A 57,671-nucleotide genomic window follows, 5' to 3' on the forward strand; every position below is an offset into this window, starting at 1 on the left:
AATCGGTCATGTTGCGCTACGTTGTTCAGGTTTTAATAATGTCGACACGCAGTACGCACAAAAGCTAGGTATCAGCGTCTCCAGAGTCCCTGCGTATTCACCCGAAGCGGTGGCTGAGCATACACTCGCCCTGATGCTGACGTTAAATCGCAAACTTCACAAAGCCTACAACCGAGTAAAAGAGGGAAATTTCAGCCTCGATGGCTTGATGGGCTTTAACATGCACGGTAAAACCGTAGGAGTAATTGGCACCGGCCAGATTGGGCGCGCGGTCGTCAGGATCCTGAACGGTTTTGGCTGCAGAATTCTGTGTAATGACCCCTACCCGCATGCTGATGTTGAAGCATTGGGGGGCGAATACGTTGATATTGAAAGCTTGTTTCGCCAGTCCGATATCATAACATTACATTGCCCACTGACCCTGGAGAGTCAGCACATGATCAATCATGATGCGATTCATCTGATGAAAGATGGCGTGATGCTAATCAATACGTCTCGCGGTGCGTTAGTAAATACCAAGGCGGTCGTCGCTGGCCTGAAAAGTCAGAAGATTGGCATGTTGGGGTTGGATGTGTATGAAATGGAATCAGAGCTGTTTTTTGACGATCGCTCCTGCGAGGTCATTCAGGATGATGTGTTTCAGCGCTTATCGAGCTTTCACAATGTGCTGATTACCGGTCACCAGGGCTTCTTCACGAGTGAGGCCATGCAGCAGATATCGCAAACGACGTTAGAAAACCTGCAGTATTACTTTACCGGCAAGGTTAACCCTGACACATTCCTGTAACGCCCTACTCGACGCGCCTGGCAATAATATGAAAATATTTGCCTAACCACAGATACGGGTGCTGCTCACCGTATTGCAGTTCCAGTTGTTTCAGTTTGTCATAGTCTCGCTGTTGCTGAGTTTTATCCCGCAAATAATCGTGAAAGCAGCGTATGCCACGCTGATACACTATCTCCAACGGCGAATCTTGCAGGTGCTGCAATATTACTTTTGGCGACTGTGGGTTTTGCGGATTCAAACGCACCTGGTTTTTAACCTGCATACCCGCAAAAATATAATCGAAGTTGCCATACACCGCATTGGCAAAGAGCTTCGCATCTTGGTTGAAGAAGCTTAAGCTTAATAAGCCGCCGGGCTTGAGCCAGGACACCAGTTTGTCGATTGCACAAAGTGGCTGCTGAAGCCATTCCAACACCGCATGACACACTACAATATCGTATTGCTGCGGTGCTTCGAACGACTGTATTGGAGAATGGATGAAGGACAGCGCGTCATTGTGTGCATACTGCTGACGAGCCCGTTCAAGGATCTCGGCAGAGGTATCGATAACAGTGACACTGACATCACCTAATTCTGTTAGCGCCTGAGCAAATATTCCCGTGCCACCGCCAGCGTCTAACACCTGTTTACCGGGCGCGTCAGATAGGTGTCGAGATACCCCATGCAGCAGCAACTCATGGCGTAGTTTACCTTTACTGGTGCCGTAGATATTCTTCTCAAACTTATTGGTCAGTGAATCAAAGCTCTGATCTGGTTTATCATTAGATGTCATATCACACACGGGTCCGTAACTACATGGATGGCTTTTTCCTAAAAAAAATTCTTGGTGCACTGGCGATGCCGCTGCCGATTATACTGTTTTTACTGTCGGTAGGCGTGATTTTACTGTTCACCCAGAAGCAGACGCTGGCCAGAATCACCTTGCTCACTGCAACGGTGCTATTATGGCTATCGTCTATGTCATTTATGCCTAACAGCCTGTTAGGAGCGCTGGAAAGACATTTCCCGCAATATGATATCTCTATTCCAGCAAACCAGATTGTCGTGCTTGGCTGCGGACACGCTAACGATAGCCAGTTACCTATCACCTCTCAGCTTAAAGCCTGTTCTCTGACCCGCGTGATTGAAGCCTTTCGCATATGGCAACTGAATCAGGATGCAGTGGTATACACCTCTGGCTATGGCGGTATAGAGCCATTTAGCACCGCTCAAATGCATGCCCGAATGTTACAACAGCTGGGCGTGCCTGCGGCACAGATAAAAATGTTTGAAGACGCTCGGGATACAGAAGATGAGGCACAGTTACTCAGCGCCGAATTAAATGGTCAACCCTTCGTACTGGTGACATCTGCCAGCCATATGTTGCGAGCCAGCACGTTTTTTACTCAGCGTGGTCAGAAACCTATCCCCGCGCCTACTGACCATCTTATTCGTCACTATTCTGATAGTCATTGGTGGGGCCATCTACCAGATGCAAGCAACATTCAGAAAACCGAAAGGTGGTGGTACGAACGACTTGGACGCACCTGGCAGTGGTTAAAACAGGCATTTGATTAGGCCGGATTGTCGATATCGACAAACTCAACAGACAAGTCCAGTTGTTCAGCCAGATACTGTCCGATTGCCATTGCGCCGTAGCGTTCAGTGGCATGGTGTCCGGCGGCGAAAAACGCTATGCCCATTTCACGCGCCGTGTGAATCGTCTGTTCTGACACTTCACCGGTAATAAAGGCGTCAATGCCCTGCTCTGCTGCTTGTTCAATGAATCCCTGTCCACCGCCAGTACACCAAGCGATAGTGCGCAGCTTGCGATTTTGATCACCTTCAACCAAAGGTGTGCGCTTGAGACTGGATGTCAATCTGGCGGCCATCTCGGCAACGCTAATACTTTCCTGTAGATGACCTCGCATGGCTACACTGTTGGGATCCTCTGCGATCAGACCACCATCAACCTCGATACCCAGGCGCTGCGCCAGTTGCGCGTTGTTACCTAGCTTGGGATGGATATCTAGCGGCAGATGATAAGCAAACAGATTGATATCATGTTTCAGCAACGTGGCTAGCCGCGTGCGCTTCATTCCGGTCAGGCATGGATTCTCACCTTTCCAGAAATAGCCGTGATGAACAATAATCGCGTCGGCTCGCTTCTCTACCGCAGCATCAATCAGTGCCTGTGACGCTGTCACTCCAGTGACAATGCGCCTGACATCCGCCTTACCTTCGACCTGCAGACCATTAGGACAATAATCCCTGATTTTTTCTGGTTTAAGCAGTTCATTAAGAAAGCGATGTAGCTCATGGTTATTGATTTGCACGTGAGTTCCTCGTTTTCACTCGTAGACGAGTGTGTAAATCTGCGTAACGGCCGCGTGATTAGACATTATTGTTAAAAACATGTATAAAAAGCGACCCTATCTGCAATTAAGAATAATACAAACATAGGTTTACTGTAATTATGACAAAATTGGACAAAGAACAGGTAATCGCCGCTTTCACAGAAGCTTACACTGCCGCCAACGGCAAAGCACCGGAGATTGAGGCAAAAGGCGGATGGTACAGCGTCGATGGCGGAAAGAATGTCCGTCTTGCTCAATTACAGGAAATGACAGAGGAACTGAGCGGCGGTGCAGCTAAAGCAGCCGAGCCGTTAAAAGCGAAAGCTGAAGAGAAGCCAGCGGCAGCGAAGAAGCCTGCCAAGGCCAAGCCGGCCAAAGCGAAAAAGTCTGCGTCTTCATTCTCAGTCAAGGCCTACTGGGCTGAACAGGTACTAAGTCATAAGCCTGGCTCTCGCGCACCACGCTAAGCGCAGTTCGTATATTTCGTTAAAAAAGCGACCTCAGGTCGCTTTTTCTATGCCTGTGATATGCCGCTAGCAACAAATGGTGCGAGGTGCGCTATCACCCCCTCAATATCCACTTGTTGATTAAAATCTGCCTGTGCGATATCGGTCAACGCCTGGCTGGAAGCCATGCTGAATACAAAGGTACCCAGCGCAAAATGCAGGCGCCAGAACATTTCTTCGGCTGGTACGTCAGGTAACGCCTCATGCAGGCTGGCGACAAGCCTGGAGATGGTGTCCCCATACTGTCCCATAATAAATCTACGAAGGTGCCCTTGCGACTCTGTGTATCCCCGTCCCAGCAGTTGCACAAACATCGCTGTGCCATTGGGACGCACGTCATTAAGCCGCGCTACCGGCTCAAGTACACAATTAAGAATCGAGGTAACGGAGCGCTTTTCAAGTCTCTCAAGCTGCTGCTCAACATGCGGGATAAGCACATCCAGATAGCGCTGCAGCACAGCCTGAATAAGGTTCTTTTTATTGCCAAAATGATAGTTAACAGACGCCAAGTTTACATTGGCGTCAGAGGTGATCATGCGCAGTGATGTATCGGCAAAACCATGTTGAGAGAACAGCAATTCGGCAGCGTTGAGGATCGCTTCCTTAGTTTTAATTGACATCGATTTTATTATTGTTTTAAACGAGCGTTTAACTTTATAGCGAATTGGCGCGACGGGCAAGCCGCCGCCTCATTAATGAACCAGCATTGTTATTGAAATGGCTGTGTAGATTTTTGCCAGATTTTACCCAGTAACGCTTCCGCTCCCTGCGCAGCAGCCAACCCAAGCTTCTCGGCAACATTGCGCTTCTGACTATATTTCACACTGAAAATTTTATGCGAGTCGACTGCTTTCATCAGCACATCGTCTGATGTACCAATTTCATCGACCAGCCCTAATTCATGGGCCTTGGCACCGTACCAGTATTCTCCCGTTGCAACGTTATCGATATCCAGTTCAGCACGGTTATCCTGAACAAAGGTTTTGAACATCTGATGCACATCTTCAAGCTCTTCACGGAATTTCTGACGGCCTGCCTCATTGTTTTCACCGAATAGGGTAAGGGTTCGCTTAAACTGCCCTGCCGTATGCTGTTCAAACTCAATGTCGTGCTTCTTCAGTACCTTGTTGAAGTTGGGTAACTGGGCGATCACACCAATAGAGCCAATAATGGCAAACCTTGCTGCAATCACCTTATCCGCAACACAAGCCATCATATAGCCACCACTGGCGGCAACTTTGTCAACGCAGACGGTTAGTTTGATGTTGGCATCTTTGATTCGTTGCAGCTGGGACGCAGCCAGACCATAGCCATGTACAACACCGCCGCCGCTCTCAAGACGCACAAGCACTTCATCTTTGTCCGATGCGACATGCAAAATGGCTGAAATTTCCTCTCGCAGGCACTCAACCTCATGCGCATCCATCGACCCTTTAAAATCAATAACAAACAGGTTTGTGGACTGTTCATCCTTGTTTTTATCCTGTTTCTTCTTTTCTTTGGTCAGCTTCTTAAAAGCGTCTTTACTGAGCACCAGCTGCTTGGCATGCATGGTGAGCTGCTCTATCTGCTCGCTCAGTGAGGTGATGTCTAACTGGCCCTTACCTTTGTTCTGCCGGCTGGCTGCACCGACCGCAGCAGCAATGACGATAAGGATGGCGGCAACAAAGGTTGCAACTTTGGCCAGAAACAGTCCGTATTCGTACAAGAATTCCAAGCACTTCTCCTTTAACAACACAATAAACGTAAATGATAAGAAAAGGCCCTTAACGGGCCTTTTTTATGTGGTGGTGAAGTATACCCTGTCTTTATTGATTCGACGAGAGGTCGATTTGCATCACCAGGTTGTCCGCAATATCGCTTTCAGTGAAACGCAGATTGCGCAGCTGTGGCTGACTGGAGTACAGCAGCGTCTGGTCATCGAAGTCATCCTCGCCGAAGCGGCTAGACTGGGAATAACTCAGCAATCCTCTGGCCTGTGGTCCTGCATCGGTAAAGCCAACCACCATCATCCAGCTGCTGCCATAGTTGATATGATAGCCCTGCCCTTCAGCACTCAGGCGTGTAGTGTTGTTAAGCGGTGCATAAACATGTCGCGGCAGCAGTGTACCGTTATTGCCCGTCGCGGTATCAAACACATTAAAACCGCCTTCAACATTGTGGGCACCACCCCATGGCAATTTCACGCCTGTTGCGGCACCATTCGGCAAGCTTCGTTCGACAAACTGCACTTCACCGAGCGTCGCATCCAGCGCAACCCCGGCAGCCTGCACATTCAACATCGCGGTAGCGAGCTGTGCCAGCGTGGTGTCATTGTTTGCCAGTCCCCTTGGTGTGGTAACGGGCTCATTGACGTCAAAGGGTACTGTCCACTGAGGAGACAATCTGAACTGGAAAGCAAATTCGCGGAACAGGTGGGCCGCAACGCTATCCTTATTCATGGTGCCATCCCACAGCGATAGCGCTGCACACGCAGGTGAGATATCGACAGGTGTGTCATTCACCATGACCGGATCGGTACCTCTTGCAGAACAGATACTCAGCAGCTCATCCAATACCGACTCAGACAAATAGCTGCGGTTGCTAAGCAATGCCTGTTCAACCTCAGCAGGTGAGAACTTGCCATCTGAGCCTGCACTGTCCTGAAGGAGCGTATGTGCCATTCTGGAACGCAGAGACTGTTGATTGCCTACCTGACCATATAGGGGATTCACACCCGTAATAGGCGAATCCAAATTGGTCAGCCAGAAACTGTCGTTAGAGTTTTGCACATAGTCATTACCTTCATATTTGGGGGCATTTTCATACGGCACAGGTCCAGTGAAATCAAACTGCGAAATAAACCCAGGTAAAACCGTAAAACCGGCTAACTGCTTGGTTTGAATCAATACCGGATTCGTCGTCAGCGCATTGATTGCGACAGGCGTCAGATCGGGCACTGTCGAGTCGTCGATGTAGAACACCTGGCCGTCGGCTGAAGCTGCCATGGTGTTATTGAAGATCACACCATCATAGCGTTTAAACACTTCTTTAAATTCATCCATGCTGCTGGCCAGGTTCATGCCAAGCCAATGATCCATGATGTCAAAATTCGGCGCATTGGCATCTTTAATCGCAAAGGCATTACCGCCCGGACCCCAATCAAAACTGCCGGGCACTTCGATCATAGGACCGTAGTTGGTATGCCAAGTGGTCTTGGACAGCTTGATTGTCTGACCAGGCCCAACCGCCACATCGATTTCATGTTCAATTGGGTAAATGGTTCTTGGGTCACCATCGACGTTATGCGTCAGCTGTCGTGGATCACCCCCATCAAGCGCTAACTGGTAAACCACAAAGTGTTCCGCGGTTGAAAATGTGTGTGTCCAGGCCACATTTTCATTGAATCCAATGTTTACTGCGCCGGGTAACCCGGTAAGCGATCCGCCCATTACATTCAGATGGCCCGGGATTGTGGTATGGAATTGCCAGAAACGCAGGTTACCGGTGTGTGGGAAGTGTGGATTACCCAGCACAATACCCCGCCCGTTTTCAGTCATATCGCTGCCCAGACCCCAGCCGTTTGAACCAAGATCGTTTTCATTCATCTCTGGTAAATCAACTTTCGGTTTCACTGAGAATGGCAGTTCGACATTGGCCTGCGCAGGTTGCGGCGCAAAGTTCACGCCATCAGGCGCGGCCAGAAAAATAGGCCCAAGAAAATTCGCGGCCCCAGGCAATAACGCAACGCCCAAAGCGTAGGTGAGAAGGTCAACACTATCAATAGGCTGTACCCAAGGCATATTGGCACAGGCTGGATCGATATTCGCCACACCGGTATCACTCAGGTAGCGGTTGTAACCCTGGGTATAACCTTGCAACATCGCACGGGTGTTGGCCGACAACGTTGGTAAACCCTGTTCAGCCTGCTCTCTGATCTGCAAAGCCAAAAAGCCAAAATCATTAATCAGGTGAGATGAGTCACCGCTACCGGGCACCGCATCTGGACCAAAATATGCTGAACGCTTACTGTTATAGCGCACGATTTGGTCGGCTAGAATACAGATATTATCACTGGCAAAGGCGTAGCCAACGCCATAGGCCATGCTTTCCAGGTTGTCTGCTTTGATATGCGGTACGCCATAATCGGTGTAACGGATACTCGCTTCCAATACTCCATCAGGGTCAAAAGCGGTAACCGGTGGCGCGGGTGTCGGCGTTGGTGTAGGTGCAGGCGTCAGCGACGGTGGCTCTACCTGCGTCAGTTTTTCATTGTCATCACCACCACAGGCAATCAGTACCGCCGCAGACAGTGCGGTGATGGTAAGCTTAATTGCCTGTTTATAATGGTATTTTCCTCGTCGTGTCATGATATTTTTCCCTTTTGGTGTTGGCATCACTATCACTAACATAGAGGACAGTTATTAACAACTTGTTTACATGAATAATAGACATAAAAAAAGCCGGCGCTGAGGCCGGCTTTAGTAGATAAACTTTATATTTAGTTGCTTGAGACGACGTCCGGATTAGAAATCTGGATATAGCGTCCGCCCGTTGCAATGTAGGTTGCAATTTGGCGCTGCATTTCCGTCGTGACCGCAGCACTGGATGCAGGACTCAGACTAGAGCCGTGTGCACCAGCATTAAAGCGTACCTGGCCAGATACGGTATCCGCGCCAGGTCCTGTACCAGGCGTTGATGACACAACCTGCTCAAGACCAATATTTCTTGCCAGTGCGTGCTGTCCCGCGTTGGGTAACTGCGTCGCCACTGGAATAACTTGGTCTGGCAAGTTCGCACCGCCGTCTCCGACCACTGTCTGCATCAGCACTGGCGTAGTCGCGCCTAATGTCGCTGCATAGCTGGTTGGATCAGCTGCATCAAGTACCGTTTGCGCCGCAAACGCGAATTGGCTGAATACCGCATTTGCAGATGCCAACTGGTCCCCGCTCAGGTTGTTAAGGAACAAGGTTACTGCTTGTGTAAGCTGTGCCTCAGATACATTCACTGAGCCGAACTGTGAAATCAGGAAGTTTTGGAATTCAGGTGACGCTTGAGTTAACAGCGAGCCTTTGATCAACGGACCAAATGCTGGCGACTCAAGCAGGAACTGCGCCTGGCCACCACCGGGTGATTCCAGCGCTGATGCACGTAGTGCAAACATTCCACTTAATGGCGCCAGCTGACCACTGAATGGCGTATTGGCTACAGCTGATGTATTACCACCGGTGATCGCACCCAGTGATACGCCCTGCAGCGATACATTTGTACCATCCAGTTTAGCCATCTGACCGCTAGACGCATCAACAAACGCATTCAGTCCCAGACGCAGACCAAGCAGGTCAGACACGCTCTGTCGTAAGTTATCACGTGCAGTTGGTAGGCTAGCCAGATTCATGTAGTGCAATGCGCTGACGGTTGTCGCGTTTAAGTCATCGGTACCATCACCATCCAGGTCAAAGCCGCGAGAGCCATGCAATGGGTGGTCAATGGCGACAGTTGCAAAGCCAGCTAGAGACAGCGCACCAGTCAGTGCCAACATGTCTTCTTTCTGGCGGGTAATACCGTGCGCCAGAATAACGACAGGCCAACCTGCTTCAGGCATTTCAATCGGGAAGCCCAGTCCGGCGGCAACCGCTGGGTTAGGAACAGTCACCTGCACGTCCAGCGTCATATCGCCGTTGTTTCCACCTTTAGGCTGAGGGATAGGACTGAACTTAGTGAGATTTCGCTTGTAATCGAGCTTTTCACCGTTGATGCGCAGGTCTGCAAGACCAACTTGCTGACAAAGTTGCGCATTCGGGCCAGGCGTTGCCGCAGCAAGTGCCTCTTGCGGCGCACCGGCCAGCACAATACCGCTGTCACAGGCTGCTTCCCAGAATTCATTGACTGGCGCAAGTGGGTTATCAGCACGCGGAATGGCCAGGAAGTATGGCAATGAAATACTTGCTTCCAGGCGAGTGGCGGCACAGAAAGGCCCTGCCTGCTGTAAGATCCCAGTCGCGACCGCTGATGCAAAGTCATTTACAGGCCCCCACAGCGCACCAAGTTGGCCGGTAACTGTACCGAGTAGTCCGTCACAGGTCTGCAGCGCGCCAAAATCAGTCGCTTCAATCAATGGAATCAGCGGCTGCGCCTCAGGTGGTAGTTGCGATATACCTAACTGCACTGCACCAGCAACCGCCTCAGAGGTCACCAACCCTAAGGTTTCCATGGCGTTCTGTGGACCTTGCGCGTCAGTGGCAACGATAACTGGCAGCGACTCTCCGGCTGCAGGGTCGCCCGCTGCAAAGCGCGCAGCGAATTCAGCTACCATTAATTGCTTAACAGTTTGCAGCACATTTTGCGTGCTTTGCGTGGTAAACGCCGCAACGTAGGTTATTTCTTCTCTGTTCAGACCCGCGGGTTCAAGCGATGTTATATACGAATTAACCAGGTTTTGTAACTGTAATTGAGAAGGGGAAGATAACGGATTAACTGCCGGATCCTGGCGAACTGATTCCCAGGTCTCTGAGCCTCGCACGGCTTTATTATCTGTATCACGAAGTGCCGTGGTCATCACCAGCATATGCCCCTTCGCCGCTTTGAGCGGACGTAACGGCACAACGTTTATCGTGCTGGTACCACTTAACGACAGTACGTAGTCAACACCATACTGTAATTGGTCACCGACCTTACAGCCTGCACTTGGTGTTGTGATTTGCGCACAGTCAGGATCGCTTTGGTCAAGACCCAACGTTGCTTCGTAGAGTAATACACCTGAAGACAGCGTTGACGCATCAATCGCACTGCCCGCTGGCACATTAACTTCGATGACAAATGGATGCTGTACTGACCAGCCGTCCAGTACGTTAAGTGCGTTCTGTGGATCGCCGAAATTAGTCGGATCGGCGACCGGAATATTCAGCGTATAGTCGAAGAATCCGTCATCACCGGGAAGCATAAGAAGGTCGTTAGGGACATTCAGGTTGCCGTTTGCCGGATCAAAGACTATACGGGAAAAAGGGGTTTGAACCGGTGTTTCGGAGCGCACGTCAGCGATGTTTTCTCCACCGCCACAGCCTGTCAGCCCCAGCGCCACCATCACACTAGCGCTTAGTAACAGTTTTCTCATGGTTTCTCCCTCAAAGCTGTTGTTGTTATTCTCTTGTTAATCCTGACCGGGCGAGTGAGTGTTTGATAATTAACCCGTAATTCAGACATTTAATAAACAAGTATGACCAGTTGTATGACGTCCAATCTTATTGGCTTTGTCATCACAATGCAAAGGTTTGTTAACTATTTGTAATTGTAGCTGTACAAGGCGTCAAAACGCCAATCCAGTTGCTCGATTGTATCATTGCCTGATCATCAGGAATGGTTTTTTCTGTCGGTTTTCAGGTTTACATCATACAACGCTTCAGTGATACTCTCGCGCTCGTCGGCACGCCCAGAGTGACGGGCTGCAGTGGTTCACTTTTGTTTAACTATCTGGCAGGTTTTTATTCATGCATGATTATTCCCCTACTCCCGACTATCTGAAAAATCGCGTTATTCTGGTGACCGGCGCGGGAGATGGTATCGGACGACAGGCTGCGCTTGAGTACGCTGCATATGGCGCAACGGTTATTCTGTTGGGACGCACAGTGAAGAAACTGGAAGCAGTATATGACGAAATCGTCGCTGCCAACGGGCCAGAGCCGGCCATCGTGCCAATGGATTTAAAAGGCGCAACGGTTAAACATTACCAGGATATGGCGGTCACCATCGAACAGCAGTTTGGTGCACTGCATGGTATACTGCATAACGCCAGTTTACTTGGACACCTCTCTCCGTTTAAGGAAATTCAGGAAAACGAATATAACGATATTATGCGCGTCAATGTGCACGCCGACTTTTTTATGACACAGGCATTACTTCCGGTGTTGTTAAAGGCAGACAACGCTTCGGTGATTTTCACATCGTCAGGGGTCGGCAGTAAAGGAAGGGCGTTCTGGGGAAGCTATGCCATCTCCAAGTTTGCCACCGAAGGGATGATGCAGGTTATCGCAGACGAGTACGACAACAGCACATTGCGATTTAACTGTATCAATCCGGGGAAAACCCGCACGGCGATGCGCGCCAGTGCGTATCCCGCTGAGGATCCATTAACGCTGCGCACACCCGAGGAGATTATGGGCGTTTACCACTATTTGATGAGTGATGACAGTGTGAACGTGACCGGCCAGACCCTGAAGGCCCAGCCAGACAAATAGCGACAACGATTTCGCCGACCATTAGTCGGCGATTTTTGCCCATGAATCGCGCAAGCCCACGGTGCGGTTAAACACCATTTTTGCTTCGCCAGACTCTTTATCCACACAGAAATAACCGGTGCGTTCAAACTGAAACGCATCGCATTCTGCAGCGTTAGCGAGTGAAGGCTCTACCCAGCCAGTGACCACACTCAGAGAGTCGGGGTTAATGGCCTCGACGAAGTTCTCTGCTGCTGCAGGATTCGGCAACGTGAATAAACGGTCATACAGCCTGAACTCAGCAGGCAGCGCGTGCTGCGCAGACACCCAGTGGATCACACCTTTCACCTTGCGGCCGTCGGCAGGATCTTTGCCTAGCGTATCCGGGTCATAGCTACAGTAGACCGTCGTGACGTTGCCTTGCTCATCCTGTTCAAAGCGTTCAGCCTTGATGACGTAGGCATTACGCAAACGCACTTCTTTACCCAGTACCAGGCGCTTGAATTTCTTGTTCGCAGATTCTCTAAAATCTTCTGCTTCGATGTACACTTCACGGCTGAATGGTACGGTGCGATGACCCAACTCTTCGCGATTAGGGTGACGGGGCGCGGTGAGCTCTTCAACCTGATCTTCCGGGAAGTTCTCGATCACTACTTTAATCGGGTCCAGAACTGCCATGGCACGCGGCGCGTTGGCATTCAGGTCGTCACGGATACAGGCTTCCAGCATACCCATTTCGACCAGATTATCCATTTTTGTCACGCCGATTCGAGCACAGAATTCACGCACGGAGGCCGGCGTGTAACCGCGGCGACGCAATCCAGCAATGGTCGGCATACGCGGATCATCCCAGCCTGCAACATGATTTTCGTCAACCAATTGAATAAGCTTCCGTTTACTGAGGACCGTGTACTCTAAGTTAAGACGCGAAAACTCATACTGTCTGGGCGTGGTGTCAATGCTGATGTTCTCTATCACCCAGTCGTACAGTCTGCGGTTATCTTGAAACTCAAGGGTACATAATGAGTGTGTGATACCTTCAATTGCATCCGAAATACAGTGGGTAAAATCATACATCGGATAGATGCACCAGCTGTCGCCGGTCTGGTGATGGTGAGCAAACTTGACCCGGTAAAGAACGGGATCACGCATACACATGAACGGTGATGTCATGTCAATCTTTGCACGCAGGCAACACTGTCCCTCTTCATAATGACCGTTGGTCATCTTTTCAAAATGGGTCAGGTTTTCTTCCACAGAGGTGTCCCGATACGGACTATTCGTGCCGGGCTCTGTTAGGGTGCCGCGCATTTCACGCATCTGCTCCTGACTGGAAAAGTCGACATAGGCCAGACCTTTTTCAATCAACTCGACCGCGTAATCGTGTAACTGCTGGAAGTAATCTGATGAATAGCGAACATCACCATCCCACTGATAGCCCAGCCACTGCACATCGTTCATGATGGAGTGAACATAGTCGATGTTTTCTTTTTCCGGATTGGTATCGTCGAAACGCAGATTGCAGCGCCCTGAATAATCGTCAGCGATGCCAAAATTCAGACAAATCGATTTTGCGTGTCCGATATGTAAATACCCGTTTGGCTCAGGAGGAAAACGGGTATGAACCGTTGTATGCAAGCCATTGGCCAGATCCTTATCAATGATCTGACGAATAAAGTTGGTCGGACGATGTTCTGTCTCGGCCATTCATTCAACCTCGAATAATAAAAGTGGGTGTTTAATTAAGGCGCGCAGTATACCACTAAGTGTCGTTAGCTTAAGGACTTTATCGACAACAAAACCTATCTGGTTTGCAACGTTAGCACCGAAAAGCCATGACTAGGCATTGCGTTGGCCGAGTTCGCTGGTGTATAACCTTAAAAAGCGCGTTGCGCAGAAAAATAATAACACCCTACATTGATTATGAAAGATAAAGCGACGTCATTTGACATTGCTCACAGAGCAGGCGTTTCTCAGTCGACGGTGAGTCGTGCACTGAGCAACAGTCCGCTGGTCAATCCGGAAACCCGCGAGCGGATCCAGAAGATTGCCCAAGAGCTAAACTACAAAGTTGATAAAAACGCCAGTAACCTGCGCAAGCAACAGAGCAAAACGATCGCCTTGTTGCTGTTTGAGGACCCCACCTCAGACGACTCCATGATCAATCCGTTCTTTCTGTCGATGCTGGGCAGTATCACCCGTGCCTGCTCGAATGCCGGCTACGACCTGCTCGTATCGTTTCAAAACATGAATGATGACTGGCACGCTGAATACGAAGATTCGCATAAAGCAGATGGCATTATCCTGCTTGGCTATGGCAATTACCTGGATTACAAAGACAAAATTGACCAGTTGATTGACCAGGGCACCCATTTTGTCAGATGGGGCGCTCAGGATGCCGAGCACCCAGGCGTATCGATTGGTTGTGATAACTTTCAGGGTGGCTTTGATGTGACCCGACATCTTCTCAACCTCGGTCATAAACATTTTGCGTTTATCGGCGGCGCTGACAACAGCGCGCCTGAATTTATGGCGCGCTTTACCGGTCATGTGGACGCCCTACAGCAAGCAGGCGTGTTAGGTCAAAAAGCCTACCAGTACGACGCCATCTCGACAGAAGAATCTGGCTATCAGGCAGTGATGACCATGCTTGCCGAAGGCTACCAGCCTGATGCCGTCGTTTGCGCCAGCGATGTGATTGCGCTCGGTGTATTGCAGGCGCTGCGTGATAAAAAAATCAGTGTGCCCGAGCAAATCGCGGTAGTGGGGTATGACAACATTACGGTCTCGTCATTTACTACGCCGGCACTGACGACCGTTCAGCAAAATACCCGTCTGGCAGGCGAAATCCTGGTCGAAAAACTGCTGAAGATGATCGCAGGTGAGCAGGTTCAGCCTTACCTGATGCCGGTCGATGTCGTCGTCAGACAATCCTGCGGCACAAAGCAAAGCATATTGGTAGGTAAGTAGGGCCGCAGCGTGCGGCCCCTCACGTATTATTTATTCGCCATCAACGTCATCAATGTATCTTCAAGCGCCTGATGGTTAACCACACCGTCACGCACCCAAACCTGCACGCCATTGGCTGGCACGTCAGAACTGAACGTTTGACCCTGGGTTAATGTGACCGTCTTGCCGCTCAGCTGCTCCTGCCACTGCCCCGCCTGAACAAACTTCTGCACGTTGATTGTTGCAGGTGTTTGGCCTTTATTTAACAGTACCAGTGCAGTCTGCGCGGTATCACCGTCTTGCAAAACCCGATAGAACGCCGCGTGGTGACCTTCAAACAGCACATTCACCTGCAAACCACGCTGCAGGGCCGGCGTTGTTTTTCTGACATTGGCGATCTGCTTCAGCGATTGATAAATAGGATGTTGAGACGCCCGGTCAATATTTTCCTGCCCATAATAATTGCGATTTCCAGCATGCTCAGCGGTACCGCGCATAAAACCAATTTCCGAGCCCTGATACACAACTGGAATACCGCGGCTGGTAAATAGCCAGTTGTTGGCATTAATAAAACCTTCGTCACTGGCATTCATGCGGCGCATATCATGATTATCGTAAAAGGTGGTCAGATCATAGGGGTTTTGATAAGGCCCATGAGTCAGGTGCAAATAAGAGGTCAGCGCGGCAAAATCGCTGTCCGGATCTTCAAACACCTTTGTCATGGCCTGCTGACCGGGAAAATCCAGTACGCTAATGCCACCGTTCTTCGGCTGTGTGTGCTGAGCGATGAAGTTAGCATTGTAGTCATAGCTTTCCGCGAACATGAAAAAATCAGGGTGTTGCTCACGAATGCGATCCGCCATCGTCTTCCAGAAATGATGTGGTACGTGCTTGATGGTATCAATTCTGAATGCATCTGCGCCCTGCTCTATCCAGTACAAATAACTGTTGATCAGATAATCCTGTACCGCTGGATTGGACTCATCCAGATTCGACAGCTGCATGATGTCCTTTTCACGGTGGAAAAATGCATGTAGAGGTTCATCGCCGCTGAGCGCTTCAGGCTCGAGGTTTTGATGATCTGCCACCAAGTTTCCCTCGATGTCATACAGCTCACCAAATTTGGGCTGATCTACGGGCATGGAAAAAGAAGGTGAACCGTGATTTGCTACGACATCAAAGACGGTTTTAATACCAAATTCATCACGCAGTGTTTGGGTCAGGGTTTTGTAATCCAAATCAGTAGATGGATAGTGTTCATCCACCTGATAAAAATTGTTCGCCCAGTATCCGTGGTAACCAGTCTTGCCGCCATCTTTGAACATACCGCCAAATTCAATCGGCTCACCACCGGCAAAGGCCTGGTCAGGATTGTCCACTATCGGCGTTAACCACAGTGCAGTGAAACCCATATCGCGGATATAGTCAGCGTTGTTGAGGATCCCTTTAAAGTCGCCGCCCATGTAGCCGACATACGCAGTCTGCCCTTCTGGTCCGGTCAATTCACCCTGCCAGGTAGGATAGTCTCCTCCCTGCTGTTCATAATTATTACTCGGGTCGCCGTCAACAAAGCGGTCGGTCATAGCAAAGTAAATCGCTTCAGCAGCAAAGGGTTCACGGGTACCAAAATACTCAGGCAACTCAGTTTGTGTGATTGTCTGTTCGGCAACAGGCATGTCTGTTGTCTGTGATACAGGCTGGCAGGCAACGAAAAAAGCCGTGCCTGATAACAGGCAGAAATGTCGTAATGTAGACTGTTGTTTCATAGCATAATCCTTGTGCAACGGTTACTCGATGACAGCAGCAGCGGCATTTGGATCCTGCACTTCCTGCTCTTTGACTAAAAATACCGACGCGGCTCCCAACATCATAAATACGCCGGCCAGCACCACGATATACACAGCCTGATTGGCAAACACGCTGCCCAGGATTAACCCTGACAGCAGACCTGACACAATCTGTGGCGCCGCTATGGTGAAGTTAAAAATACCCATGTAGACACCGGTCTTATCCGCCGGCAGTGCGCCCGCTAAAATCGCATACGGCATGGCTAAAATAGCTGCCCACGCAATGCCCACACCAATCATCGACAGCACCAGCCCGACAGCGCCCTGCGGCACGGTAACCTCGGTAACGAGTAAATTGACATGTACCAGCGTTGGGTCCTGAAACAGCAGGAAACTGATATAACCAAGCCCCCCGGCGACAAGTGACAGAGAGTACACGGTTTTTCTGCCGAAGGTATCCGCCAGCTTGGTTAGCACAACGGCGAATAACACCGAGAAAATCGCCTGCGCGGCATATAGAATACCTACCCAGTCACCTGCGCTGCTTTTCGCCGCAGCAATCTCGGCGGGAATCCCACCCGCTGCCTCGATGTAGGCCGGGTCATACCACTCTACGCCGACGCCCCAAATGTGCTGTCCCATTGCTGCCGGAAAATACGTCCACATGATAAATAGTGCAAACCAGGAAAAGAATTGCACAATTGCTAGTCGCTTCATTATTGGTGGCATGTCTTTCATCAATTGCCAGAAGCCGGCCAGTTTCTCACCAAGTGAACGTTTCTCCTGCTGCGGTTTGGCCGCTTGCGCAGCATCCATTCCTTTATAACGATAATATTCTTCAGGCGGGTATTCTTTGGTTCTGAACACTGTCCACAATACGGAACCCAACAGTAAGGTCGCACCAATATAAAATGACCAGATAACAGAAGGCGCAACCTCCCCCGCTTCGGCAACGTTGTCCAGGCCAATAACGTTGGTAAACACAAATGGCAGAATAGAGCCGATTACCGCACCGATATTAATCAGTAGAGTCTGGATGGAGTATCCCAGATTACGCTGCTCCGGCGGTACCATGTCTGACACCAGCGAACGAAACGGCTGAAAGGTCACGTTAAACGCCGCATCTTTAATTGCGAAAATCAGCAGACCAAAGATCATAGGCGGCAAAATAGCCACCACCATGGATGAATTAGGCAGCAATGCCATCGCGGTTGCAGCAACAAACGCACCACCGAAAATAAATGGCAGACGGCGGCCAAGGCGATTCCAGGTACGGTCAGATGCTGCGCCAACAATCGGCTGCACAATCAGGCCCATGACCGGTGCGGCCAGCCAGAAAAGCGACAGCGAAGACAGGTCTGCGCCTAAATCTGACAGAATACGACTGACGTTGCCGTTTTGCAGTGCGAACCCGACTTGCACGCCTAGAAAGCCAAAACTGACGTTCCATACCTGCCAAAAGCTGAGTTGTGGTTGTTGCTTGCTCATGATGTTCTCTCTTCGCGCGACATGCGGTGATGGTTATTGTTGTATTTGTAAAATTAACGTTTGCTTCGGTCCGACGGTGAGGGTGTCCTCAAGACGGTAAGGACGTCCCGTGATCGCATCTGCGGCGTTCACCGGACCGCGCAATACTTCTGAAAAACGCTGCAGATCGAGGCTGGCAGGCTGATCATTTTTATTCAGCACGACCATCACCTGCTGTCGTTCGCTGGTTCTGAAAAACACATAGGTGCCGTTGTCAGGTGCATATTGCGTTAACTTGCCACGGGCAATGGCGTCACTGGTTTGACGCCAGTTCAACAAGCGTTTAAAAAACAGCTGCATATCCTGCTGCAGTGGTGATAGCCCTTTGCCAGTAAAAGCATTGACTAAGTCATCGCTCCAGCCACCAGGAAAATCAGACCGGATAATGCCATGATCATCCGTACCCGCATTACTCATGGCGATTTCAGTGCCATAGAACACCTGGGGGATGCCACGCATGGTCATAATGAAACTCATCGCCATTTTCAGCAATTCAGGATCTTCATTGAGCTGAGTAAACACTCGACTCATGTCGTGATTATCACCGAATACGACTAGGTTGTATGGGTCGCCATAGAGAAAATCACTGGCGATGAGCTCATACAGCTTACGTAGTCCGGTGGCCCAGGTTTCCGGCTCCTGCAGCGCGCTGATCAACGTGGTCTGCAGTGGGAAGTCCATCACGCTTGGAAGGTAAGACTGATAGTCGTCATGCCGACGGCTGTCCTGTTGCCAGTACGCAACAATAGCAGGATTGACAGACCACTCCTCGCCGACAATATTGAAATTCGGATACTCCTGCATGACGCGACGCGTCCACTCGCCGAGAAAGGCCTTATCTGAATATGAGTAGGTGTCGACACGGATCCCCGATAAATCAGCAAACTCTATCCACCAAATCGCATTTTGAATTAAATAGGTCGCCAAGTGAGGGTTGCGCTGATTAAGATCAGGCATGGTTTCCACAAACCAGCCATCATTAAATGCCTGTTTGTCTATCATCGCGCCATGCGGATCGTGCAGTGCCTCGCGCCGATGCGAAGTCGGAGTGAATTCACCGCCATTGTTAATCCAATCTGCACTGGGCAAATCTTTCATCCACCAATGTTCAGAGCCTATATGATTGAGGATCACATCCATAATCACGCCGATGCCGCGCTGCCTCGCCTGAGCGGATAACTCTGCGTAAAGCGCATTACTACCAAGTCTGGGATCAATGTTGTAATAATCGGTGGTGCTGTAGCCATGATAGGAATACTGGGGCATATCATTGACCAGCAATGGCATGGTCCAGATTTGCGTGAACCCCATATCTTCAATGTAGTCGAGGTGCGCTATGATCCCCTGAATATCACCACCGTGACGACCACCTTTATAGGCGCGCTCTGGTCCTTCCCGAAGTCCCTCGACCTGGTCATTCGCTGGATCGCCGTTGGCAAATCGGTCTGGCGTGATGAGATAAATCACATCAGAGGCGTCAAAGCCCTGTCTTTGCGCAGAGCCTGCACGACGACGCTTGAATTCATATGGGCGAGACACACTCTCACCACTTGGCAACACAAACTCCAGTGATGCGATGCCGGGCCTTAAGGTGTCTGACAGTGATAAATAGATAAACGCATAGTTTGGGTTATCCAGTGACTCGACGCGTTCAATCTGTACCCCTGGATAATCGAGACGCACCTGAGCGCCTGCAATGTTGTCGCCATGCACCATGAGCTGCAAGTCGGGATGCACCATATCGGCCCACCAAAATGAGGGCTCGACCCGTTCAAGGCTTTGTGCATAAGTTACACCCTGAACTAACAGTAAAAATGCTACAACGAGAAGTCTTGTCATTATCATCATCTCTTTATCAGTGCGAACCTGACGGCTGCACCACCGCTGGGTGCAAGACGCAAAGTCAGCACGTCTTCCTTGTCTACTGCTGTTGATTGTATAACGTATTGATAGGGATTGGTCTGCCAAGTCGCCTCTTCGCCGTCTTTATAGATCTGCGCCTGATAGCGAACATTCGCATCCAGAAACGATAGCGGAATAGTTAACACTCTTTCATTTTCATCAGTGATAGCGCCCAGATACCAGTCTTCACCATCGCGCTGCTTTCTGGCAATGGCAACGAAATCACCTACCTCACCCTGTAAAGCAATACTGTGTGACCAGTCGGTTGGCACGTCAACAATAAACTGAAACGCGTCCTGATACTGTGCATAATGTTCAGGCAGATCGGCGACCATCTGAATAGGGCTGTACAGGGCCACATAAAGTGCGAGCTGTTTCATCAAGGTAGTCTGAACCCGGTTTTCTGCATCAAGGCCGTTCGCTGCCAGATTAAAGATGCCAGGCGTAAAATCCATTGGTCCGGATAGCATGCGCGTAAATGCCAGATTAACTTCATGTTCGGGCGGGTTCGGCGGTGAGCCCCAGGCGTTGAACTCTTGTCCCCTGGCGCCCTCGCGACTGATCCAGTTTGGGTAGGTACGTCGCAGACCGGTATCTTTAATCGGTTCATGGGTATTAATGCTGATCTTGTATTTGGCTGCCAGTTCCACGCTGCGCAGGTAATGATTGACGCCGTACTGACTGTCATGCCACTCATAACGGGTGATCCCTTGTTCATCTACCCGTTTCATCTGACCACCATCGGCCACGTAACCTGTTTTTACCTGTCTGACATCGAGCGAGTCATACAGCGCATAGGCCCGCTCCACTTGCTGTTCGTAATGCGTCACACTGCCTGATGTTTCATGGTGACCAACCAGGCGCACGCCTTTTTCGCGGGCATAGGATGACACTGCTGCCAAATCGAAGTCGGTGTAGGCCTTTGTAAAATTAAACAGGTCGCCATCTTTGAACCAGTCTCCGTCCCAGCCGTGATTCCAGCCTTCCACCAGCACACCGTCGAAGCCATGCTGTGCAGCAAAATCAATATATTGTCTGGCCCGTTCTGTTGTCGCACCGTGCACACCATCATTGCCCCATGAGAATTTGCCCAGATGCATTCCCCACCAGATACCCACATACTTTCCGGGCTCGACCCAATCTACGTTACCCAACATATTGGCGTCATTTAAATTTATGATCAGGTCAGAATTGATTAAACCCACTGCATTGGGCGCAACCTGAATGGTGCGCCATGGTGAGATAAAATCATCACGAGTAAGCACTTTAAGACCATCTGAGCGCGGCACTAATGCGGCCTTCAGCGTACCGCTGCGCCTCTGGTCCAGATACATTGAGGCAAAATCGACCAACGCTGCTTCATGAATGCTGATGTGGATGCCATCTTGTCGACGAACAGTGAATGGCGTGTGAACGCGATCGATGTCTGCGAAACCGCTTTGTTGGTACAAAAACTCATAGCGATTCCATCCTAGCGCCGGTATCCACCACGCCTGAGCCTGTTCGCTTTGCGTCAGCGTAGACTCTGTCAGCTCGTCAGTGATAGCGATGCCCTGCTCACCAGAACCCAGCATCTCATAGCGAAACCCTATGCCGTCGTTATACACGCGCCATCTTACTTGCAACGCTGCAAAAGAGTCATCCGGCAAGGTAAATCCTGTAAGCGCCTCGGTAAATTGATTAATAACATGCTGTCTCTCACCCCAGCGTTGCGACCACGTATCGTTGAATGTTTTTGGTGTGATATCGTTGAGGCGTTCGCCCTGCAGCCCAAAGGCCGGGCGATCACGAAACACTATGCCCAGTCGTGCATCGCGGATTACGGTGACACCATTAAACGTCACGCTATAGCGCAATCCATCCTGGTCGGTGATCTGAACGGTCAGATTTTTATCCGGCGACACTATACGCACGGACTTGGCCAGACATGCCGTCGAGATGCCGCTCAACAGCATTAGCATAGCTATTAACAAACCAACCCGTAGCAATGTAGACTCTCCAGAGGACGTTAATCACATGTTAACATTTGAGCTACGCATACTACCCGCACAGCTCACATAGCAACAAACATTTGCATACGTATTCAACGTATATGGGATAGGCAATATCAGGCAATGACAGTAAAAATGGGCCGTAAATTTTAAGCAAGGACACATGGCATGGCAGATCGCTCCGATGCGGCACGTAAACAGATTGTAATTATTGGCGGTGGTACCGCAGGGTGGATGGCAGCAACATTAATGCAGCATCACCTTGGTCCGCAGGGCTTTGCGATCACCCTGATTGAGTCTCCGCAGATAGGCATTATCGGCGTTGGTGAAGGATCGACGCCACAATTGAGACAGTTCTTCGATACCTTAGGCATTGCAGAATCAGAGTGGATGCCAGCGTGCAATGCCACTTATAAAAATGGCATTCGTTTTGAAGGATGGGGCCACAGAGCGGAATCTGATCACTATTTTCACCCCTTTCCATCCTTGCCAGACAGACAGACGGCTGGTCTCTTTTTACAACACTGCTTTCAACGTCGCCAAGGCATTGATGTGCATGCCCATCCCGATGCCTTTTTTCTCGCAGCGCATCTGGCTGAGCATCGCCTCAGTCCGCTTTCACACGAAGGCCAATATCTAGGTGTCAGCTACGCCTATCATTTTGATTCGGCCTTATTAGGGCAATTTCTCGGCAAGATCGCGAGAAGCAGAGGCATTCGTCATATTCAGGCCAACGTGACCGAGGTGCAATGTCATACCAGCGGCGCGATTAGCGCCGTGCAGCTCGACAGCGGTGAAGACCTTCAGGCAGAACTGTTTGTTGACTGTTCAGGCTTTCGAGGGTTGCTGATCCAGCAGGCCCTACACGAGCCGTTTGTACCCTTTGCGGATAATCTATTTAACGATTCGGCAATCGCCATTCCTTCTGCTGTAGAGCCCTGCCCCGGCACACAAACCAGTTCTGTTGCGATGCAGGCCGGCTGGCGCTGGCATATTCCGCTGACGTCACGGGTTGGTAACGGCTATGTATATAGCTCGTCATATATCAGTGCGGATCAGGCCGAGACCGAACTGCGTAGCGAACTTGGCCTTCTCGATAGCGACGTTGAGGCTCGTCATCTAAAAATGAAAGTAGGACGACTGGCCAATCATTGGGTGAAAAACTGTTTGGCGGTAGGATTATCTCAAGGATTTATCGAACCACTGGAAGCCACCGCCTTGCACCTGGTTCAGGAAACCATCAGCAGTTTCTGTAGTGCTTTTATTGCCGGTCAATGCAGTGCGTTGCACCGTGATGAATTTAACCAACGTATCAACGCCCGATTCGAAGGGATCCGTGACTATATCGTCTGTCATTACAAGGTGAATGGCAAAGAGGGTCAATACTGGCAGGATAATCGCGACAACACCCTTCTGTCAGATAATCTGCAAGCGGTACTGGACAGCTGGCAGCGCGGTCAGGACATTACGCAAACCATTAACAGCCGCAACATGGCACAATACTATCCGTCTGTGTCATGGCACTGTTTGCTGGCAGGCTATGGCGTTTTTCCCACTCCTAACTCACCACCACCAGCTAATGCGGTACAGTTAAAGCAGCAGGTTGCTCAGGCGATAGCTGAAATGGCGAAACGTTTTGCTCATCAGGCTGACGTGCTCATCGCAACGTCAGCCTGAATTCGACACGTTATTTTACCGATACGGTAAGCGAATCCGTCCAGGATGTTGTTATACGCAAGGTGCCAGACTGACTATCCCATGCGGTTTGCCGCTGCACAGATGACATTACCTGACCATTAATGGTGATGGCACCGGGCTGCTGTGCAAGGTTCTGAATGACGAGCGTAAGCTTACGCACATCAGGTGAACCTTGATAGCGACCTTCACGGTTAAAACTGAGAATAAGTTCAGAATCTGTCGCTGTTGCGCCCATCGATAAGGTTTCAAACTTGCCTTCGGCCAACGTATCCGGTGTTTTTCCGTCATCTTCTAACATGGTGTACTCGGCGCGGCTGACGCTCTCATCATGATAATAGGTCACCGTCAGCTCGCGTGTGCTGTAATCATCAAGATGCTGTGTCGGCGCGATGCTTGGAATAAAGCTCCCTGCTCTGACCAGCACAGGCAAACGTTCGAGAGGTGCAGCCACAGTAACTGCCTGGGTACCCTGATAGCGTTCACCGGTCCAGTAGTCAAACCACACACCGCCGGGCAGCGGCATGCTTACTTCAGTTGCGGCCTGCTCTGTTACCGGTTTGACTAAAAACGCATCCCCCCACAGGAAGGCCTGCTTTTCTGCCAACAGCTCAGGGTTATTTTCATCTTCAAAAAACAGCGGACGCATTAATGGCATGCCCGATAAGCTGTTTTGCATACTTAAGCTGTAGTGATACGGCATAAGCGCATAGCGAAGTTTGATATATCGGCGCACAATATCCTGCACGGAGGCGTCATGAAATACTGGCTCTGGCGCGATATGTTCCTGCGCATGAGGGCGAAACACCGGTTGGAACGCACCAAACTGTAACCAGCGGATGTAAAGTTCCGGGTCGAACACCTCGCCACCGGCAAAGCCTCCTAAATCGGAGTGGGTATAGGCCAGTCCAAACAGACTCATTTGCAGTCCTAGTTCAACCTGCGGTTTTAAGCCGCCCCAGGAGCGGTCGACGTCACCGGTCCATGGGATCATGCCGTAACGCTGACTGCCAACGAAGCCGCTGCGCATCATCACAAATGGACGAGCATCAGGCTGCATGGCCAGCGTGCGCTCGTAAACCATTTGCGCCCACTTATGTCCATAAGCATTGTGAATTTCATCACCGGTAACCGTGACGCCGTCCAACGTGTGAAGGCTATCAGCGGGATGTACTTCCGGTTCGCCCAAATCGCCCCACCAGCCAGCAACGCCCTGCTCAGCAAGACGCTGGTAAAACGACCAGAACCAGTCATTGGCGCGCTCATCAAAAACATCAACCAGCCCGGTATTACCGAAATAGAAATCAAACCGCCTCGGCTTGCCGGCGTGATCCTTGGCCAGCGCGCCGGCGTCCACTGCACTTTGCCAGGTTTTAGCATTGCTCAAAATAAAAGGCTCGGTGATCACCACGGTTTTTACGCCTTTTTCGCGCAAATCCCGCATCATGCCTGCCGGGTTTGGCCATGCCCCAATGTCCCAGTCCAGGTTACCCATATGGCCTTTGATATCCGGCCCGAACCAATATAAATCGAGCACCACGGCATCCAGCGGAAAGTCCTTATCGATAAAGCGCTGCACGGTATCGCGGGTTTCCTGCTCGCTGTGATAGCCAAAACGAGACGCAAAGTTACCCAGGGCCCAACGCGGTGGCAACGGCTGTTTGCCAGTCACGCGTACATAGTTTTCAATGAGCTTGGGGTAATCCTGACCGGCAATAACGATATAAGACGTACGTCCACCAACGGCCTCAAATTGCAACACATCGGGATCGGTATGGCCTAAATCCATAAATCCATTGGCTGAATTATCAAATATCAGCATGTATTTTTTATCGGACATCACCGCCGACAGGCTGTAATACATCTGACTTGATTCGGTGGTGTAGCCATAGTGCGCACGGTTGTACAACGGCAGCCGATGGCCTCGTCGGTCCATACCCAATACGCGCTGACCGCCGCCCATGAGTTTTTCATTTTCATCCAGTCTGAAACGAAAGCCACGCACAGTGTCCTGCACAAATAACCCCACTTCTTCTGCCAGTAACAGTTGACCGCTCTGGTAATAGTCGATGCGCAAAGGAGATTTGTTGATCACCGCAGTCAGTTCAGGTGCCACAAAGGTCAGTGCCTTGTCATTTTCCTGCACTGATACGTCAGTAGATACGGGCTCACCCGCACGGGCAAACGACTGAATTTGTTTAACATTGTGCGACTGGTAAAACGCTTCCATCGCGCCTTCATGGAGCGCAGTTAACGTAAGGCGCCCTTCATCGGTGTTGATGACAAGTGCCTGACCAGTCAATTGATGGCTAACGTAGCTTGCTGCATGTGTCTGTAAACAAACTAAAGCGACTACCAGCAGCGCATAGCGTCTTATGGATGAAAAGCTCATGATGATTATTGCCCGTTTTCGTTATTATTATTGAAAAGCCAACTGACCGCGGCGCCGAATTCATCGCGCCAGAACGCTTCATTGTGTTCAGCGCCCTGCACAATTTTACTGGTGAATTGCTGCTCGCTGATACCAGCTTTACGAAGCTGATCACGCATGCGAGTCAGCCCCTCTACCATACCTTCACCCTCTTCAGTTCCGACCAGCATAGCGAGTCTTGCATCCTTTGCCAGAGTTCGAGCCGCGGTAAAATCAAATACCGCGTCTGCGTACCAGTATGACGGCGAAAACACACCGGCTTTGGAAAACGTTTCAGGAAATGCGAACAGAGCAAAATGTGACATGAGTCCGCCCATCGAGCTGCCCATGATTGCGGTATGCTGCCGTGCGGCCAGTGTGCGATATTGCCTGTCAATCATGGGTTTTACCGTATCGACGATAAAGCGCATATACTGCATTCCTTCTGCCTCACCGAAGCGCGGATTGGTCCAGGGACTGAGCTCGTTCATACGCTTTTCCTGGCCGTTATCAATACCCACAACAATGAGTTTCAGGCTCTGCTCTGCAGCAAGCTTGTCCAGCGTCTCATCGATCTGCCATTCACCGGCATAAGCGGTTTTCGCATCAAACAGGTTCTGCCCATCATGCATGTACAGCACCGGATAAAGTTCTTCACTGTCGGCGTAACCCGGTGGCAGATACACTCTGATAATGCGTTCGCGTTCCAGTCCCGGCATAACAACAGGTTCATTAATGAGCACCGTGCCAGACGGTTTTTGCTGCGCGCTACTTAACGGGCTCAGGAGCACGCATAACAACAGCAGCGCGCTGAGGGATCTTATGTTCACAGTGTCCAGGCTCGCGATGCCAGAGGTGCAAGCGAAACTGTCACTCGTCCAACGCCTTGCGATACGACCAGCGTGGCGTCACTGCCTTCCAGTTCGTCACGTAGTGGATATTGTCCGTCTTCAAGCATCCAGCGTGCAATAACATCGTCAGGCACTCGTAAATCAAAGGTGGCGCTGTTGGCGCTATCAAAGTTAATGACCACCAGCAAACGCGCATCGTCCTGCCAGCGCACAAAAGCAAACTGCTGGTCGCTGTAATCAGTGCCTGACTGACGGTTTGCACTGTGAATACTTTGATAGTTGCCGGCCATAGCAGGGTGGTATGCAGCAACGTTCATGATGTTGATATAGTAGTCACGCAGTGCGCTTTCCTGCTCGGTCAGCTGGCCACCGTCAAACTTGCCCTCGTTCATCCAGCGTTGATGGGCAGGCACTCCGGCATAATCAAAAATCGTGGTACGAGTCGGATCGCCGAATCCGGTTTCTTCACTGCCATCCTCACCCACATCCTGCGCGAAATACAGCATCGTCGGCGCGCGGCTTATCAGCGCAGATGCCACCATTGCAGGCTTGCCCTTATTCACATCGCCTGCAAAATCAGGGCTGGCGATGCGCTGTTCGTCATGGTTTTCCAGAAAATGCAGCATATGCTGTTCGATATCCATGACCTTGTCATGCACAGACTCAAGCGCATCAGCACTACCACGGCCCTGCATGAGCGGCTTCAGCGTGTCGTAAAAACCCACCTTGTCATACAAATAATCCATTTTGCCAAGATGCAGATAGTCACGATACAAATCCGGGTTATAAACCTCTGCCAGCAGGAACGCGTCCGGGTCCTTCATCTTGATAGATGAGTTTAAATAACTCCAGAACTCAACCGGCACCATTTCAGCCATATCGTAGCGAAAGCCGTTCACGCCTTTGTCCAGCCAGTAATGCACGATGTCGTGAAATTTATGCCAGCTATCCGGCAGGTCTTTATCAGCCCAGAATGCCGCATGTTCACGGTAGTCTTTATCAGCATAGTCGGCAGGCAAGCGGGGAAAATCATAGCTGCCGTCAGGCTTAACACCATAGTTAACTTTTACAGTTTCATACCAGTCGTGAAAATGCGGTTGTGCGGCACGGGAACCGTTACCCGTCCATTTCGCCGGGGATTCGTCGAACTGCCCGTCTGCCAGAGGATGGTTATCGCCACCCAAGGGTTGGTAGTCTCCCTCAGGTTCAGGTACCGCGAAAGATTCGCCAACAATGTAGTAAAAATTGTTGTCTCTGGCATATTCAACGCTGGTGTCATCGTTGGCACCGAAATCACTGACGCCGTCCGGCTTGCTTAATGATTCATAACGACGGGCAACATGATTAGGCACGATATCAATCAACACTTTCATGCCATGAGCGTGAGTGCGCTCTATCAGTGCTACAAACTCTTCAAGTCGACGAGCAGGGTCATCCGCCAGATCAGGATTCACATTGTAATAATCTTTAACGGCATAAGGTGAACCCGCGCGGCCTTTGACCACATCCGGATCGTCCAGACTGATACCATACTCCGTGTAATCGTTGATCACGGCATGATGAGGAATACCGGTGTACCAGACATGAGACACACCAAGCTGCTTGATGCCAGCCAGGGCTTCGTCAGTAAAGTCACTGAATTTGCCCACGCCATTTTGTTCAATGGTGCCCCACGGCGCGTTGGTACTATTGGTATTTCCAAACAGGCGCGTAAACACCTGATACACCACTGGCTTGCTATGCTTTTTATCTAGTTGCTCAGCAGCTGTCACATCACCCTCCTGTATTTTCGTATCAGAAGGAGCGTGTGGAGACGAGCAGGCAAACAATAGCGTGGAGGCGAGAATAACAGGTGCAAATACGTTAATCGGTCTGGTTGGCGTTACATTCAGCATAGAACACTCTTGAGTGGTCAGGTACCTGGATGTCCTGACCGACCCGTAAAATTTGTCATGTCCGCTATGTTAACGGTTGGTTAACAGAAACGTCAGCCTGTTGCATACGTATTCACGCTAAAAAAGCGTGTAGATAAATGTCGCCAGTGAGGATTGTTGCGTGGCCACGACCAGTGCACCAAGCAGCGCCATAATGACAATAATAGGTAATAGCCAAAGCTTTTTTCGCACCCGTAAAAAGGCCCACAGATCCTGTAAAAATTCCACCATTAAAAGGGACGCTCCAATTCTTGTTTAGTCTCACCCGGCTTACGTTCACCCCAGTTTGAATCAGGCTTTACCGGTGTTCTTCTATATTGCAGTTTACCCACCGCTCTGGCGAGTAAGCCAAATGGCGTGATCAGCAGAAAGAAAACGGCTGCCAGTATAATTCTAGTATTGATCCAGCCTAACACGAGCGCAATCGCCATCCATGCCCGGTAAGGATAATAAATACCCCGTGGATAAACGACATGGAGTGACAGCATGACAACACTCACCGCAAACGGCCACAGCATGACTGAATGGCCGAACAACCAGGGTAACAATAGCGCGAATACCGCCGGGAAAGCCCAGCTCATCATTAATGCGAATTGCTTGAGCTCCTGCGTGTCATGACGAGTAATCGTTATCATCAGTCTTCCTCAAAAGTGACAGCTTTCGCCCGCTCAATATCCGCTGCGCGCTGCTCGGCTTTCATCAACACACAGTTGCCGACGACCAGTACGTCCATATCGGTCGCCCAAAAGCATCGTAAGGCATCGTCTACGCTGAGCACCGGTGGCTCGCCACGTACGTTAAACGAAGTATTAATTAGTATGCCAAGCCCGGTGTGTTGCTTAAACGCTTCTATCAATGCATAGAAGCGAGAGTTGCGCTGACTATCCACTGTTTGCACCCGAGCTGAATAATCCACATGGGTTATTGCCGGTATATCGGACAGCGGTGACTCCAACATTGCCAGACCGGACACGCCCGCAGCTTTTGGCTGACGCCGCTTCTCATCCACATCTGCCACCAGCAGCATATAAGGACTTGGCTTGTCGAGATTGAAGAAATTGCTGACATCCTGCTCTAACACCGCAGGAGCAAAAGGCCGGAATGATTCACGCTGCTTAATTTTTAAATTCATCTGTCGCTGCATGCTGGCACTGCGTGGATCGCCGAGAATAGAACGATTGCCCAGCGCACGGGGACCAAACTCAGCGCGGCCCTGAAACCACCCTACTACCTGCTCATTCGCCAAAAGCTGCGCGACATGCGCAAACAAGGTGTCATCATTCAGATAATGAAATGGCACCTTTTGTAATTCAAGCTGCGCGACGACATCTTCGTTGCTGTAGCTCGGTCCCAGCTGTGCACCGCGCATACTATCTGGCAGTTCAGGTTGGCGCTGACCGTCAAAATAGCCATGCCACGCCATCAATGCCGCGCCCAGCGCGCCACCGGCATCACCCGCCGCGGGCTGGATCCAGATGTCCTCAAACGGCCCTTCTCGCAAGATGCGCCCGTTCGCTACACAGTTAAGCGCCACACCGCCAGCCAGACACAAACGTGTCACGCCAGTTTGATTAAAGGCATGATGAGCCATCTTCAGTACCACCTGCTCAGTGACCTCCTGAATCGAGCGAGCAATATCCATTTGCAGCTGAGTAGGTGCAGATGCGTCGTCAAATCGAGGATGACCAAACAGGCTTTCGAACTTTTTATTGATCATCGAGGCGCCAGCCGAATAATCGAAGTAATCAAGGTTCAGAGCGAAGCTGCCATCCTCAAACAGCGTGATCAGATGTTCCAAAATAGTGTCGACAAATCGCGGCTCGCCGTAGGGCGCCAGCCCCATCAGCTTGTACTCGCCAGAATTTACCTTAAACCCACAGTAATAGGTAAACGCTGAATACAACAGGCCGAGAGAATGTGGAAAATGTATTTCGGCTAGGGGTGTCAGCGTGTTGCCTTTGCCTAGCCACATTGACGAGGTTGCCCATTCCCCTACTCCATCCAGACTCAACACCACCGCCTGTTCAAATGGACTGGCAAAAAAAGCCGATGCGGCGTGAGACTGATGATGTTCGGTAAAAAGCAGTGTCGGCAGGCCTGGGCGTTTATCGCGCTTTTTCTCGGCTGCCACGCTGGTGCCGTTTTGCTCTGCACGTTGTTTGTGGACAAGTGCTCTTAGCTCACGGCGCAGCAGTGACTTGAAATACAGTTTTTCTTTCAGCCATACCGGCATCGACCGTAAAAATGACTGAAAGCCAAACGGCGCATGGCCCAGATAGGTTTCCAGAAGTCGCTCAAATTTCAGCATAGGCTTGTCGTAAAAGACAATGGCATCGAGCTGCTCAAGGCAAAGATTCGCTTCACCCAGGCAATATTCAATGGCTTTGTCCGGAAACGACGGATCGTGTTTAACCCGGGTAAACCGCTCTTGCTGAGCGGCAGCAACGATAGTGCCATCAATCACCAGCGCCGCAGCACTGTCATGGTAAAGTGCGGATATCCCTAAAATGGCGGTCATGAGTACTGCTTAGTGAAAAGACTGCTGGTAGGTCAAAAAGTGAAAGTATTGAACCAGAAAAGTCGCGTCAGTGGCAAGCACATGTCGAAACCCCAAAAAACTCTACTTGACCGGGCATGATGGAGTTTTCTAGTCTAGATGGCTGAATTTACTCAGGCCAGAAATTACCAACGCGTCGCATGTCCTCTTCTTCAACACCCAAATCTTTTTATCTGATTGCACTGGCCATACCGGTTATGCTTATCCTGGCGTTCGAGGGCCTATTGCGTCTGACAGTCAGCGTAAAAGACTACCCGTTGTTTGTGCCAGCAAGCGAAAAGAGCGACGTCTGGCAGCCTAACCCCGACCTGATAAAACGCTACTTCCATCACCCAGACCTCGCGCCAAACGTGAGCCCGGATACGCAATTATTTACATTGCAGAAAGCACCGGGACAAGTACGTATTGTGGTGATGGGTGGCTCGACTGCAGCGGGCTTTCCTTATGGACGCTTTGGCTCTCTGTCCGGCATGTTACAACAGCGTGTTAAACGCCTTTATCCTGATAAGGATATTGAGGTGCTGTCGGTCGCGATTTCGAGCATCAACACCTACACACTGATTGATATTGTCGATGAAGTGCTGGCCATTGAGCCTGATGCCGTGCTGATATACACCGGCCACAATGAATTTCTGGGGGTCATGGGCGTAGGCTCCAGCTATGCATCTTATGGCAGTGCATGGCTGACCCGGGCGTTTTTATTTTTTCGCGACTGGCGCCTATTCCAACTGATGCAATCAGTGCTTATTTCTGCGCCTGATAGTCGTGCACAAGGCGTCAGTGACCATACTGTCATGGCGTCGATTGCCAAGCATAAACATATTGAATTTGGCAGCGAAATGTACCAAAAAGGCGTCGAACAGTTTGAAAATAACCTGAATTATTTGATTGGAAAGATTGCTGATAATGACGTCAAAACCTTTGTTGCCACGATAGCGTCCAACGATACCGGACAGCCTCCATTTTCCGGCAATACGCTGGATAATCCTACCCTAGCCTCATGCATGACAGGGCGCTTGCTGGATAAAGCGGTCAGTTCAGCGTTAGTAAAACAATACGCTGACAGCGCCAATGCGCATTTCTGTCACGCTCGAGTGTTGGAACATCGCGGTGATATCAATACGGCGCAACAGCATTACACGCGTGCCAGCGATTTAGACGGCCTGCGCTTTCGTGCCCCCAGTGAATTCAATCAGGTGATCATGCAAACAGCACTGCAATATGATGCGTATCTGGTTGATGTGCACAGTGCGATGCAACAAGCATCCGTGACGGGACTTATCGGTAATAACCTGATGCTCGAACACCTGCATCCGAACAAACGCGGATATTTTGTGCTGGCAGAGGCCTTTGCACAGTCTATCGCCAATAATTGGTTAACCCCATCGATATCACTTGAAGCGTCGCGGCAGATAGCATGGCAGGAGGTACCGTTAACCGAGGCGGATGAGTTGTATGCGCAATTTAAAATAAACCAGTTGACCAATGATTATCCCTTTAAAGACACCCCGACAACCGTGACATTTGATGATAAATATACGTTTGCCGGTGATATTACCTGGCGACGTATACAGGGAGAACCCTGGCTCGACCTGCAGCAATCTCAGCTTAAGGGATATCAGCGTCAACAGCGCTGGACAGAAGCGGCGCGGGTGGCGGGCATTTTGTATGATGCATTGCCGTTTGAATCACAGACAGCCAATGCGTCAGCTAGCCTGCACCTGCGAGCGGAAAAACCAAAGCTGGCTGCATGGTATGCGCGACGGGCCGTGCAATTGCAGCCGGACAATATCGATAGTCGATTAACTCTGGCGGAAGCCCTGTTTAAATCCGCTGAGCGTGATCAGGCCATTGCACAGCTTGAACACATACTGACTATTGAGCCTGATAACCGACGGGCCAGCTACTTCCTGTCGCAGCTAAAAGGAGTGAAGTAAGTCATGCGGATCTGGCTGTTCAGGCTCATTGCCATTGCCCTGCCATTTGTTTTTCTTATCCTTTTTGAAGGGCTTCTCAGGCTGGTCGGTTTCGGTCAGACCGTACCGCTTTTTATCGATAATCCTGCCCATCCCGACTATCGACTTGCCAGGCCAGATATCATTTCCCGCTACTTTCCAGATCCCAATCGCGCGCCAAATGTGACACTGGAACCCACCTTTTTCCTCAAAGACAAGCCTGAAAATAGCGTGCGAATCGTGGTACAGGGCGGCTCGACCGCGGCCGGTTTCCCCTATGGATTAGGTGCGTCTCTGGCCGGAATGCTCGAACACAGACTGCGTGCTTCACTGCCCTCTCATCATGTAGAGGTAATCAATACCTCATTGTCTGCAGTGAATTCCTACACCTTATTGGATTTAGCCGACGATATCGTCGAGATCGCGCCTGATGCCGTCCTGATCTACGCAGGTCACAATGAATATCTGGGTATATTAGGCGTTGGCTCAAATTATACCGACATTACCAACCCAGCCATTATGAGGCTGTATCTATCACTTAAAGAGTGGCGATTGTTTCAGCTTATGCAGTCACTGTACGCAGCATTCCTGCCCGCAGCTACGAATGAGGCAGGCGCTTCACGCACCTTGATGGCACAGATCGCAAAGCATAAGGATATTCCGTATGGCTCTGCTATGTATAACGCTGGCATTGAGCAGTTTACCGGCAATATGCAACGTCTGATAGAGACATACCGTGCGCACGGCATACCGGTTTACATTGCCACCATGGCGTCAAACCTGGCCAATCAGGCGCCATTTTCCAGTTCACCCATGACCGACAATGAGCGCATGCTTCTGCAGGATTACGCGCAGGGCAAGAGCGTTAATATTGATTCAGATACGCGCACGTATAGTGCCGATTTTTGGTATGCGATAGGACGCAGCGCCCAGGCTCGCGGACAGCATGAACAGGCGCGCGCCTACTTTACCCATGCTAAAGACGCCGACCTGTTAAGATTCAGAGCACCGCAGGCAATCAATGACGTCATTCAGGGCCTGGCTGACCGTCCTGGCGTCACCTTAGTTGATAGTGAAGCTCACCTGCGTAGCCGCAGCGCCAATGGCATTATCGGCAATGCCTTAATGCTGGAGCACCTGCACCCCAATCTACAGGGTTATTTCTTATTAGCAGACAGTTTTTATCGCGCTATTGAAAGCCAAGGCCAGTTTACACCGTGGAAAAACATTAGCATTGAACAGGCGTGGCGCAATCGCCCTGTATTGCCTGCTGAGGAATATATGGGGTTTGCGATGGTGAAGCGGCTCATGGCGGATTATCCGTTTGTCGATGAGCCACAAATGCTTGCCCTGCCTCGTCCTGCCGACGAGCACCAGCGGTTAGGTCTGGCGCTGTTTGAGAAGAACATCAGCTGGCTGGAGATGGTAAAACGGTCACAGCAGCTGTATCGACAGCAGAATAATCGTGAGATGGTGATAAAAACCAGCCGTTTGCTGGCTGACGCCCTGCCACACGATCCTGAAATAAATGCTAAAGCCGCTGCCCTGATGACAGAGCAGCAAAACTGGGCCGAAGCGTATTATTATTTACGAAGAAGCCAGCGCGCCGGTAACGTCACGCCGGGTATAGAAAAACAATTACGCATGTTGCAGGCAAAGCTTAATTAAGCTCTGAATCTTTCCAGAATTTTGTGCCTTTTACGGTGGCCTGCAATGCCAGCCCTGCTTCGGTGAACGTGTAGACGGTCACGTCGCCATAATAGGCCTCACCTTCCACTGAGCCGCCTTTATCTCCCGCTTTGGCTGCCGCATCAGCATTACCACCGAAGGTCCAGCCCGACTCAATAAACTGATTCAGGGCCTTCTCGGTATGGAACACCATGACTATGCGATAATCCTTCGCACCAAAACCGAGACCTACACCCGCTTCAGCCATATTCATGTAGGTGTATTGCTTAGTACGCATGTTGCGCGCTACACCATAGCCGCCACCGGCGGCAATGAATATGACATTGACATTAGCGTTGGAGAATACGGCATAGCCAGCGGCAGAATTAATTTGCTCGCGCACATCCGGTTTATCCCGATAAAGTTGCGTGAGCGTCTCATCTTTCATTTGTAGGGTAGCCTGACGTTTTTCCGCCACGCTGGACGAAGAGGACGTAGATGCACAGCCAGTTATTATAAGTGTCATTAAGCAAAACGTGAGTGTCAGTGCTTTTTTCATTATTGATCCTTTGTTCTTTCTATCTTAAAGCATGCGCTAATGAGCTTAGTGCGTTACACAAGAATTGAAAAGACAAAAAAGCCGGTCGCGAGGACCGGCTTTTACTTATTTCAATTACGCAAGATTACTTTTCAGTAACTGTTACCGTCGGACTGGCCGGATTCGGGCCTTCTACTTTAAATTCGTAGAGACCTGCTGCCGGTACATCCAGTCTGAGGTTGTTATTGCTCGGCGCAACCGTAATGGGTGTGCCCAGCGTCACAGTATTATCCGCACCATCTGGAGCACCCAGGTTAACGGCAGACCAATCTTCCGATGCCACCTTGAACTCAACCAGACCAGGAGACAGCTCAATATCAACCGTGTAGTCACCGTCGGTGAAGCTCAGTTCATTGTCAGTGCCCCAGCCGTTCATGCCGCCACGCAGATAGACCGGCGTGGTGCCGAAGAACTGCTGTTTGAACACACGGATGACCGGCTCTGCTACATCTGAGTTATCCCACTGGAACAGGTAAGGTTCAGCATCCAGCACTTCGATATACAGATTATCGTTAGTGGTTGCCAGAGGCTTATCCTGACCCAGTTCGACACGACGGTCTTCATCGGCACCGCTTACTGCGCCCAGGTTCACCGTTGCCCAGTCGTCGGTAGCCACTTTGAACTCGTAGGTACCTGCTTCCATGTCGATGGCGGTTTCGTACACACCTTCGCCCTGGAATTCGAACGGATTATCGGTTCCCCAACCGTTCATGCCACCGCGCAGATACACAGGGTTGTCAAAGTACGCATCGGCCTTGCTCACTATCAGCAGAGGCTCTGCGGTGTCATTGGCATCCAGGCTGAACTTGTAAGACGTAGTGGTATCAGCAGTGAAGCTCAGATTGTTGTTACTGGTCGCCAGCAGTGTTTCTTCACCTTCAACCACAACATTGTCTGCGCCATCTGGTGCACCCAGATTAACTGCTGCCCAATCTTCAGAGGCGACTTTGAACTCATGCGTCACACCTTCTTCAAGATTGATTTCAACCGCATAAACGCCGTCACCTTTGTAACCCATTGGGTTATCAGTGCCCCAGCCATTCATACCGCCACGCAGATACACAACCGTATCACCGTAAGGTACAACGTCTGGTGCGCCAGCTGTGGCATAGGCAGACAGACCATAGCCCTGCTCACCCATCTGCGGCTTAACAAAGACTGCAATAGTCTGGGCCGGGATAGTAAAGGTACCATTGCCTTCGGTATCACCCTCGCCTTCTGTGAAATAGGCGTTACGGACAACAGGGTCGTAGCTGTTCATCTGTGTCATGTGTAGCTCGAAGCCTGTCGCCGTATTCACGGTAATCGATCGTTCTTCGTAGCCACCATTCACAGCCACCACAATGGCGTCATAGGATGCATCCATATCACTCAGCATCACATCGCTGTCTGGCGTGATGCCATCATCGATGCTCATCAGGATCAGACCTTCCTGCTGACGGCTACCAATGTTGTGGAAACCAACACGGTCCATGATGTCCTGACCGGTGGTCAGTCTGAACAGCGGGCTACCCTGACGAATTGACAGGAACTCTTTGAAGACTTCATGAGAGAACTCAATTTCCGTCATGCTCGCGGCGCGCTCTGGTGCATAGATAAATGCGCCCATTTCAGCCCAGCGGCCCTGGTTGTCCTGTGCCAATGGCAGACCTACGTTCCAGTTATTGGTGTTCATGCTGAAATCAACATAGTTGAACCAGTCACCGGCATCGTAAGTGTTGCGGTCCATTGACTTGGAACGCAGCATATCGCCGCCCATTTGCAGGAATGGAATACCCTGCGCCAGAGTTGTCAGGTTCAGACCAATATTCTGCGCTCTGACGCGCTCTGCTAAGGTCAGGTCAGCCGGTAATACGTAGTTGAACTGATCCCACAGCGTCTCATTATCATGCTTGGACACATAGTTAATGATATCTGCAGGGTCTGCTGCATAACCGCCCAGGTTCGCCCCTGTGCTTACCGTGCCGCTGGAGGTTTCCAGCACAAAGTCAGTCAGTGTGCCGGCCAGTGAGATCTTGATGCGGTCCTGTGCACTTAGCGTACCGCCATCCGCTTCACGCTTGAAGAACTCGCCCTGACGAATCGCTTCGCGAATACGGTCATTAAAGGTACCGATCTGGGTACCAGCCATGTTCAACTGATTCGCCTGCTCGTATCCGCGATCAACGCGGGTCCAGCCCTCACCGTAGAAGTAGTTATCCGGGTCGACCGCACGAACGGCATCCCACAAACGTACCATGGTGTCTTTACTGGCCTGACTCATGATGTCAAAACGGAATGCATCGAACTTATACTGCTGTGTCCATACCAGCAGGCTGTCATGCATGAATTTTTCCATCATCACGTTGCGTGGTTCAGTGTCATCACAGCATGTTTCACGCACAATTGAACCGGTATCCACTTCATAGCGGTGGTAGTAGCCAGGGACCACTTTATCCAGTACTGATTTAGGGAACACGCCGCTGGCGTTGGTGTGGTTGTACACCACGTCCAATGCGACACGAAGACCAACATCATGCAGGCCCTGCACCATAGCGCGCATTTCACGAATACGGGCTACACCTTCAGGATCCGATGCATAGCTGCCTTCTGGCACGTTAAAGTGATGCGGATCATAACCCCAGTTAAACTGATCATGGGCACGCATGTCATTAGCCAGCTCCTGTGCTTTTGACGCTTCACCCAGTGGGTCATAGCTTGCAAATACGCTACCCAGCGTTGCTGATGGATCTTCTTCATCACACACCGCCGCATTGCGATTTAGCAGGCAAAGCTCGCCAACGGTGCTATCAAAGTCAACGGTACGTGACACGTCTTCTTCAATGGTCGCAATATCGTTTGCCGGCAATACATGGAAGTGGGTAAGGCCCGCTTCAGCCAAGGTGCGAAGGTGTTCAACCGGCGCGGAGCCCTCTTCAGTAAAGGCCAGGAATTTACCACGGTTTGCCTCAGAAACAGTCTCATCGCGTACGCTGAAGTCACGAATATGCCCTTCGTAAATGACCGCGTCTTCCCAGTTTGTGATAGTCGGGATGGTATGTGTATCCCAACCTTCTGGCTTAAGGTCTTCATCGTCCAGATTCACAAAGCGAGAGAAGCGTCCGTTGGTTGATACCGCAACAGAGTAAGGGTCTGTGACTTCTAACACCTCAATGTTACCGGTGATGGGGTGATACACCGTCACTTCATAACGATACAAGGCACGGTCAAGATCCATACTGGCATTGTAGCTCCATACACCAGAGGTATTGTCTTCGACCATCTGGATGGTTTGCGCCAGCGTTTTATCATTGTTGAAGATCAGAAGGTTAACGTTCTGAGCCGTCGGTGCCCATACCGATGTGATGATACCCGTATCCGTGTACTGGGTACCTAACGTCGCTTCATCGGCATCGTTTTCACCTGTGGTGTAAAGCTGGTCAATACCATTGGCCAGTTGGATACCGGTTGCAGCGGTCAATGTGCCTTCAGCGTTGTATGCCGCCAGTACTGCCTGCGTCTTCAGCACAGCTTTGGCGTCGTCAGCTGTCCACTCGCCCTGGAACGCGCGCAGGCCAGCTAAGTGCGGTGCAATCGCGATCTGCTCATCGGTCAGTGTCACTTCGGTTAGCTCAACGGCTGTACCGTTCAGGCCCTCTTCCAGCGTTGCCTCAAGATCGGCACTGGCAGAATAATGCAGTTTCACAGACGCAGCGTCGGTATCCCACAGCAGCGTGTTGGCATCCAGCCAGTGTGCGCCCTGTCCTTCGATGCTGACAGGCTGCGGCCCCAGGCCAAGTAGCGGGAATTCAAACACGGTTGGAACACCAGACAAGGTGAAGTTCATGCGTGCAAAGTCACCTTCCTGGTCCAGTGGGCCTCTGAAGTCAGCCCCGCCCATTTCTTTACCCGCATCATCGGTACCGATGTGAATAATGAAGTTGTGGCAGGAGCCTTCGGTACCGGCATAGCCGGGTTTCAGGTCCAGGATCCAGTACGCGCCGTAGTTAGGATCAACACCATCGTGAATACGTCCAGCCGCCCAGTCAGTATCGGGATCAGCATAGGCATCACAGGCATCGTTGCTCCATGTGTGCAGACGCCAGCCCTCATAGGCCGGGTCATTGGATGAGTTATCAGCATCCACTGCACCGCGGTTATAGTACAACACGGCCTGATCGGCCGCCGGGAAGAATACCGGAGGTGGCAGCGTCGGATCGGCACCGACCACACATTGGTCACCGGCTTCATTTGGTACCAGCGGTGCCTCACACTCAATAGGAGGCGGGGCGACACATTGGGTACCGGTCGAATCCGGTATAAGAGGGGTATTACAGACCAGCAAGTCGTTACTTGCCGGTGCTGTACCAGAACCACCACAGCCGGTTAGCAGCAGTGTACTAAGCACCAGCGCAAACAGCCCTAATGCTCGTTTTTTCGTAAACATAATAGATTGCTCCACAGTCTTTTCTTGCTTACTGCGTCCAAAGATGGCAGCGATTTTCATGATGGTCTTCATAGTGAATACGTGACCCCCAGGAAGTACTGGGTACCAAAGAACTGGATGGTGCCCGTTTGCTGATCGTTGGAGAAGAAACTCTTAGTGGGTTCGTCAGTCAGGTTATTCACCTGGAACAGCACGCTAGTGTGTTCATTGATGTTATATGACGCCTGGAAGTCCACCACAGTTTCAGAATCGTAGTTAACCGTCTGAGCGTTAATCGCCACCTGCTCCGACACAAAATCGTCGCGATAACGGGTGCTTAAACGGGTTTCAAAATCTTCGTATTCCCAGAACACCGTCAGCGTGGCAACGTGTTCTGACAATCCAGGCAAGTCGCTGGCGTATACGCCATCGCCAATCGTGCGTTGGATCTCACTTTCGGTGTAAGAGTAACTGGCATTCACACCCAGCCCTGACCACAGGCCAGGCAGGAAGCTGTAGATTTGCGTGTAGGCAAGTTCGATACCGCGGATGTAACCACCTTCGGCATTATTGATGGCCGTCTCATAGCGACCGTTTTCGGTCGGTACTTCAACAAACGTCAGATTGCCCTGTGCATCCAGAACTGGCTCAGGTGTCTGTCCAGCAAATTCGGCTTCATAAAAGACCGGCACCAACACTGACTCAGGCACTTCAAAACCGTTGCCTTCAAAGTCGTAGGGTTCTATACCGATATTCTCGATAAATGAATCGATGTTTTTATAGAAGGCCGCTGCAATAAATGCGCCGTCCGTTTCAGTGAAGTAATACTCGTAAGACAGGTCATACTGAGTTGCGTAGAACGGCTCAAGATAGGGGCTGTTTCTTGCTGAACCGCTGACACGAGCGGCCTGACGAGACAGGGTAATCTCACCAGAATCGCGATCCTGGGTTGCCGTGACAGACTCGATGTTGGTAGAGGCATTCGCCGCAAAGCGGTTGATAGGTGCCCTGCCCATTACTTTCGCCGCCGCAAAGCGGATCTGCTGGTTATCCGTAACCTGGAAGTTCAGGTTTAGCGACGGCAACCAGTCATCATAAGTATGTGCGATAGTAGCCGGACGGTAGAAGGCATTGATGTAGCCCAGCTCATCGGTGATCAGCTGCGCGCCGTTTTCAAAGTCCGGTACTTCAGTTTCCACACCGGTTGCCGGGTCAATCACAAAGGTCGTCGCACGTTGTAAGGTGGTAGATGCCTGTTTGGTATCCACATAGCGCACGCCAAAGTTACCGGTCACTGGCACATCAAACAGATCAAAGTTCAGGTTGGCCATCAAGTAGGCTGCATTGACGGTTTCAAACACGTCGCCGCTTTCCTGGACTGACCATGCCGTATTTGGCCCGCCCTGTATGCCGTTAATGTTACCCGCAGCACCAGAGCCCCAGGTTTGGGCAGGCTGAGGTACGCCCTGTGGGAACCAGGCATTCAGCGCAGAGTCCAAATCAATTGACAAATAGCTTGGGAAAGCTGCGAAATCACCAGACCAGTTCACCACCTCATACATATCTGGGGTCAGGCGCAGCGGCGGCTGACTGGAAGAGAACGCACCATCATTTCCGTATTCAAATACAGAACGGTCATTGTTGTATTCACGATCGGAGTAACGATAACCAAACTCGACGGAGGAAATAAACGGCGTGTCCAGTTCATACTGCAAGTCAAATCGATATGCATCCAACTCGTCTTTATTCTGGTAAGGATAGATACCGTATTTACTGACCATCACTCTGTCGGTGTCAGTAAACAGGTCGGCCTGATTAAATGCGATAGTTGGCAAGTCCAGACCATTAAGCTGATAGGCAATCGCCACATTGGTATCAAAACGCGGGCTTACTGCATTGGCATCTTCACCCACCAGTGACCACAGCAGTCCGTTTCTGAAATCACTGTCAGCACGTGATAATGCAACGTCTACCGACATAGTAAGGTTGTCTGTTGCCTGCCATTCGGCGTTGATGCCGTAGCTTTCAACCTTATCAACTTCGGTGTTGTCATCGTTGGTCAGCTCTACACGGGTAAAGCTGCTGTCGGTGCGTGAGAACTGCCCGCCGATCACGCTGTTATTGACAATAACCGGGTTGGCAATTTGTGCGTTGACACCACCTAGCTTGACCCTGAAGCCCCTTGCGAAGGCTTGTGAATCAAAGCGGGAAATAAAGGCATCGGCCTTTAACTTGAAGTTATCAACGGGAGCCCACTCAATTGCGGCAAGATAACCGTCACGGGTCTCTTCACCACCGCGGTGCTGTAACTCGAAGCCTTCACTGATGAGTTCGCACGATGGACAATCTTCCGGACCGTCGTTATCACCAGCAACCCCGTCAACATCAACCTGACCATTGTAGGCCAGACCAACAAACTGGGTAGACACGCTGGGCTGGAACAAGCGCGCGTACCCCAATGCCACGCCAAGCGTGTCATCAAGGAATTTACCCTGATAAGAAAAACTCAGGCGATGGCCGTATTCTTCCGCATCAGGTATCTCCTCAGCACGGTCGTTAAACATGCCACGGGCGTTAACGTTGAAGGTATGCTTCTGGTCATTCATCAGCGGGCTGGCTGTTTCCAGCTCAACGGTACCAGCCACACCGCCTTCAATCAGTGAGGCTTTAGGTGATTTGTATACAGCGGCAGATGAGATTAACTCTGAAGGATACTGGTCGAATTCAATAGAACGGTCCCCACTGGTGGATACCTGTTCACGTCCGTTCAATGTGGAAAAGACGAAATCCCCTGACAGACCACGAATGTTGATCTCGGCCGCCTGTCCACCGGTACGAACCGCTGAAATGCCCGGTAATCGTGTCAAAGCGTCAGCCATAGAGACGTCAGGCAAGCCGCCCAGATCATCTGCTGACAGCTGCTCAGATACCGTGTCGCCAAAACGCTTTTGATTAAGCGATTTGATCAAACTGGTACTGAAGCCTCTGACTTCAATTTTTTCGATATCCGCTTCGTCAATCTGATTGTCTGCCTCCTGGGCATACAAAGGTTGACTGGCGATGGCAAGCCCACTTGCCATCAATGCAGCGGTTATCAAACTGGGTTTGAATGTGTGCATTGTTATGTCCTACTTCCAGTTGTGATACGCCAGGCTCCTTCATGCATCCCGCATGCACTTGCACACAACATACATACACCGCGCCTGATTCTAGTGATAGTAATCAATAGTAGACGCTTGCACAGGTGCTAAACAACGATATGCATACGTATTCAATAACATTTAGCAACATTTTGTTAACGTACAAAGACGTGAGGATAACGACGTATTTTTTTATTTTTTAGATACTTAGGTAAAATTTATGAGGAATAACGCTAACCACCTCAGGAACAAAGACTGCCCTGAGATGGTCAAGATCAACTTTTTAACACTGTCTATACAAATATTTAAAAGTGAGCTTTACAGGCCCGATTCAGGTAGTCATTGTGGGTGCTTAGCTGACTGACAGTACCATTGACCAGCGTCGACAGGCTCGAAAGTAACTCTTCAACCTGCTGTTCTGAAAGTGAGTCAGCCAGGCTGTGATACGCTCTCGGCATGACACCCTGCCCCATCATTACCTGATACCAGGCAATATCAGTAAACAGTTCGTCCTGTTCCCGGAATACCCGACCACTTTGTGCAAACAGCTCTATTTTATGAGCCAGCGTGTCCGGTATCGGCATCTCACGACAACGTTGCCAGAACGGCTCCGGCCTGTCGTTTAATACATAGTGCAGAATGATAAAGTCGCGAATACGCTCAAACTCTATTTGCGATTGACGATTGTACTCGTCGATATCAATCTGATTCATCTGCTGCCTGGGGAACAGCTTCATGAGTCGTACAATCCCCGACTGCACCAGATGCAGACTGGTTGATTCCAACGGCTCCAGAAAGCCGCTTGCAAGCCCCAGGGCCACACAGTTTTTATACCACTGCTTTTCACGACGACCGGTGACAAATTTAATCGGCCGGGGGTCGCCAGTGGGCGAAGCGTCCAGGTTACTCAATAACAGCTCGCGGGCCTGCTCGTCAGTATAATAATCACTGCAATACACCAAACCATTGCCGGTGCGGTGCTGCAGCGGAATGCGCCACTGCCATCCCGCGCCATGGGCCATTGAGCGGGTATAGGGCATAACGGGATCGACTCGCTCACAGGGCACCGCCATCGCACGGTCGCATGGCAGCCAGTGACGCCAGTCCTCATAGCCGGTTTTCAGCGCATCACCGATTAGCAGCGCTCTGAAGCCAGAGCAGTCGATAAAAAAGTCGCCCTCTATGGCCTGCCCGGATTTAAGCGTCACACTGTCAATACAGCCTGATGTCGGATTCAGGTTAACCTTCTCAATAAAGCCTTCCTGGCGCGTTACCCCCCAGAGTTCACTGAGTTTGCGCAGGTATCTGGCATACAAGCCAGCATCAAAATGATAAGCATGCACCAAACCTTGCAGGTTAGTGTTGGGAATGGTCGCCAGGGGTTGGTATTTATTGGCTTTTGCAGCCTGATAATTGAGCGAATAATCCCAGTAGTCTGATACATGACCGGCAGCCTTCGCGCGCAACCAGGTATGATGGAAACCAGCCAGGCCCATATCTTTACCAATACGCCCGAACGCATGCATGTAAGCCTTTCCGGGCGTATGCCAGCCATCGAACTCAATACCGAGTTTGAAGGTACCGCCAGTTTCACGCAGAAACTCATTCTCATCGATGCCCAGCACTTTATTGAAGTAGGCGATGGGCGGAATGGTGGCCTCGCCAACGCCGACGGTACCGACGTCATCCGATTCAATCAGGGTAATATCGAGCTGCTGCCCCATCAGGCGAGCCAGCATGCTGGCCGCCATCCAACCGGAAGAGCCGCCGCCTACTATGACTACTTTCATAAGCTTATTCATTTATTGTTGTTGCATAGATTGTATAGAAAAAGGCCACCGTTAACAGGTGGCCTTGTCACTACCTTTGTGCACACACACGTTAGGTTTAGAACTGGTAGTTAATACCAAACAGGAAGTTACGGCCATAGCGCTGCGTATCACGGATATCCGGAACGTCAGATACGCTATGCTCAGTAATGAATTCCTCGTCGGTCAGGTTCTGCCCCTGCAGCGTAACCGTCAGACCTTGCAAAGACTCAATATCAGAATCGCTGAAGTCATAACTGATCTGCGCGTCAATCAACGTACTGCCGCGCACGTTAACCGGTACACGAGTCAGACTCAGACCCGATACTTCACCCAGGAAGTCGGTACGCTTGCGCCAGCTGACACGCGCTTCGAAGCCTTCACGCTCGTAATAGACCGTGGCATTAAATACTTCTTCTGATAAGCCAGGAACCGTAATTTCGAAGCTCTGTACTTCCGTGCCGCCCTGCAAATCCGTCGGTACTTCAACATCAAACTCCAGTGAACTATCCAGGAACGTTGCGGAGAAGATACCACCAAAGCCTTCCAGTGATTCAGAGAACATACCACCGGTCAATGACAGACTAATTTCACCACCTGTCACGTTTCCATCACCGACATTTTGCCAGGATGACAGCACACCAAGTGGTGCCGGACTAAATCCGGTTGGAGGCGTCAGGTCAGACGTATCCACGAAGCTAGGCAGGTTTAGCTGCCAGTCGCTCAAGTCTTTATAGAACAGGGCTATGGCGAAATAGCCTTCTTCATGGAAGTAGTTTTCGTATGTCAGGTCAATCTGGTCGGACATGACCGGGCGCAGGCCAGGGTTGGCAATGCTTCCGCTCCACACACCAGCCTGGTTGTTAAAGCCAAGTACACCTGAGCTGGCATTCATGCGATCCATTCTAGAACGAGACATGGTGCGGGCAATCCCCATACGCACCACCTGATCGTCTGCCACATCGGCAATCAGGTTCAGACTGGGCAGTACTTCTGTGTACTCATCCCCACCCGAGGTTGGCAGCGGGTTCAGAATACGGTTGTTCGGATCGGACTGGTTTTCCAGCGGTGTTGGCGCAAAGCCATCTGAGCTTTGATCGGTACGCACGACTTGCACACCGACGTTACCGCGCAGCGGCATATCGCCCAGCTCTGTCTCGATATTGGCTTTAACAAAGCCCAAGGTGACTTCTTCACGCACGGTCCAGCTATTCTGCCAGCGACCACCCTCAGTCAAGCCTGAATCAAACTCCAGATAGTTGCCATCGCGCCAGAAACGGAATGAATCAAACGCGACCATGTCGCCAAAGCCAATAAAGCCGAGGTTTACCGGATCCAGCATATACTCAGCCGGAATCGGCGTTTGTGCACCCGGGATGACATTACTGTTAGCGTCCAGTGTGCCAGGCAGCGTCAGGAACAAGCCCGTATCTACGCGAGTCTTCTCACGATCACTGTAGTACACGCCGAATTCAACGCTGGACACAACACCAGAATCCAATACCCGCGAGGCCGCCAGTTTCAATGTGGTCAGCTCGTCTTCTACTTCAGGCGTGTTAATAAAGCCGTCCTGATCGTCCTGGCTGTCAGGGTCAAGCAGGTTACCCCACCCCCAGGATTGTGGGTTACCCAGCTGAATAATGCTTGGGTCACTGTAATCAATCGTCGGATCGAAAGTTACACCGGTGAAATCATCATTAAACTGAAAACCAATCTGCTCTGGCAAACGGTCTGAAAAGCCTCGGCCTGTGCCCGCGTAAGTTTCCAGTGCCCAGGTCTGACGGTCTACTTTAGAGTAAGCAAGGTCAGCTTCCAGCGTCCAGTAGTCATCCAGCGCATATTCCAGATTTGCACCGACGGCGGTCAGATCCGCAGCACGAATGGTGACGTCGTTACGGATAACAGCGCCAACAGGGCTGCCAGGGCCGCCAATTACGCCTGAAGAAGACTGGCCATCACGGTTGCCTGTGACAGTAATACCAGCGTCACCCCAGGCGGCAGGGATTTCTGGACCGCGCAGCTGCTGCACGTCTTCAAAATCAATGTACAGCGCGTCGATGTTAATTTTCAGGTCGTCGCTTGGGGCGAACTCCAATACACCCATAAAGGTGTCACGCTTGAGCTCGGCTGAGCGAACAAACGGCTTAAATCCACCGATTTCGGTATTGCCGTCGCCGTCATTATCGGGCCAGCCCCAGGTATTGAAACGCTCTTCGTTTACCGGTGAGCTCATATGTGCATATGCGAACGCCACGCCGACTGTGTCATCATTAAACTGATCAATATAAGACACGCTGCCACGATAGCCGGTATCTTCCCCATCCGGGTTCAGTGCGCCGATATCATTGCGCTCACCACGCAGCGTAAATGAAATGTTCTGCTCACCAAATGCCAGCGGTTTAACCGTACGCATATCGATGGTACCGCCGATGCCCTGCGTCATCAGGGTGGCATCTGGCGTCTTGTACACCACCACTTCGTTCATGATTTCAGACGGATACACGTCGAACTCTACGCCGCGGTTGTCACCCAGGGTAACCTGTTCACGACCGTTAAACGTTGCGGTGCTGAAGTCCTCACCCAGACCACGAATCGATACTGAACTGGCGCGGCCGTCAAGGCGCTGTGCTGCCAATCCCGGTAGACGCGCAATAGATTCAGCGATACTGGAATCAGGCAGCTTGCCAATGTCTTCTGCTGTGACCACCTCTACGATAGAGGTTTCACTCATTTTAATTGCTTGTGATTTTTGCAGACTGGCACGAATACCAGAGACCTGAATAACTTCAACGTTATCTTCAGCTTCTGTATCGGCCTCCTGCGCCAGCGCTGGCGACATACCAAACGCAAAGCCGCTGGAAATCAGCGCGGCTTTAATCAGATTATGTTTGAATTGTTTCATGTGTGCGTGTCCCGATCCGCATTGTTGAGAGTAAGTGCATCTGATTGATGAATGACTGCGTTTATTGGTTTTATTTCAGTCAGTATTGCAATTTGATGACACTGCTGTTTGTTGCAGTGGATAGTACAGCGCTGCCGCTAAATTGCTCAATGCCTTGCATACGTATTCAGCAAAAATGGGCAACATTTCGTTAACAGTCAAGGTCAGATAATGATCAGCATCAAAAAATATATAAAAACGCTATCCTTATGTATTTATTAGCTTTTTTATACAAAGAGAGGGAGGTTTTGTATTTTAGAAGGTAAACTCATTTACATGTAATTTTCTTTCCAAAGAAACATGTAAATGAGCAGTAAATGTCAAATATGTGTGTTTTTTAGTCCGTTTTTGTAAATAAATAACGGTTTGCCGTCCTTACGGACGGCGAACCAGAATGCGATAGGACCAGGCCGGTAACGACGTATCATAGTCAGGACCAACATCGACAGACTCACCGGTCAGATAGTCCGTGTATTTGCCGGGATGCAAAGTGCCGGTAAACTTCGCCTGTTGCGGTTGGGAGGTAAAGTTAAACATCGCGAGCACTTTGTCTTTGTCATTCTGCCTGACAAAACTGAAAATCTTGTCTGGGTTGGAGTTATACACCCGTTTCATGGTTGCACCGTGTTCACCGTGCCACAACGCACTGTTTTCCTCGAGCAGTGTAAATAATTTGGTATATAACGCCTCGTTTTTGTGAGGTGTCCATTGAATAGGATCTTTTTCAAAGAACGCCAGGCGCTTATCGTTTCCGGCTTCCTGGCCGTTGTATACCAGTGGCATGCCCTCGCCTACAATCGCCAATACCATAGCCGCTTCAGCGCCGTCACCATAACGCTCAACCATACCGCCTTCCCAGGCATTGGCGTCATGGTTATCAATGTAGGTCATGCGATAGGCTTGCTTGGGATAAGCACTTTCATTCCACGAGTAGTAAACAAACAGCTTGTCCATCCCGCCTTCGTGCTCAACCACATCGTGCATGGCCTCCTGCCAGCTCCAGGCGTAGGTCATATCAAAGGCATTCGCATGCAGATCGCGCATCTCCCATTCGGCCAGCATAAATACCGGTTTAATTGCATCCAGCTCGGTTCTGACCTGATCCCAAAAATCGACAGGTACAAACCCAGCCACATCACAGCGATAACCATCAATGCCCACTTCCCTCACCCAGTATGCCAGAGCGTCAGTCATGTATTCCCGTAGCTCAGGGTGTGAATAATCCAGATCGATGATGTCAGACCAATCCCACCAAGGAGTCGGTCGGAAATTACCGTCATGATCTTTTTCATACCAGTCCGGATGCTCGAAGCGCAGTGCATTGTCCCACGCCGTATGGTTGGCTACCCAATCAAGAATGACGTACATGCCAAGGGAATGGGCTTTATCAACGAAAGCTTTCAAGTCTTCGAGGGTGCCAAACTCCGGATTAACGCCATAGTAGTCTTTCACAGAATAGGGACTGCCAAGCGACCCTTTACGGTTTTCTTCACCTATCGGGTGAATTGGCATCAGCCAGACAATATCCACCCCCATCGCCTGTAGGCGCGGCAGCTCCTCGCGAGCCGCATTGAAGGTTCCCTGCTCGGTAAATTGTCGGGTGTTTAGCTGATAAATCGCTGCGCTTTTTGCCCACTCTGGCGTCGTGAGTTTTACATAGGGTTCAGGTTGATAAGGCGAGTTATCAGCAACCTGATTAGCGGTGCCAGCACAGCCAGCAAGCAAAACAAGCGTTGCAAGTGCAGATAGAATGCGACAAGACATGAGAATATCCGTTTAGTTAACATTTCCGTCACATTAATAGGATAGTCACTAAAACGTAAGCTGAATACGTATGTACTGATTATTCATGGGCTTTTGAAAGTAAAAAGCCCGCATGCAGCGGGCTTTATCAATTAGAGTAATCAGGTATTACCAACCAGTGGCGTCGCGCAGTGCTTTGCCAATGTCTGCCAATGAACGAACAGTCTTCACACCAGCAGCTTCCAGCGCAGCGAACTTTTCATCCGCCGTGCCTTTTCCGCCTGCGATGATGGCACCAGCGTGGCCCATACGCTTACCAGGAGGCGCCGTCACACCTGCAATGTAAGATACAACCGGCTTGGTCACGTTTTCTTTAATGAACGCTGCCGCTTCTTCTTCTGCAGTACCACCGATTTCGCCGATCATGACGATCGCTTCAGTTTGCGGATCGTCCTGGAATAACTTCAGGATATCGATGAAGTTTGAACCAGGAATGGGGTCGCCACCAATACCGACGCAAGTAGACTGACCAAAGCCTTCGTCAGTAGTTTGCTTGACCGCTTCATAAGTCAGCGTACCAGAACGAGACACAATACCGACTTTACCCGGCTTATGAATGTGACCAGGCATGATACCGATCTTACACTCACCCGGAGTGATAACGCCTGGGCAGTTAGGTCCGATCATGCGTGCGCCTTTGGCATCCACATACTCTTTCACATACAGCATATCCAGCGTAGGAATACCTTCAGTGATACACACAACCAGTTCGATGCCCGCATCTACCGCTTCAACGATAGAGTCTTTACAGAATGGGGCTGGTACATAAATCACTGACGCGGTTGCGCCTGTCGCTTCAACAGCTTCGCGCACGGTATTAAATACCGGCAAGCCTAAGTGTTCAGTGCCACCTTTGCCCGGCGTCACACCGCCGACCATTTGTGTACCGTAGGCGATTGCCTGCTCAGAGTGGAATGTGCCCTGACCGCCGGTAAAGCCCTGACAGATAACCTTGGTATCTTTATTGATTAATACTGACATTATTTGCCCTCCGCTGCTGCAACCACTTTCTGCGCTGCATCAGTCAGCGACTCAGCGGCAATGATATCAAGACCTGAATTCGCCAGTACCTCACGTCCGAGCTCTGCGTTAGTCCCTTCCAGGCGCACAACCACAGGCACGTTAACACCGACTTCTTTCACTGCACCGATAATACCTTCAGCAATCATGTCACAACGTACGATACCGCCGAAAATGTTAACCAGTACGGCTTTTACGTTGTCATCAGACAGTATAATTTTGAATGCTTCTGCTACACGTTCTTTAGTTGCACCGCCGCCCACATCAAGGAAGTTGGCAGGCTTACCACCGTGCAAATTAACGATGTCCATGGTACCCATAGCCAGACCAGCACCGTTCACCATGCAGCCAACGTTACCGTCCAGCGCAACATAGTTAAGCTCCCACTGCGCAGCGTGTGCTTCGCGCGGATCTTCCTGTGAAGGATCGTGCATATCTTTGACTTTAGGCTGACGATAAAGCGCGTTGCTGTCGATACCGACTTTGGCATCCAGACAGTGCAGATTACCGTCGGTCTTGATGACCAGCGGATTGATTTCAATCAGCGCCACGTCCAGTTCTTCGAACATTTTCGCCAGACCCAGGAAGATCTGAACGAACTGCTTTATTTGCACACCTTCAAGGCCAAGCTTGAACGCCATTTCGCGCGCTTGGTAAGGCTGAGGGCCAACGATAGGGTCGATTTCCGCTTTCAGAATCTTTTCTGGCGTCTCTTCAGCTACGGTTTCAATCTCTACGCCACCCTCTGTCGACGCCATAAACACAACGCGACGGCTGGTGCGGTCTACCACAGCACCGAGGTATAATTCGTTGGCGATATCAGTGCAGGATTCAACCAGAATTTTGCTGACCGGCTGACCTTTTTCATCCGTTTGGAAGGTCACCAGATTTTTGCCTAACCAGTTTTGCGCAAACTGCTTGATCTCGTCTTTGGCTTTTACCAGCTTTACACCGCCAGCCTTACCGCGACCTCCGGCATGCACCTGACACTTAACCACCCACTCTGATCCGCCGATGCGATCAGCCGCCTCAACGGCACCCTGGGGAGTATCAGCAGCATACCCTTCAGATACCGGCAAACCATACTCTCTGAAAAGCTGTTTGCCTTGATATTCATGCAAATTCATGGTGTTTCTATCCACTCGTTATTAGAACAAAAGTCGCTTACGCGACTTGTGAAAAAGGCCGACATTATAGAGCAATCGTCGGCCCCCTCGCAAAGGATAACAGGGCTTTTCTGTTATCTTTGTACTTTTACGCTACTGTCTATGAAAAATGTTTTATACATCCAGTAACAGACGCGTTGGATCTTCCAGCATTTCCTTGACGGTGACCAGGAAGCCTACCGACTCCTTACCGTCAATGATGCGGTGATCATATGACAATGCCAGATACATCATTGGCAGGATTTCTACCTTACCATCGACGGCCATCGGACGGTCTTGGATCTTATGCATACCCAGAATAGCGCTCTGTGGCGGGTTGATGATTGGCGTTGACATCAGCGAGCCAAATACACCACCGTTGGTGATGGTAAAATTACCGCCCTGCAATTCGTCCATCGACAACTTGCCGTCACGGCCTTTGATGGCCAAATCTTTAATGCCTTTTTCTACGCCAGCCATACCCAGCGTATCGCAGTCTCTGAGTACCGGTGTAACCAGTCCACGCGGGGTAGATACGGCGATCGATACGTCAAAATAATTGTGGTAACAGATATCGTCACCGTCAATCGACGCATTCACTTCAGGATAACGCTTAAGCGCTTCAACTACCGCTTTAACATAGAACGACATAAAGCCCAAACGAATACCGTGACGCTTCTCAAAGCTGTCCTGGTACTGCTTACGCAAGTCCATGATTGGCTTCATGTTGACCTCGTTAAACGTGGTCAGCATCGCAGTAGAATTTTTCGCTTCCAGCAGACGATTGGCGATGGTTTTACGCAGGCGCGTCATCGGCACACGTTTTTCGGTGCGCTCGCCAACCGGCGCGGCTGGCGCAGGTGCAGATGCGGCCGCAGCGGGTGCAGCTGAAGGCGTGCTATCACCACTCTTCAGATATTGCTCAACATCGGCTTTGGTAATACGGCCGCCTTTGCCTGTGCCTTTGACTTTAGACGCATCCACGCCTTTTTCTGCCAACAGGCGGCGTACTGAAGGACTTAGCGCGTCGTTGTCATCGCCGTCATCATCATCGGCTGCTGCACTATCATCAGATGCTGCAACTGACGCACTGCCTGATGCACCCTGCGAGAATTTAGCAATCACTTCTTCAGCACCTACAGTGGCGCCTTCCTCAGCAATAATTTCAGACAAGACACCGTCACCTGGCGCAACCACCTCGAGCACGACTTTGTCAGTTTCGATATCTACCAGATTCTGGTCACGGCTCACTGACTCGCCAACCTGTACGTGCCAGGTGGCAATCGTCGCATCGGCAACTGACTCAGGCAGCACGGGAACCTTGATATCAACTGACACCCCAGCGCTCGGTGCGCTGCCGCTATCATTTTTCTGTGCAGCTGTTGTAGATTTGCTTTCTGATCCGGCTGACGCACCTTCTTCGAGTTTTGCGATGACCTGTTCACCCAGCACCGTAGCGCCTTCGTCATCCAGTATCTCACCCAGCACGCCATCGGCAGGTGCCACCACTTCAAGCACAACCTTGTCAGTTTCGATATCAACCAGGTTTTGATCGCGTTTTACTGTGTCACCAGCTTTTACATGCCAAGTGGCAATGGTCGCATCGGCAACGGATTCTGGTAAAACCGGAACTTTTATTTCTATTGTCATCTTGGTCCCTTATTTAATCGTAAGTGCGTCGTCAACCAGTGCTTTTTGTTGCTGGTTGTGGACTGAAACATAGCCTACGGCCGGTGAAGCTGAAGCTGCTCGGCCAGCATAAGTCAATTTTGCGCCGTCGGGTATCGATGCCCAGAAGTGGTGCTGGCTGGAATACCATGCGCCCTGATTCTGCGGCTCTTCCTGACACCAAACCCAATCTTTAACATGCTTGTATTGTTCAACTATCGCAGCACATTCCTCCTGAGGGAACGGATACAACTGCTCTATACGGATGATCGCCACATCGGTCTGTTCGTTTTTACGGCGCTGTTCAAGCAGGTCGTAATAAACCTTACCTGAGCACATCACCACCCGTTTAACCTGTTTAGGATCAAGCTCATCGACCTCACCAATGACGTTATGGAATACGCCTTCGGCCAGCTCCTCCCAGGTTGATGTCGCAAGCGGGTGACGTAACAACGACTTGGGAGACATCACGATAAGCGGTTTACGCATCGGTCTCACCTGTTGACGGCGGATCATATTAAATACCTGCGCCGGTGTCGATGGCACACATACCTGCCAGTTGTGGTCAGCGCAAAGCTGCAGGAAACGCTCCAGTCGTGCAGAGCTGTGCTCTGGACCCTGCCCTTCGTATCCGTGTGGTAGCAATACCGTCAGGCCACACAAACGTCCCCATTTCGCCTCACCAGAACTCAGGAATTGGTCAAATACAACCTGTGCACCGTTAGCAAAATCACCAAACTGGGCTTCCCAGATTGTCAGGCAGCCTGGTTCAGCGGTTGCATAACCATATTCAAACGCCATGACTGCCTCTTCGGACAGCACGGAGTCATAAATTTCAATGTGTCCCTGGCCTTTGCGAATGTTTTGCAATGGCATGTAGACAGACGCATCTTTTTGGTTGTGTAACACTGCGTGACGATGGAAGAAGGTGCCGCGGCCTGAATCCTGGCCGGTAATACGGATGTTATTACCTGCGTCAACAAGGGTGGCGTAGGCGAGGTTTTCTGCCATGCCCCAATCCAACAGCTTTTCGCCTGCGACCATGGCTTTACGGTCCTGATAAAGCTTATTCACGCGGCTCTGCAGCTTATGCTCTTCAGGCACGGTAGTGATGGCTTCACCAAGTCGTTTGAGCTCATCAACGCTGATGGCACCATCATAAGGAACCGTCCACTCGTGGCCCAGATAAGGCGTCCAGTCAACCGAGTGTTCGGTCATCGGTCGCCATTCTTCAACGACGCAAGCGCCATGATCCAACGCCGCCCGGTAGTCATTGACCAGTTTGTCTATTTCATGCTCGCTAATCACACCTTCAGCCATCAGCTGGTCGGCATAGATCGCACGAGGTACCGGATGCTTTTTAATTTTTTGGTACATCAACGGCTGCGTCGCGTTTGGCTCATCCGCTTCGTTGTGACCATGGCGGCGATAGCACACCAGGTCAATCACCACGTCACGCTTAAATTTATTACGATAATCCAGCGCCAGTTTGGTCACGAAAACCACGGCTTCCGGGTCGTCAGCGTTGACGTGGAAGATAGGCGCCTGCACCATTTTTGCAATGTCAGTACAATATTGTGTTGAGCGGGTGTCCTCAGTCTTGGAGGTGGTAAAACCAACCTGATTGTTGACCACGATGCGAACCGTTCCGCCCACCTGGAAACCACGTGTCTGGGACATATTGAAGGTTTCCTGCACCACACCCTGACCAGCGATAGCAGAGTCGCCGTGTATGGTGATAGGCAATACCAGTGAACCATCCTCACAATTTCTTCTGTCCAGGCGTGCCCGCACCGAACCCATGACTACTGGATTAACGATCTCAAGATGCGAAGGGTTAAACGCCAGTGCCAGGTGAACATTACCACCCGGGGTAGCAAAATCAGATGAATACCCGGCGTGGTATTTTACGTCACCGGCGCCAAGGCTTTCGTCGTGTTTGCCAGAAAACTCATCAAACAGCACGGACGGGTTTTTACCCAGCACATTAACCAGCACGTTAAGACGCCCACGGTGCGCCATACCGATAACCACTTCTTTGGCGCCTTTCGTACCCGCTTCGGTAATCAGACTCTTAAGCATGGGAATGAGGCTGTCGCCACCTTCCAAAGAGAAACGCTTCGCACCCGGGAATTTTGAACCGAGATACTTCTCCATTCCATCGGCGGCAATCAGACCTTTCAGAATCGAGACTTTTTCGTCGCGACTAATTTCCGGTGAGGCCTGCACCGATTCCAGACGCTGCTGCAACCAACGTTTCTGCTCGGTGTCAGTGATGTGCATGTACTCTGCACCAATTGACTCGCAGTAGGTGCGATTCAGTGATTTGAACAGCTCACCAAGGGACATCGACTCCTTACCAATGGCGTAGGAGCCCACATTAAACACCGTATCAAAATCGTTTTCAGACAGTGAGTGATGAGAAAGCTCGAGATCGCGTACACGCTCCTGCTTCCATAAACCCAAAGGGTCAAGGTTGGCATGCTGGTGACCACGAAAACGGTAAGCATTTATTAGCTGTAGTACTTTTACCTGGCGGTCATCGGTGGGTGACTCCTGACCACCAGACGCTTTACCCGCTCTGGCCATCGGGCCCATTGCGGCGAGGGCTCTGAATTGTTCGCGTATCTGGGAATGGTTAGTCTCTAACGAGACGCCGTCGACTTTTGGCAGGCCATCAAACACACTACGCCACTGTTCAGAAACACTCTGCGGATCGTCGAGATAGGCTTCGTAAATTTCTTCAACATAAGCAGCGTTGCCACCAGCCATGTGGGATGAATCCCACCATGCTTTCATCACGCTATCTTGCATTGTTGTCCCTTGTTAAGTAATGGATCTTATTGGTGGCGTAATCGGGTTACGCCGTTTTACGAGCATCCTGGTGCAACAACTTGGTTGCACAGCTGACTCGCCCATGAACACTTTAGTAAAAAAATAGCCATCCTGCAGGATGGCTATTCAGACGTCACACTGTCACTCACAAAAAGTCAGTGTCAGGTTTACTAAACAGCCCGCTGTAACAGCATCGACTTGATATGGCCGATGGCTTTAGTCGGGTTCAATCCTTTCGGACAAACGCTCACACAGTTCATGATACCGTGACAGCGGAATACGCTAAAGGCGTCATCCAAATCATTGAGTCTTTCGTCCGTCGCCGTATCGCGGCTGTCAGCCAGGAAACGGTAGGCATGCAACAAACCTGCAGGACCGATAAACTTGTCCGGGTTCCACCAGAACGATGGACAGCTGGTTGAGCAGCAGGCACAAAGAATACACTCGTAAAGACCGTCGAGCTTGGCACGGTCTTCAGGTGACTGCAGGTGCTCGCGAGCTGGCGGCTGTTTGCTGTCGTTGATCAGGAATGGCTTGATCTTCTCGTACTGCGTATAGAACTGGGTCATATCGACCACCAGGTCACGCACTACCGGCAGGCCAGGCAGAGGGCGTATGGTAATTTTACCTTTGCCCAGTGCAGACAACGGTGTGATACACGCCAGACCGTTTTTGCCATTCATGTTCATTCCGTCAGAGCCACACACCCCTTCGCGGCAGGAGCGACGGAACGACAGTGTTGGATCTTTTTCTTTTAGTGCGATAAGCACATCCAACACCATCATGTCCTGACCTTCCTCGACGTCGAGCGTGTAATCCTGCATTCGCGGAACGTCGTCTACCTCAGGGTTGTAACGATAAACTGAAACTGATAACTGCATCGTCGTTACTCCTATTAATAAGTTCTAGCTTTCGGCGGGAACGCCTCACGCAGCTTAGGCTGCATATTCACTTCCCGACGAGTCATAGATTCTGTTTGCGGACGATAGATAGAGTGGCACAGCCAATTCTCATCGTCACGGTCTGGATAATCGAAGCGGCTGTGTGCACCACGGGACTCGGTACGATAGTTCGCCGCTACCGCCGTGGAAAACGCCGTTTCCATCAGGTTGTCCAGTTCCAGACACTCGATTCGCTGGGTATTAAAGTCACTAGACTTATCGTCAAGGCGCGCATGCTTGAGACGCTCGCGGATCTCTTTAAGCTGCTGAAGACCCTCAGCCATTGCCTCACCTTCTCTAAATACAGAGAAATTAAGCTG

37 protein-coding genes (2 of these 37 only partly in view) are annotated in these 57,671 nt (G+C 50.7%); 8 read left to right on the forward strand and 29 right to left on the reverse strand.

The annotated features are described in order from the left end of the window. Positions 1 to 787 carry the 3' portion of a 2-hydroxyacid dehydrogenase gene (locus tag G441_RS0103415; RefSeq protein WP_026375055.1) on the forward strand. 203 nt of this gene lie to the left of the window's left edge, so only the last 787 of its 990 coding nucleotides appear in the window; its start codon lies off the left edge, out of view; the stop codon is at positions 785 to 787. 4 nt (positions 788 to 791) lie between these two features. Here G441_RS0103415 and G441_RS0103420 read toward each other — a convergent pair whose 3' ends face one another. After that, positions 792 to 1,559, reverse strand: coding sequence for a methyltransferase domain-containing protein (locus G441_RS0103420; RefSeq protein ID WP_026375056.1), 768 nt, complete (start codon positions 1,557 to 1,559; stop codon positions 792 to 794). Between G441_RS0103420 and G441_RS0103425 the strand changes: the two genes are divergently transcribed. Next, positions 1,553 to 2,344, forward strand: coding sequence for an ElyC/SanA/YdcF family protein (locus tag G441_RS0103425; protein ID WP_084407256.1), 792 nt, complete (start codon positions 1,553 to 1,555; stop codon positions 2,342 to 2,344). The two genes, G441_RS0103420 and G441_RS0103425, sit on opposite strands and share 7 nt — an antisense overlap. On the opposite strand, the gene G441_RS0103430 is transcribed toward G441_RS0103425, so the two are convergent. Continuing rightward, positions 2,341 to 3,102, reverse strand: coding sequence for a Nif3-like dinuclear metal center hexameric protein (locus G441_RS0103430; protein WP_026375058.1), 762 nt, complete (start codon positions 3,100 to 3,102; stop codon positions 2,341 to 2,343). The two genes, G441_RS0103425 and G441_RS0103430, sit on opposite strands and share 4 nt — an antisense overlap. Before the next feature lie 140 nt (positions 3,103 to 3,242). On the opposite strand from G441_RS0103430, the gene G441_RS0103435 reads away from it, so the two are divergent. Next, positions 3,243 to 3,590, forward strand: a complete 348-nt coding sequence (locus G441_RS0103435; protein WP_026375059.1) for a hypothetical protein — start codon at positions 3,243 to 3,245, stop codon at positions 3,588 to 3,590. 47 nt (positions 3,591 to 3,637) lie between these two features. Here G441_RS0103435 and G441_RS0103440 read toward each other — a convergent pair whose 3' ends face one another. The 4 genes from G441_RS0103440 to G441_RS0103455 form a co-directional block, all read right to left on the reverse strand. Beyond that, entirely contained in the window at positions 3,638 to 4,249 is a 612-nt protein-coding gene (locus G441_RS0103440) for a TetR/AcrR family transcriptional regulator (protein ID WP_026375060.1), read from the reverse strand. Between the two features lie 89 nt (positions 4,250 to 4,338). After that, positions 4,339 to 5,346: a protease SohB gene (gene sohB, locus G441_RS0103445; RefSeq protein WP_026375061.1), complete on the reverse strand. Its 1,008-nt coding sequence runs from the start codon at positions 5,344 to 5,346 to the stop codon at positions 4,339 to 4,341. Positions 5,347 to 5,437: 91 nt separating this feature from the next. After that, positions 5,438 to 7,978, reverse strand: a complete 2,541-nt coding sequence (locus G441_RS0103450; protein ID WP_051275321.1) for an acylase — start codon at positions 7,976 to 7,978, stop codon at positions 5,438 to 5,440. A 131-nt stretch (positions 7,979 to 8,109) separates the two neighbouring features. Next, positions 8,110 to 10,722 (reverse strand): VolA/Pla-1 family phospholipase, encoded by a 2,613-nt coding sequence (locus G441_RS0103455; protein ID WP_026375063.1) that lies wholly within the window; start codon positions 10,720 to 10,722, stop codon positions 8,110 to 8,112. 373 nt (positions 10,723 to 11,095) lie between these two features. Here G441_RS0103455 and G441_RS0103460 point away from each other — a divergent pair, with 373 nt between their 5' ends. Next, entirely contained in the window at positions 11,096 to 11,842 is a 747-nt protein-coding gene (locus tag G441_RS0103460; RefSeq protein ID WP_026375064.1) for a YciK family oxidoreductase, read from the forward strand. 21 nt (positions 11,843 to 11,863) lie between these two features. Here the strand turns inward: G441_RS0103460 and glnS are convergent, their stop codons facing one another. Next, a complete protein-coding gene (glnS, locus tag G441_RS0103465; protein ID WP_026375065.1) occupies positions 11,864 to 13,528 on the reverse strand; it encodes a glutamine--tRNA ligase in 1,665 nt (554 codons plus the stop codon). A gap of 216 nt (positions 13,529 to 13,744) precedes the next feature. Between glnS and G441_RS0103470 the strand changes: the two genes are divergently transcribed. Next, entirely contained in the window at positions 13,745 to 14,791 is a 1,047-nt protein-coding gene (locus tag G441_RS0103470; protein WP_026375066.1) for a LacI family DNA-binding transcriptional regulator, read from the forward strand. A gap of 26 nt (positions 14,792 to 14,817) precedes the next feature. Here G441_RS0103470 and G441_RS0103475 read toward each other — a convergent pair whose 3' ends face one another. From G441_RS0103475 to G441_RS17790, 4 genes are read right to left on the reverse strand one after another with little or no spacing between them, the layout of a single operon-like run. Then, entirely contained in the window at positions 14,818 to 16,536 is a 1,719-nt protein-coding gene (locus G441_RS0103475; protein WP_034474187.1) for an alpha-amylase family glycosyl hydrolase, read from the reverse strand. A gap of 21 nt (positions 16,537 to 16,557) precedes the next feature. Beyond that, the gene (locus tag G441_RS0103480; protein WP_026375068.1) at positions 16,558 to 18,045 is read right to left on the reverse strand and encodes an MFS transporter; all 1,488 of its coding nucleotides are present in this window, start codon (positions 18,043 to 18,045) and stop codon (positions 16,558 to 16,560) included. A 33-nt stretch (positions 18,046 to 18,078) separates the two neighbouring features. Continuing rightward, positions 18,079 to 19,932 (reverse strand): glycoside hydrolase family 13 protein, encoded by a 1,854-nt coding sequence (locus tag G441_RS0103485; RefSeq protein ID WP_026375069.1) that lies wholly within the window; start codon positions 19,930 to 19,932, stop codon positions 18,079 to 18,081. Beyond that, a complete protein-coding gene (locus G441_RS17790) occupies positions 19,929 to 21,947 on the reverse strand; it encodes a glycoside hydrolase family 97 protein (protein WP_051275300.1) in 2,019 nt (672 codons plus the stop codon). Before G441_RS17790 ends, G441_RS0103485 begins: the two co-directional genes overlap by 4 nt. Before the next feature lie 198 nt (positions 21,948 to 22,145). Here G441_RS17790 and G441_RS17795 point away from each other — a divergent pair, with 198 nt between their 5' ends. Beyond that, positions 22,146 to 23,654 carry a tryptophan halogenase family protein gene (locus tag G441_RS17795; protein WP_051275301.1) on the forward strand — a complete coding sequence of 503 codons (1,509 nt, stop codon included), beginning with the start codon at positions 22,146 to 22,148 and terminating at the stop codon, positions 23,652 to 23,654. 10 nt (positions 23,655 to 23,664) lie between these two features. Here G441_RS17795 and G441_RS17800 read toward each other — a convergent pair whose 3' ends face one another. The 6 genes from G441_RS17800 to G441_RS0103525 form a co-directional block, all read right to left on the reverse strand. Further along, positions 23,665 to 26,064, reverse strand: coding sequence for a glycoside hydrolase family 31 protein (locus G441_RS17800; protein ID WP_034474190.1), 2,400 nt, complete (start codon positions 26,062 to 26,064; stop codon positions 23,665 to 23,667). A 5-nt stretch (positions 26,065 to 26,069) separates the two neighbouring features. Beyond that, positions 26,070 to 26,912, reverse strand: coding sequence for an alpha/beta hydrolase (locus G441_RS0103505; RefSeq protein WP_240485069.1), 843 nt, complete (start codon positions 26,910 to 26,912; stop codon positions 26,070 to 26,072). Continuing rightward, a complete protein-coding gene (locus tag G441_RS0103510; RefSeq protein ID WP_034474196.1) occupies positions 26,909 to 28,828 on the reverse strand; it encodes an alpha-amylase family glycosyl hydrolase in 1,920 nt (639 codons plus the stop codon). Before G441_RS0103510 ends, G441_RS0103505 begins: the two co-directional genes overlap by 4 nt. A gap of 117 nt (positions 28,829 to 28,945) precedes the next feature. Then, positions 28,946 to 29,098, reverse strand: a complete 153-nt coding sequence (locus tag G441_RS19815; protein WP_169726039.1) for a DUF5989 family protein — start codon at positions 29,096 to 29,098, stop codon at positions 28,946 to 28,948. Beyond that, positions 29,098 to 29,502 (reverse strand): SxtJ family membrane protein, encoded by a 405-nt coding sequence (locus G441_RS0103520; RefSeq protein WP_026375072.1) that lies wholly within the window; start codon positions 29,500 to 29,502, stop codon positions 29,098 to 29,100. The genes G441_RS19815 and G441_RS0103520 overlap by 1 nt, the downstream gene beginning before the upstream one ends. Then, positions 29,502 to 31,385 (reverse strand): carbamoyltransferase family protein, encoded by a 1,884-nt coding sequence (locus G441_RS0103525; protein WP_026375073.1) that lies wholly within the window; start codon positions 31,383 to 31,385, stop codon positions 29,502 to 29,504. The genes G441_RS0103520 and G441_RS0103525 overlap by 1 nt, the downstream gene beginning before the upstream one ends. Positions 31,386 to 31,564: 179 nt before the next feature. Between G441_RS0103525 and G441_RS17805 the strand changes: the two genes are divergently transcribed. Then, positions 31,565 to 33,361: an SGNH/GDSL hydrolase family protein gene (locus G441_RS17805; protein ID WP_034474199.1), complete on the forward strand. Its 1,797-nt coding sequence runs from the start codon at positions 31,565 to 31,567 to the stop codon at positions 33,359 to 33,361. A gap of 3 nt (positions 33,362 to 33,364) precedes the next feature. Further along, positions 33,365 to 35,047, forward strand: a complete 1,683-nt coding sequence (locus G441_RS0103535) for an SGNH/GDSL hydrolase family protein (protein WP_026375074.1) — start codon at positions 33,365 to 33,367, stop codon at positions 35,045 to 35,047. Here the strand turns inward: G441_RS0103535 and G441_RS0103540 are convergent. From G441_RS0103540 to sdhA, 12 genes are all read right to left on the reverse strand, one after another. After that, a complete protein-coding gene (locus G441_RS0103540; RefSeq protein WP_034474201.1) occupies positions 35,040 to 35,606 on the reverse strand; it encodes a lipid-binding SYLF domain-containing protein in 567 nt (188 codons plus the stop codon). The genes G441_RS0103535 and G441_RS0103540 overlap by 8 nt on opposite strands. 124 nt (positions 35,607 to 35,730) lie before the next feature. Continuing rightward, positions 35,731 to 40,071 (reverse strand): alpha-1,6-glucosidase domain-containing protein, encoded by a 4,341-nt coding sequence (locus G441_RS0103545; RefSeq protein ID WP_026375076.1) that lies wholly within the window; start codon positions 40,069 to 40,071, stop codon positions 35,731 to 35,733. A 68-nt stretch (positions 40,072 to 40,139) separates the two neighbouring features. Further along, positions 40,140 to 43,169, reverse strand: coding sequence for a TonB-dependent receptor (locus tag G441_RS0103550; protein ID WP_026375077.1), 3,030 nt, complete (start codon positions 43,167 to 43,169; stop codon positions 40,140 to 40,142). Positions 43,170 to 43,495: 326 nt separating this feature from the next. Continuing rightward, positions 43,496 to 44,992, reverse strand: coding sequence for a tryptophan halogenase family protein (locus G441_RS0103555; protein ID WP_026375078.1), 1,497 nt, complete (start codon positions 44,990 to 44,992; stop codon positions 43,496 to 43,498). An 85-nt stretch (positions 44,993 to 45,077) separates the two neighbouring features. Further along, entirely contained in the window at positions 45,078 to 47,900 is a 2,823-nt protein-coding gene (locus G441_RS0103560; protein ID WP_026375079.1) for a TonB-dependent receptor, read from the reverse strand. Positions 47,901 to 48,314: 414 nt separating this feature from the next. Further along, positions 48,315 to 49,703, reverse strand: a complete 1,389-nt coding sequence (locus G441_RS17810) for an alpha-amylase family glycosyl hydrolase (RefSeq protein WP_034474203.1) — start codon at positions 49,701 to 49,703, stop codon at positions 48,315 to 48,317. A gap of 147 nt (positions 49,704 to 49,850) precedes the next feature. Beyond that, positions 49,851 to 50,723 carry a succinate--CoA ligase subunit alpha gene (gene sucD, locus G441_RS0103570; protein ID WP_026375080.1) on the reverse strand — a complete coding sequence of 291 codons (873 nt, stop codon included), beginning with the start codon at positions 50,721 to 50,723 and terminating at the stop codon, positions 49,851 to 49,853. After that, entirely contained in the window at positions 50,723 to 51,889 is a 1,167-nt protein-coding gene (gene sucC, locus G441_RS0103575) for an ADP-forming succinate--CoA ligase subunit beta (protein WP_026375081.1), read from the reverse strand. Before sucC ends, sucD begins: the two co-directional genes overlap by 1 nt. A gap of 153 nt (positions 51,890 to 52,042) precedes the next feature. Continuing rightward, positions 52,043 to 53,557, reverse strand: a complete 1,515-nt coding sequence (gene odhB / locus G441_RS0103580) for a 2-oxoglutarate dehydrogenase complex dihydrolipoyllysine-residue succinyltransferase (RefSeq protein WP_026375082.1) — start codon at positions 53,555 to 53,557, stop codon at positions 52,043 to 52,045. Between the two features lie 9 nt (positions 53,558 to 53,566). Then, positions 53,567 to 56,389 carry a 2-oxoglutarate dehydrogenase E1 component gene (locus G441_RS0103585; protein ID WP_026375083.1) on the reverse strand — a complete coding sequence of 941 codons (2,823 nt, stop codon included), beginning with the start codon at positions 56,387 to 56,389 and terminating at the stop codon, positions 53,567 to 53,569. Between the two features lie 191 nt (positions 56,390 to 56,580). Further along, positions 56,581 to 57,291, reverse strand: coding sequence for a succinate dehydrogenase iron-sulfur subunit (locus G441_RS0103590; RefSeq protein ID WP_026375084.1), 711 nt, complete (start codon positions 57,289 to 57,291; stop codon positions 56,581 to 56,583). Between the two features lie 14 nt (positions 57,292 to 57,305). Further along, on the reverse strand, positions 57,306 to 57,671 hold the 3' end of the coding sequence (gene sdhA / locus G441_RS0103595) for a succinate dehydrogenase flavoprotein subunit (RefSeq protein WP_026375085.1). It continues 1,404 nt past the right edge of the window; only the last 366 of its 1,770 coding nucleotides appear in the window; its start codon lies beyond the right edge, outside the window; its stop codon occupies positions 57,306 to 57,308.

The organism is Aestuariibacter salexigens DSM 15300 (genome assembly GCF_000429145.1).
Taxonomy (GTDB): Bacteria; Pseudomonadota; Gammaproteobacteria; order Enterobacterales; family Alteromonadaceae; genus Aestuariibacter; species Aestuariibacter salexigens.

What these genes read in the sequence shown, in the direction of transcription:
- G441_RS0103425 (WP_084407256.1), top strand. Translation starts at nt 1,553, where the DNA reads ATGTCATATCACACACGGGTCCGTAACTACATGGATGGCTTTTTCCTA.
- G441_RS0103420 (WP_026375056.1), bottom strand. Translation starts at nt 1,559, where the DNA reads ATGACATCTAATGATAAACCAGATCAGAGCTTTGATTCACTGACCAAT.
- G441_RS0103435 (WP_026375059.1), top strand. Translation starts at nt 3,243, where the DNA reads ATGACAAAATTGGACAAAGAACAGGTAATCGCCGCTTTCACAGAAGCT.
- G441_RS0103440 (WP_026375060.1), bottom strand. Translation starts at nt 4,249, where the DNA reads ATGTCAATTAAAACTAAGGAAGCGATCCTCAACGCTGCCGAATTGCTG.
- G441_RS0103450 (WP_051275321.1), bottom strand. Translation starts at nt 7,978, where the DNA reads ATGACACGACGAGGAAAATACCATTATAAACAGGCAATTAAGCTTACC.
- G441_RS0103455 (WP_026375063.1), bottom strand. Translation starts at nt 10,722, where the DNA reads ATGAGAAAACTGTTACTAAGCGCTAGTGTGATGGTGGCGCTGGGGCTG.
- G441_RS0103460 (WP_026375064.1), top strand. Translation starts at nt 11,096, where the DNA reads ATGCATGATTATTCCCCTACTCCCGACTATCTGAAAAATCGCGTTATT.
- glnS (WP_026375065.1), bottom strand. Translation starts at nt 13,528, where the DNA reads ATGGCCGAGACAGAACATCGTCCGACCAACTTTATTCGTCAGATCATT.
- G441_RS0103470 (WP_026375066.1), top strand. Translation starts at nt 13,745, where the DNA reads ATGAAAGATAAAGCGACGTCATTTGACATTGCTCACAGAGCAGGCGTT.
- G441_RS0103475 (WP_034474187.1), bottom strand. Translation starts at nt 16,536, where the DNA reads ATGAAACAACAGTCTACATTACGACATTTCTGCCTGTTATCAGGCACG.
- G441_RS0103480 (WP_026375068.1), bottom strand. Translation starts at nt 18,045, where the DNA reads ATGAGCAAGCAACAACCACAACTCAGCTTTTGGCAGGTATGGAACGTC.
- G441_RS0103485 (WP_026375069.1), bottom strand. Translation starts at nt 19,932, where the DNA reads ATGATGATAATGACAAGACTTCTCGTTGTAGCATTTTTACTGTTAGTT.
- G441_RS17790 (WP_051275300.1), bottom strand. Translation starts at nt 21,947, where the DNA reads ATGCTAATGCTGTTGAGCGGCATCTCGACGGCATGTCTGGCCAAGTCC.
- G441_RS17795 (WP_051275301.1), top strand. Translation starts at nt 22,146, where the DNA reads ATGGCAGATCGCTCCGATGCGGCACGTAAACAGATTGTAATTATTGGC.
- G441_RS17800 (WP_034474190.1), bottom strand. Translation starts at nt 26,064, where the DNA reads ATGAGCTTTTCATCCATAAGACGCTATGCGCTGCTGGTAGTCGCTTTA.
- G441_RS0103510 (WP_034474196.1), bottom strand. Translation starts at nt 28,828, where the DNA reads ATGCTGAATGTAACGCCAACCAGACCGATTAACGTATTTGCACCTGTT.
- G441_RS19815 (WP_169726039.1), bottom strand. Translation starts at nt 29,098, where the DNA reads ATGGTGGAATTTTTACAGGATCTGTGGGCCTTTTTACGGGTGCGAAAA.
- G441_RS0103520 (WP_026375072.1), bottom strand. Translation starts at nt 29,502, where the DNA reads ATGATAACGATTACTCGTCATGACACGCAGGAGCTCAAGCAATTCGCA.
- G441_RS0103525 (WP_026375073.1), bottom strand. Translation starts at nt 31,385, where the DNA reads ATGACCGCCATTTTAGGGATATCCGCACTTTACCATGACAGTGCTGCG.
- G441_RS17805 (WP_034474199.1), top strand. Translation starts at nt 31,565, where the DNA reads ATGTCCTCTTCTTCAACACCCAAATCTTTTTATCTGATTGCACTGGCC.
- G441_RS0103535 (WP_026375074.1), top strand. Translation starts at nt 33,365, where the DNA reads ATGCGGATCTGGCTGTTCAGGCTCATTGCCATTGCCCTGCCATTTGTT.
- G441_RS0103540 (WP_034474201.1), bottom strand. Translation starts at nt 35,606, where the DNA reads ATGAAAAAAGCACTGACACTCACGTTTTGCTTAATGACACTTATAATA.
- G441_RS0103545 (WP_026375076.1), bottom strand. Translation starts at nt 40,071, where the DNA reads ATGTTTACGAAAAAACGAGCATTAGGGCTGTTTGCGCTGGTGCTTAGT.
- G441_RS0103550 (WP_026375077.1), bottom strand. Translation starts at nt 43,169, where the DNA reads ATGCACACATTCAAACCCAGTTTGATAACCGCTGCATTGATGGCAAGT.
- G441_RS0103555 (WP_026375078.1), bottom strand. Translation starts at nt 44,992, where the DNA reads ATGAATAAGCTTATGAAAGTAGTCATAGTAGGCGGCGGCTCTTCCGGT.
- G441_RS0103560 (WP_026375079.1), bottom strand. Translation starts at nt 47,900, where the DNA reads ATGAAACAATTCAAACATAATCTGATTAAAGCCGCGCTGATTTCCAGC.
- G441_RS17810 (WP_034474203.1), bottom strand. Translation starts at nt 49,703, where the DNA reads ATGTCTTGTCGCATTCTATCTGCACTTGCAACGCTTGTTTTGCTTGCT.
- sucD (WP_026375080.1), bottom strand. Translation starts at nt 50,723, where the DNA reads ATGTCAGTATTAATCAATAAAGATACCAAGGTTATCTGTCAGGGCTTT.
- sucC (WP_026375081.1), bottom strand. Translation starts at nt 51,889, where the DNA reads ATGAATTTGCATGAATATCAAGGCAAACAGCTTTTCAGAGAGTATGGT.
- odhB (WP_026375082.1), bottom strand. Translation starts at nt 53,557, where the DNA reads ATGACAATAGAAATAAAAGTTCCGGTTTTACCAGAATCCGTTGCCGAT.
- G441_RS0103585 (WP_026375083.1), bottom strand. Translation starts at nt 56,389, where the DNA reads ATGCAAGATAGCGTGATGAAAGCATGGTGGGATTCATCCCACATGGCT.
- G441_RS0103590 (WP_026375084.1), bottom strand. Translation starts at nt 57,291, where the DNA reads ATGCAGTTATCAGTTTCAGTTTATCGTTACAACCCTGAGGTAGACGAC.